A 56,764-nucleotide genomic window follows, 5' to 3' on the forward strand; every position below is an offset into this window, starting at 1 on the left:
GTTGATCTTGGCGGTGTATGTCATTTATACAGGAGGCATTGAAGGTATCGCGCGTTGCAGTGAAATTATGGGGCCTCTTATTGTACTTATGGTTGTGGGCACCTGCGTTCTTAGTTTGAATCATGCAGATTGGCATCAATTAACTCCTGTTTATGCCGATTCCGGTATAAAGTCCATTTTGAAAGGGTCGATCCCCATCACTGTTTTTTATAGCAGTATGATCTTTTTTACGATGGTGATCTGTTTTCTATCGGATTCCCGTCAAGCATTATCGCGGGCAATGTGGGGAATGGCTATCGCGTCATTTTTCATCTTGGTGGCTACAGCAATGGTCACGATGACATTTGGGCCGGAGCTCGCTTCGCGGATGTGGGTACCTTTTTTTGATATGACGCGATCTATCTCCTTGCTGGGATTCATACAAAATGTTGATATCGTCGTTGTGATCATCTGGCTGTTTTCTGTTTTCCTCAAATTTTCTTTATTGCTGTTTATCACCATTTATGGAACAGCACAATGGCTAAACATGAGAGATTGGCGAAAGTTAATGTGGATCGTTGTCCCGATCGTATACGGTATTTCATTGTTGCCCAAGAACCTCGCGGTGATCTTGTCCGATTACACGAAAGCAATTACGCCTTATACCATGTCCATCAACGTATTCGGCATTCCCCTTTTGTTATGGATCGTCGGGACGATCCGTCAAAAGAGAGCCAACAAGAAGGTGAGGCAACGATGAAACGAAAAAAAATGATCATCCCTATCGTTTTGCTCTTGATCATGATCATGTCGACAGGTTGCTGGGATCGAAGAGAGCTCAACGACCAAGCCATCAACATCGCATTGGGATTCGACCGTAACGAGGACGGAACGTACCAGGGGGCAGCACAGTTTGCGATTCCGGCGAAAATGGGCAGCGGTGATAAGGGGAGCCAAAGTGAGGCTTATTTTTCAGTATCTGGAAAAGGTAAAAATATGTACGAAACCGTCAAGGATATGCAGCTAAAGGTTTCGCGAACGTGGTTTGCCGGGCATCGCAGGGTAATCTTGATTGGGGAAAGGCTGGCGAAACACGGGCTTTCAAACATTTTGGATGAATTTAGCCGCGATCCCAATGTTCGGATGCGAACGGACATGATTGTCTTGAAAGGCGGATCGGTAAAGGAGTTTCTCGAATTGTCCTATCCGCTGGAACGTCTTTTAGGTAATGCTCTTGTCAAAATGCATGAGTCGGCCGGATTAAATCCCGATCTCACGTTACGAAACTTTTTGATGGCTGCTGCTGGCGAGGAGAGCAGCCCCTACTTGCCTGTAATCGAAAAAGCAGGCAGTTCTTCTGAAGCAGATTCGGAAGAAGCAAGTTCGGAGATGAAGCTATGGGGATTCGCTATATTTAATAAGGATTCCCGATTCGTCGAATATTTACCGATGAAAAAGAGCTTCATCCGGCAATGGATTGCAGGGCAATTGCAATCGAATACATTCACGGTAAACATTCCCGGGGAGAAGGGAAATATTGCTGTCGAGGCCTACCATTTGAAGAGCAAAATCGGGACTTCCCGGCAGGGTGATCAGGTTTATATTCTCGTTACACTTAGCGGAAAAGGTAACATTCGGGAGAATAACACGCGCTTAGATTTGACCGATACTAAAAACATCAAGCTGGTGGAGAAGGAGCTAAATAAGCAAACCGCTAAATATGTTAAAAACGTTATTCAAAAAGTACAACCCCTCGGCACAGACATTTTCGGCTTTGGGGAAGCCTTTCATCGGCAGCATCCTTATGCGTGGAAAGAACTAAAAAAAGATTGGATTCAGAAATTTGCCAGAGCGGAAGTTTCCGTTAAATCCAATTTACATATTCAGGAAGTAGGATTAACGGGCCCATCTGGAATTCTGAAGAAACATGAGATCAAAAAGTAACCCGGAGAACCCTTGAAATCCAATTCTGCCGAAGTTGGCATGCCTGCTTGCGCGCCAAGCTTTGTCACGGCTATCGCTGACACTTTGCAGGCAAAGGCGACCGCTTCCTCTAACTCGCTGCCTGCGCCAAGCGCATAAGCGAGACCGCCGTTATAAGCATCTCCGGCGCCTGTCGTATCCACGACAGGAACGCGGAAAGCCGGAACCTTCCTGAGGGTTTCGCCCTTGCGGAGATAGGCGGAACCTTCCTCGCCAAGCGTCGTGACGATACAGCGCGGTCCCATATCCAGCAGCGCTTCCATCGCTGTTTGCAGCCCGTCACCGGACGTATTAAGTCCTGTAAGCGTCGCAAGTTCCAGCCGGTTCGGCGTGATATAATCCACGCAACTCAACATCGATTGCGGCAACGGACGGGCTGGCGCAGGATTGAGAATTACGGTTTTACCTGCTTTCTTCCCGATCTCGCATGCTGCCGCAGCCGTTTCAAGCGGGATTTCCAGCTGTACCAGCACAATATCATGCTCGGCTATGACCGCTTCCAGTTCATGCAAATGTTCAGGCGAGAAGTGATCATTTGCACCAGGAATGACAACGATCTGGTTGTCCGATTCTGCAAGTATAATTGAAGCAATGCCTGTCGCCTTACCCTTAACTTTTCTTACAAAACTGGTGTGAATGGCATCCTGCTGCAGCGACTCGATGAGCGAATGCCCAAACATATCGTCTCCTACAAAGCCGATCATCGTCGTCTGTCCGCCCAGCCTTGCAGCGGCTACCGCTTGATTGGCGCCTTTGCCGCCAGGTATAAAATGGACTTGCTCGCCTGTCAGCGTCTCCCCGACGCGCGGAAAACGGGACGTTTCCACGACAATATCCATATTCAAGCTCCCGATAACCACAATCCGAGGTTTAGTCATCATGTCTGTTCCTTTCCGTCGATCCTCTTACAATGATATTGACATCAAACAAATGCGTCTGCTCTTCCTGGATTTCCCCTTCGATTTTCTTGATCAGCAATCTTGTGGACAGCATGCCCATGTCATAAATCGGCTGAGCGATCGTCGTTATTTCCGGTTCAACGATCTGCGTCAGATCGATGCCGTCAAACCCGCATAATGCCACTTGGTCAGGTACTTTTATACCCATCCGCTGCAGCTTCTTCAGCGCACCGATCGCCATCGTGTCATTGCCTGCGAAGATGCCGTCAATATCCGGGTGACGCTGCATCAAGTTTTCGACAGCGGCCATCCCGCCGTCGAGCCGAAAAAAACCTGGTTCCACAAGGCTCGGCGAATACCATGGGAAGTGCTTCACGGATTGCTCGTAACCGATAAAGCGCTCTCTTCCGGTTACGGTCTCTTGCGGACCGTAAATATGCGCGATTTTCTTACACCCCACATCCAGCAGGTGCTGCACCGCCATGTTGGCTCCCTCCAGGTGCTTGGAGCTGACCACTGTACAGGAGGCAACCCGCGGCGCTCTATCGAGCATGACCAGCGGAATGTTCTCGTCCTTCAGCGCATCCACATCATCGGTACGAAGGTTGTACGACGCGAACAAAATACCGTCTACATAGCGTTGCTTCAGAACCTTGATGTAATTTTGTTCCTTGTCCTCACGATTATCCGAATTGCACAAAATCACCATATAGCCATACATCTGGGCAACATCTTCTACAGCTCTAGCCAGCTCAGCGAAGAATGGATTCGTAACATCGGGAAAAATAAGGGCGAGTGTTCGCGTCTTCTTTCCCGCAAGCCCTCGCGCAATGGCGTTAGGTTGGTACTGAAGCGTCCTGATCGCCTGTTCCACCTTCAGCTTGGTTACCTCGTTGACATACCCGTTTTTGTTCAAGTACCGAGATACCGTCGCCACGGAAACCCCTGCCAGTTTCGAGACATCTCTAATTGTTGCCACTTGTTTCGACACTCTCCTATCGATTGGAGGCAACCGGATACCCTATCCAAAATTAGGAATTAGGGTAACGGTTACATTTCTCTAACGACTGAATATTTTCTTTATATATCCAATAAATACAAAGAGATTTGAAACCGGAACGATTTTTATAAAAACTAATGTGTTACCGGTTACATATCTATGTTTTATATTATAGATTCGGCTATAAAAAGTTGTCAAGCAAAAAAGTTGTCAGGTGATGCCGGTTCATGCACCTAGGCAAGATTCATACCTATTCAACTCCTTGAACACTCCCACCACCTGCGCTAATGGAGCTGAGGTGCGGTTTGAACACCCCGCCGGGTATCCTGGACCGCCAGGCGCTTATCTTTTGTGCCAGCAGCCTCGGACCGGAGGAGCCTGCTGTCGCCTCAGGGTAAGTGAGCCAACCCTCGCTCCAGGATTCATCAACATACATTGGCGTTGTTCATGAGCAAGGGGCATTGGATACTCATATTCGTAAAATGCGCAATGTGTATCACAAAAAAACAAACCGCGTTAATTGGAGCCATTCGGCAGTTGATGGGTGAACAAACAACAGTTATCGGGCAGGCTGCCGATATGCACATTTTATTGCGTGTACATAATGGCATGAATGAGCAGGAACTGATTCATACCGCCGCCGAGGAAGGGGTCCGCGTGTACGCCGTATCCCCTTTTTGGGCACAGCGAACCAAGGCTGAGACGTCGATGGTGCAAATTGGCTTCGGCGGGTTGACTATGGAGGAGATTGCAATGGGAGTCCAGGCTCTGCAAAATGCTTGGTTTGGTACAACGCCCCACGAGGCAAGAAGCAAATCGATCTCAAAAAACTCGTCTGATTCTCTTATACTGAAGCTCGAACAGACGATAATAGTACCCACGCTGCGCGAGAAGCTGGTAATGGTTTCCGGTCTCGCGGACCTTGCCCTTATGCATGACGATGATCTGGTCGGCATGCTGGATCGTCGACAAGCGGTGCGCCACAATCAGCGTCGTCCGGTCCTCCGAAATGTTCATCAGCGCGTCCTGCACGATAAGCTCCGTCTCCGTATCGATATTCGACGTTGCTTCGTCAAGAATGAGAATCTGCGGACGGAACGCGATAGCCCGGGCGAACGACAGCAGCTGCCGCTGGCCGAGCGACAGATTGATGCCGCGCTCGCCGAGCAGCGTCTTGTAGCCGCCGGGCAGGCTGCGGATAAACTCGTCCATATGCACCATCCGGGCCGCAGCGACGACCTGCTCGTCGGCAATCTCCGGGTGATTCAGCCGAATATTCGAGGCAATATCTCCGGTGAACAGGAACACGTCCTGCTGCACGATGCCGATGTAATGGCGCAGGTCGTCCAGCGGGATGTCGCGGATATCGACACTGTCGAGCTTGATGCTGCCTTTCTGAATGTCATAAAAGCGGTTGATCAATTGGATGATCGAGCTTTTGCCCGCCCCCGTCGCACCGACGAACGCCACCGTCTGCCCCGGCCGGATCGTGAAGCTGACATCCTTCAGCACCCAATCGTCCCCTTTATAGGCGAACCATACGTTCTCGAACGCGATTTCGCCACGGATTTCCTTCGGCAGCCGCTTCGGCTGCTCCGGGTCGACGATCGCAGGCTGCTCGCCGAGCGTCTCGAAGATGCGCTCCGCGCCGACCATCGCCGTCTGAATCTGGTTATACTTCTCCGCCAAGCTTTGCAGCGGCTGAAAAAACTGCCGCACGTAATGCGTGAAAGCATACACCACCCCGAAGGTCAGGCCACCGTCGATGACGCTGGCGCCGCCGTACCAGAGAAGCAGCGCGATAGCCAGATTGCCTAGGAAGCCGATCGCCGGCTGGAAGATCGAGTTGATGACCGTTCCCCGCATGCCTGCCCGGTAATAAGCCGTATTGTGATGATCGAACTGCTCCCGCTGCCGCTCTTCGCGGATAAACAATTGCGTAATCCGGATGCCGGACAAGTTTTCCGCCAAAAACGAATTGAGCCGCGACAGGATCACCCGCGATTTCCGCATGGCATCCCGGATGACCGACCGGTACCAGAACGTAAGCACGGCCAGAAACGGCAGCACCGCAAACGACAGCAGCGCCAGCTTGGCGCTGAGCTGCAGCATGATGACGACGATGCCGATCAGCACGATGACGTCTTTGATCAGGTTGACGACAACCTGCGAATACAGTTGGTTAAGCGACTCCGTATCCTGTGTGACGCGGACGACAATCCTTCCGACGGGATTGCGGTCGAAGTAGGACATCGACATGCGGCTTAAATGCTGAAAGAGCTGCTGCCGGATGTTGAAAATGATCGTTTGCCCCGTATACTGCAACAGATTGCTTTGCAAGTAGCTGAGCAGCGACGCGACGACGACCGCGCTGAGGAAAGCGACGCCCAGCCAGAGGAACCCGGTGTAATCCTGCTTGCGGAACGCCTCCAGCGCGGCAGCCTCCAGCGGCTCGGCAGCGAACATCTGTCCTCTGGCGCGCACTTCCGCTTTACCACCCGCTTCCGTTACGGTCGCCTGCTCGGGCTGCTTGGCGATCCAACCGGCAATGAGCCAGTCTTTGCCGTCGATCCGCACGATCTGGGCCTGCTTTGTTCCAAGCTCCGGCTGGCGGGCCGCCCGCTCGGCTGCGTCCGGTTCGAGCCGGAGGTAAGCCCTGCCGTTCCACTCCGTCACATCCCCGTAGCTCCGCAGACGCTCGGCCTGGGACGCTTCCGCCGACAGCATCGGCTTGTGCAGCCCGTTGATATGGCCGTCGATCGCCACCTTGATGAGATAAGGGCGCGCCAAATCGGCGACGACGATCAGGAAGGCCAGAATGACGCAGAGCGCGATCATTCGCCAATACGGCTTGGCGTAGGAAAGCAGCTTCGTCAGCAGCTGCGTATCTTTCATCGTCTTGGCGGTTTTCTCCGCGTGTATATTCATGCGCCCGCCCCTCCCCGCATCAGCTGCGAAGCAGCGGCATTCCGCTCCTGTCCGTCCTCTCGCTTGGCTTCCTGATCCAGCAGCTGCTTATGGTACATGTCGGCGTAAATGCCGCCCCCGGCCAGCAATTGCTCGTGATTGCCGTGCTCAACGATACGGCCTTCGTCCATGACGACGATTTGGTCGGCGCTCTGCACCGACGAGATCCGGTGCCCGATAATGATCGTCGTGCGCCGGTTCATCACGGATTCGAGCCCTTCGAGGATCAGATCCTCCGTAATCGTATCGACCGCGGACAAACTATCGTCGAAGATCAGCACCGACGGCTTCTTGATCACGGCCCGCGCGATGCTTACCCGCTGGCGTTGCCCGCCCGACAGCGAGATGCCGCGCTCGCCGAGCGCCGTATCGAACTGGTCCGGAAATTCGACGATATTTTCGTACACTTGGGCAATCTTGGCCGCTTCGACGACCTGCTCGTCGCTGTAAGGCTTCGGGTCAAACCCGATGTTGTCCCGGATTGTGGACGAGAACAGGAACTGATCCTGCGGCACGATGCCGATCTGGCCGCGCAGCGTCCGCAGCGGAATTTCGTGAATGTCGTGCCCGTCGATAAACACCGTCCCTTTCGGCGGGTTGTACAGCCGCACGAGCAGATGCGCCAGCGTGCTCTTGCCGCTGCCGACACGGCCAACGATGGCAAGGCTGGAGCCCTTCGGCACCTTGAGCGAGACGTTCCGGAGGGAGGGCCGCTTCGCTTCGGGGTAAGAAAACGTCAAGTCACGAATATCGATCTCGCCGCCAATCGTTTGAATTTCCGGCTTCGCGATGACGTCGTCCACCACGTCCGGCTGCGTATTGAAGATTTCCAGCAGCCGCAGCTCAGACGCCTTCCCGCGCTGAAGCAAATTGACGACACGGCCCAAGCTTTCGATCGGTCCCATAAGCAGCGACAAATACGTATTGAAAGCAACGAATTCGCCGAGCGTAATGATGTCTTTCAGTACCATCATGCCGCCGAGCACGACCGAGACGAGAAAGCTGAGCCCGACAATCCCGGCGCTGAGCGCTCCAAATAACGAATTCGAGCGCACATACCGCCGGTTCATTTCGACGGCCCTCCGGTTGTCCCCGGTGAACATCTCCCGCTCTGCTTTTTCCTGTACGAATGCTTTGACGACCCGGATGCCCGCGGTAAACTCCTGCACGCGGCTCGTCAAATCGGAGATCGCGGACTGCATATCCGCCGACTGCTGCATCATCCGCTTGTTGAACCGGTAGGCGAGCAGGCTGAGCAGCGGCAGCGGCAGCATCGTCAGCAGCGTGAGCCAAGGATTGACCGAGCTCGCCATGGCCGCCACGGAAACGACGATCAGAAACACCGCTTCCATCACGTTGAAGTATCCCGCCATCGTCACCTCGCGAATGACCCCGACGTCGCTGATGGCGTGCGACATCAAGTCCCCGATTCGCCGATTGTTGAAATATTGCGCCGACAGCTTCTCCCAGTGGTCGAACAGCTCGCCGCGCACCCGCATCTCCAGCTGCCGCGACAGCCGGAATAAATAAATGCGGGAGACAGACCGGAAGAAAGCGATCCCAAACCCTGCGGCAATCATCCAGACACCAAAACGAACCGCCTGATCGTAGGTAAGCCCGCCTGTTTGGATGCTGTCCGTAAACCGTCCGAGCAGCCAGGGAATGATCAGTTGCAAGATGGACGATATGGACAATAATGCAAAGCCCACTAGGTAGGGCAACCGGTTCCGCTTGATATGAGACCAGAATATATTGTTATTCTCCATCCATTTTCCTCCGTCGCAATTGAAGACTATTGTAAGGGTACCGCGATCGGGTGGAAGAAACCATGGATATGTTTACCTTATAAAATGGACTATTTGACTTTTTGGAACTGCCAAATATGAATTTTAGCACACCCGCCCGGCACCCACTGTTCGAGAGACGCCCAACGTTCGGGATCGGTCCCATCCCACGCCCCCGGCTCCGCGGCGTATTCGTCCTTCCGGGTACGGGTAGCCCGCATGAACCGGTATTGATCGTCGGTAAGCCCGCTCCACAGCTCCACGAACAGCCCCAGCTGATCCGTTCCCTCGTACATCTCCATCTGGGGAAAATCGTCGCGCAGCCGCTGAGACCATGCCAAGTATGGGAGGCGATATGACGCATCAATTCGGTATTCGACAAAAACGATACACATTTTTTTCACAGCCTTTGCTTTATTTTGGACAAGAAAATGATACACTAAGAGTAATGGGCTAGAGTAGACTATTGCAAAATTAGACATTCAGGAGGTTAGTCCATGGACACCGGAACACACCTGGTGATCGGGCTCGGCCTTGCAGGCCTGGCTTATGTCGATCCGGTTGTGGCAGCAGATCCGATGGTTTCAACAGCCGTACTGATCGGAACGGTGGCCGGCTCGCAGGCCCCCGATGCCGATACGCTGCTGCGGCTGAAAGGAAACGCCGCTTACATTAAAAATCACCGTGGCTTATCCCACTCGCTGCCTGCTTTGGTGCTTTGGACGGCGCTCATCTCCGGGATTCTCTGGCTTGTCTTTCCCGCCTTACCGATGTGGCATGTAACGATGTGGGTGTTTATCGCGGTTGCGTTTCACGTATTTACCGATTTGTTTAATACGTATGGAACCCAGGCGCTTCGCCCGATTTCGGAGCGATGGGTCTCGTGGAATATCATTCACATTTTCGACCCGGTCATTTTCTCGTCTCACGTGCTCGCCATTTTTATATGGTCGGTGCATCTGATGCGCCCGGAAATTCTGTTTCCTATATTATACGCCTTCCTCGCCCTCTATTATATATGGCGTTCATGGACCCACTACCGGCTGGAATCGGGGCTGCGCCCGCAGGATTCGACTTGCGAGCCCGGCGACCGGTACACGCTGATCCCGACAGTCCATCTGCACCAGTGGCAGATCGTGAAGCGGAAGCAGGACGGTTCGTTTCAGCTCGGGGAGCTCAAAAACCGCAAGATCCATTGGATCGACCGGGTTTCCTGCGCCGTCCACCCTGCCGTGGAGGCGTCCAAGACGCACCCGAACGTCGCCTGCTTCCTGTACTTTACTTCCTACGCCTGCGCCGAGCTGAAGGAGCACGCCTGGGGGTACGAGGTGCGCTGGGCCGACGTGCGCTACCGGCATCGCAAGCAGTATCCGTTCGTCGCGGTGCTGCTGCTGGACAAAAAGCTGAATCCGATCGATTCGTACGTAGGCTGGGTCAGCGAATCCCGGCTCGAAAAGAAGCTGCGGATGGGCGACGCTTAACAAGCGGGCTCATCCTCCTCTTTTTCTGCTGCCATAGAAAAAAGCTCAAGGATTTCTCCTTGAGCTTATATTCGTGAAGCTTTGTTTCCAAAGCTCTGCGGTTAGCGGGCTGCGCCGCCGGAGATGGCTTGCTCGGCGATTTGGACCAAGCGGCGGGTAATGTGACCACCGATTGCGCCTGTGTCGCGGGAAGCCATGTAACCGTAGTAGCCGTCTTGCGGAATTTGAATGCCCAGTTCTTGAGCAACCTCATACTTCAATTGCTCCAAAGCTTGGTTTGCTTGAGGTACAACCAATTGATTGCTGCTGCGGGATTGTCCTGCACCCATGTTCAGCACTCCTTTCAATGGGATGATGTCTTTGATGTATTTGCAAGCTTGCAAGCTTATTATGTGTCGTATGCCTGAACTTATACTCCCTTTTGAAAATCAATCGCAGTTTCAAATTTTATCGGAAAGGCAGGTACGGAGTCATTATGACGAAAGGATTAGGGTTGTTTTTTGCTTTCGGGGGCACGGCGCTCCTCGCGTGCATCAGCTTCTTTATGGCCACGGGCAAGCCTTGGCTGGCTGCGCTGTTCGGCTTGTTGTCGCTGCTGTTTATCGGCGCCGGTTTTATCGTGAAAGCCAAACTGAGAAAGCGAAACGAATAAGAGCTTGCCCGGAACGAAGAAACCGTTCGTCCGGACAAGCTCTGGGGAAGGGCTACAGTACAACGTAGCCCATTTTTTCTTTTACCCGCTTCAGCATTTGCTCCGCTCGCGCTGCCGCGCGCTCTTGGCCTTGACGCAAAATATCGTACAGCTCGCCCGAGCTGCGGATCTCCGCATACCGCTGCTGGATCGGCTCCAAGACAGCGACGACCGCTTCGGCCAAATCCTTCTTGAACGGGCCGTAGCCTTGCCCCTCGTACTGCGCTTCGATCTCCGCAATCGTCTTGTCCGCGCACTGGGCGTAGATGCTGATTAGGTTGCTGACCTCCGGCTTGTTTTGCGGGTCGAACTTCACTTCCCGCCCCGAGTCGGTTACGGCCCGGCTTATTTTTTTGCGGATCACGTCCGGGGCGTCCAGCATCGCAATGAAACTGCCGGCGTTCGGACTGCTCTTGCTCATCTTCTTTGACGCGTCGTCCAGCGACATGATCCGCGCGCCTACTTCTGGGAAGTAGCCTTTCGGAATCGCAAACGTATCGCCATAGCGCTGGTTGAAGCGGTGCGCCAGATCGCGCGTCAGCTCCAAGTGCTGCGTCTGGTCATCCCCTACCGGGACGAGAGCCGTATCGTATAGCAAAATGTCGGCGGCCATCAGCGACGGATAAGTGAACAAACCCGCTCCGACGGATTCCTTGCCGGCGGATTTGTCTTTGAACTGCGTCATGCGTTCCAGCTCGCCCATATAGGTGAGCGTCGTCAGCAACCAGCCGAGCTCGGCATGCGCAGGTACGGTCGATTGCAGGAACACGGTCGCCACGTTCGGATCGATGCCCGCCGCCAGGTACAGCGCAGCAACGGCTTCCGACTGTTCCTTCAGCTTTTCCGGCTCCTGCGGCACCGTAATGGCATGCAGGTCTACCGCCATAAAATAACAATCGTGTGTATGTTGAAGCTTCACGTAATTTTTCAATGCGCCGATATAGTTGCCAAGCGTCAGCTGACCGCTGGGCTGCATGCCGGACAATACTCTCAATTTGGACATTTTGCAGTCCGCCTCCTTTTTTTAGCCCATCTGTAAGTTTCCCGACAAAAACAAAAAGGCCTCCCGCCGCAAGGGACGAGAGACCGTGGTGCCACCCTAATTTACCCGCAATCGCCTGTTCAAGACAGATACCGCGGGCCTTCAGCCTCCTGTAACGGGGAGGAAACCGGATCGGCCTACCGGCGCGCAACGCTGAATCGAAGCTTCCCCGGGCCCGGGTGCGTCTGCGCACGTTCAACCTTCAGCTCAGGGACCCATTCGTTCAGCCGCCGCCCGCCGGTTCGCACCACCCACCGGCTCTCTGCAGAGCTTGCCTGCCGACTACTTATTCCCATCATCGCTCTTATTAGACGTCATTGTACCTAAACGCCCTCCCCCTTGTCAACCTCAGAATCAGAGCAGGAACGTCCACCGCCGCAGCCATGCGCTTTCCCGACCTTTATCAACATGCCCCTTGCAAACAATCGTCCAACGCTGGGTCCGAACATTCTCACCGTGCTGTGCGTCCTAATGCTGGTTCTCATTTATACGCAAAAAGCAGCCGCCGGACGTTTCCTTTTTAAACAGCGCCGGGGTGCAAAGTTTCAAGATGCTGTTCATTAGCATTATTCTCGAAGCGCTGCCGTTCGTCCTGCTCGGCGTGCTCGTATCCGCCCTTGAACGATGCCGACATCATGGTGCTGAAGATGGAGAAAATCGCCAAAGCCGAACCGGCCAAAGCGCCGTACGTATATCCGAACTTCGACTTCGGCGCCTGATCGAAACGATTTTCCCGGGTGACAGTCCCCGGCTCCTCTGGTACAATGGAAGCGATTTACGATCGGACTATTTTATCGGGCAAAGGAGAACTTTCGGAATGATGATTAAGCAAATCGACTGGCAGGGAACACCGGCCTATACGCTCGAAAACGACCACCTGATCGTCAGCATTTGTCCATCCGTTGGCAACAACGTCTACAGCATTTGGGACAAAACGCTGGAGCGCGAAATGCTGCGCGTCCCCGCCTCGCCGTCCGAGATGGCCGCCGAGCCGGTGCAATACGGCACGCCGATTCTGATGCCGCCGAACCGCATCCGCGATGGCCGCTTCACATTCGAGGGCCGCAGCTACCAATTCGAGATCAATAACATGCAGGGCAATCATATCCACGGCGTGATCAAGAGCCAGCCCTGGACGGTGCTAGCCACCGGTGAAAAGGATGGTGCCCTCTACATCACGTCCGTTTTTCGTCTGGCCGACGATGCACACGTGCAGCATCAATTCCCGCACGAGTTAGAGCTTGAAGTGACTTACGAGCTGCGGGGCAGCACGCTCCGTCATCTGCTGAAAGCGACCAACCGCGGCCAAACGTCCGCTCCGTTCGGCTACGGGCTGCATACGTGGTTTTTGCTCGACGGCGAGCCGGAGAACTTGACGCTGCAGCTGCCGGCGGTCGGCATCTGGGAGCTGGACGAAACGAACGTGCCTCTCGGCCATATCGCGCCGCTCAGCGACAAGTACGCGAAGCTGCCCGAAGGCGACGTGCTGAAAGGCCATGACATGGACACCGTATTCCAAATCGGGGATTACCCTTGTCTCGCCGTACTGTCCGGCCCGAAGGCCGATATCCGTTACAGTGGTTCCGATCTGTTCAAGCAGTGGGTCATTTATACGAAGGGCGAGGCTCAGGATTTTATCTGCCTGGAGCCGTACACTTGGGTCACCAACGCGCCGAATATCGATCAACCGGCCGAGGTGACGGGCTTCCGCGCCATCGAACCGGGAGGCACGCTGGAGCTAGAAGTAAAGCTTGAGGTCGCTTACAAATAACGTTTAACCATAAAAATCGGGAAGATACCAAAAGGCTGCGCCCCAGTCAGGCGTCAGCCTTTTTTTCTTGTTTCCAATCCGAAACACACACCTGCCCCGCTCTTCTTCGTACGATATACAAAACGAGTGAAGAAAGGCAGGCAGGGCAGATGAGCATCAGCAAATCCGATTGGTTCGACGGCATTACCAAATTATTGACCGAGGACAAACAAATGAAGACCATGTTTAAGGATATGGAAAAACTGGAGAAAGAAATGACAGCTTTACTGAAGCAGATGGAAGCGCTCAAGAAGCCGAAAAATAAGAACTAGCCCCGGGCAAGCTGCTGCTTCACCGTTTCGACGGTATTCTTGAAATACGGCCGGTAATCCAACTGTTCGACAAAACGCAAAAACGTCTCTCCGATCTCCCTTACCTGCTTGGCGTAAGCCGACCGATCAATATCATACGTGCCCAGTTGCCGGGGGGATCTCCCCTCCCGCTCCTCCACTTCCGTCAATTCTAACCGGCCGTCGGCCTTGTGCCGTACGATAAACGAGAACGCCCGGCATTCCGGGTCGCCGCAGCCGCAGCAGAAGAACGGCACACGCTGCCATTCGTCCGCCGGCGCCCAACGAAACGGCTCCACATCTTCATGAACGCTGAGCAGCAGCGCCGGAAGCCCTACGTCGATGCACAGCGGTTCATCGACTAGCGTTTCGCCGTCAATCTCCAGTTTAACGTCGGCATGTATGATTTGCAGGTCCGCATCGAAGGACCAGTTGCTGCACGTCAGCAAAAATCCCAAGACAATCCCTCCTCCGTTGGGTGGTCACATTTACCAATTTGCAATCCGTGTATATTCTTTCGCGTGGAACATACTACCTAGGGAACGGAGGTGATATCGATGGGCGCAGGACAATCCCGCAGCAGCAACCAATTGGTCGTACCTCAAGCTAACCAAGCTTTGGAGCAGTTGAAGTATGAAGTTGCTCAAGAATTAGGCATTCAGATTCCTCAAGACGGTTATTATGGCTTCATGGCTACCCGTGATACCGGGGCAATCGGGGGCCATATCACTCGCCGTTTGGTTCAAATCGCCGAGCAACAGCTGGCTGGCAAGTTCACAAGATAATGCACGACCTCAATACTTAACCGGGCGCTCCTTCGGGACCGCCTTTTTCCGTTGCCATTCATTATAACAAAACTATCATTTGCTTTCTATTTGCCACTTTAGCTATGACTTAAGTATAATTGAAAGCATAGTCCCTCAAAAGGAGGATTGCTTTTGGCTCTCCGGTTCGGGAGAAGCCGTTTGCCTGAATTGCTGGCTCAGACAAACAGGACACAGGCAGATCTAGCAAAGCATTTGGGAGTAACTGAATCTTACATTTCACAAGTCATCAAAGGGAAAAGTAGGCTATCCGTACTTAAAATGAAAACGGCGGCGGATTACCTCAATTGTTATATGGATGATCTTTTTGAATGGGAATGGGAGACAGGTAAACGGTAAAGAGCAACTTAAGTTTGCTCATTCTCCGGCCGCAAACTTAAGTTATAGCTTAAGTCGAGCCAAAAATGGTAGCGATGACCGAGATCAATAAGCTGCTTGCAAACATGCTAAAAGAAATAGAACAGCTTAGAATAGGGCTTAATGTCCTATCCCAAAATAAGGCATCCTTGGTAGATCCGGAAGTAATCGAGGCCAGTAAAAAATTGGACAATGCTTTGAACGAATACGCCCGCCTGTCCAGCAAATGGCAAGAACCCCCCGCCGGCCAAGATTAGTGGGGGGACAAGTTTCTTAATGTATGTTCAGTATATTTCTACATTTTGGAAAACAACTACACCCGAAGAACTCGCCTTTCGCACTTTTTCTGAGCACCATTGGACTTCCACATTTACTACACTGCTTTTCGATCTCCGGGTTAGCCTGTATAACTTTTTGGGGACCAGTCGCAGTTTCGGGATTCATTTTCAAAATCAGAGTGATTAGCTCTTCACGATTGATTAACCTAACATTATTTGATCTGGCTAATTCCTTAGCGGCATCCGTATACTCGTTATTTGAAACAACCCAAGCTGCAGAAGCATTATAATGAGCGATGGAGGCCTGCGCTTCTTGAACAGCCTTTATACCGACGGCTTTGCTATATCTTTTCGCTTGCACAACGATTTTCTTTCCCTCTTTAGAAATAATTAGATCGGCTCCAAAATCTCCAGTAGAACGTGTTACCTTTACCACATAACCATGCTTTTTAAAAAGCTCTCCAAGATAAATCTCAAATTGCCTGCCACCCATCTTATCAATATCAGCGATTCCGGATTTCCTTAGTCTTTCCATTCGCTTCATTCGTAGCGCTATCAACATGGCGATCACACAAACAAGAGCTACAATAGCTGCTCCAATTGATGTTTTTAGCGACCCAGAAAAATAATACACCCCCACAAAGGTTAACAAAGTGACCATTCCAAAGAGCGTCTTGATAAATTCTTCCTCTTGCTTTGCTTTACTTTTTCGTCTTGGCATGAATCCATTTTCCTTTCTTGGTAAGTATATCCTACCAAATTCGACAAATAGGTACAAAATCCTCCTACACAAGAACTACTTTCCTTTACTAACTCAGGATAGTTGATGGTTTCCGCAGGGTTAAACAATTTAGCTTCATGCTATGTAAAATCAAAAAAACCTCCCGATCCAGCGATCAAGGGAGGATGTGCGTTATATCGAACAATTAGAGCTTCAGAAGGATTAAATTTAGTTGAAAACACAAAAGAATGTAGAAAGGTATAATGGAATAAAAGGTAACCTTGGTATGAGTGCAGTAAGCTTGGTCAATCAATAATCGCGTTTGTTTTTATTGGACTCGCTAACCAAATTTGCCATGTTGTAATTTGACTCGAAGGTCACGCTGGTGCAAAGCAAGTCTTGGCGCATCGCGAATTCAAACTGAATCTCCCCGTGCGTCCAACGTTTCAGCTTCAACGATTCCAGAGCGGTCTGGCGGAACGAATGCTGCTGGCTTTCGGACAGGCCGCGCTCTGACATCTTGATCTCCGTACCCTTGCTCTCCAGAGGAAAATGCCGGATGCCGAATTTCCCAACCATGTTATTTCGAATCTGGACGAAAACCGTCCCCGAGGTAAGCTGAGCCAGCTCCTCTCTCAATTCGCGAAACACCAAATCCAACTGTCTGGCTAAAGGCAACTGTTCTAAAATCACAGAGTTCCTCCTTTCAAGTAGTGTAATTGGAATATTATGTATACCTGAGGCTCTAGACCCATTATAGGACAATATAACCACGTTGACAACAAATTTTTTCATAAAATAAACGATAATTCAACAAAATTTTACATCGTTAGACTCATACAGCCACTTGAGCGTTCTGGGTCTTTCGTTCAAAAGGAAGCTGCTGGTTGGATGCTACATCCTTCGTTTCCATCTATTCCGCCGCCATGTTTCTGGCTGTCACATCGCTCCGGCACCCCCCGCAAAACAAGCTTAAGCCCCGCCTACAATAGGCGGGGCCAAAAATTACTCCGTCAAGCGCAGGAACTCGTTAACGTCAGCAATCGTAACGTCCATCGCCTGCTGCCAGAAGTCCGGCTTACGCAGGTCAACGCCGAGATGCTTGCTCGCCAAGTCTTCGACCGTCATCCGTCCGGTATCGCGCAGCAGCGCGATGTACTGGTCTTCGAACGCCGCGCCCCGGCGGAGCGCTTCGGCGTACAGACCGGTGCTGAACATGTAACCGAAGGTATACGGGAAATTGTAGAACGGCACGTCCGTTAAGTAAAAATGCATTTTCGACGCCCAGAAGTGCGGATGATACTCGGCAAGCGCATTCCGGTATGCCTTCTTCTGAGCGGCTTCCATCAATTCGTTCAACCGCTCGATGCTCACGAGCCCGTGGCGGCGCGCTTCGTAAAAGTCCGTTTCGAACAAGAACCGGGCATGAATATTCATATAGAAAGCGACCGAGCGCTGAATTTTATCCTCCAGCAGCGTGATGCGTTCTTCGTCGGTGGCCGCCCCTTTCACCGCCGCGTCGGAGACGACCATTTCGGCGAACGTGGAAGCCGTCTCGGCAACGTTCATAGCGTACTCCTGAGCCAACGCCGGCAGATCGTTCATCACATGCTGATGATAGGCGTGTCCGAGCTCATGCGCAAGTGTCGATACATTCGATGCGGTGCCCGCATACGTCATAAAGATGCGCGTTTCTTCGGAGATGGGAAACGACGTGCAGAAGCCGCCGGGACGTTTGCCTGCGCGATCCTCCGCTTCGATCCAGCCATTCTCGAACGCCATTACAGCGAAATCGGCCATCTTCGGGCTGAAGCGGCGGAACTGTTCTACGATAAGCTGCGCGCCCTGATCGTAGCTGAAAGTCATATTGCCTTCTCCGACCGGCGAGTCAACATCATGCCATGTCAATTTCTCAACGCCCAGCAGCTTCGCTTTCCGCTCCAGATAACGGACGAACACGTCTTTGCTTTGCTCGATCACGCCCCACATCGCATCCAGCGTTTCCTTCGACATCCGGTTGATGGTTAGCGGCTCCCGATGAATCTCATCCCAGCCCCGGCGCTCATACAGCTTAAGCCGGAAGCCCCCCAGGTGATTGAGCGCGTCGGCGCAGTAATCGGCATGCTTTGCCCATTCCTGCTCCCACAGCTCGAATACCCGCTGCCGCACATTGCGGTCCGGGCTGTACATTTTGTTGGCGGCTTGTCCCGCCGAAAGCTCCGTAACGACCCCGTTTTCTTCGAACGGGATGCTGAATTTGCTCACGGTCGTGTTGTACAGCTCGCTCCAACCGTGATACCCGTCCACGGCAAGGTCGTGGATCAGCGCCTCCTGCTCCGGCGGCAGCTTCTCCGAAGCGAGCCGACGCCGCTCTTCAAGCGGGTAAGCGATTTCACTAAGCTCCGCGTGAGCAAGCAAGCCTTGCCAAGCCGGTTCGGGAATGCGCCGCAGGAAATCGTCGAACCGCGTCAAAGCGGAAGCGAAGGCGGCTTGAATCGACTTCACCTGCCCGGTTAGCTGGACCGCCCGCTTGTCGTTTTGATTTTCCGCCGTCAGGCAGCCGGTGAACGACTCCGCTTCGCGTATTTTCAATAAGGCCGTTTGCGCCAACACGATCACGGGGAGCAGCGTTGCCGATTGCTCTGCCGTTTCCGGTACGGCCAGCCCGTTTAACGTCTCGTCCAGCTCGGCGATGTTCGATTGCAGCTCTTTCAAAAATTGAATAAAAGCATCAGACCCGCTGCCTCCCGGAAAAAAGCGTTCCAAATTCCAAGTTTGCGGCAAAGCATTACGCATCCTAAACACCTTCCTTATTTATACATTATGTATCTCTTTTCATTAAACCACAATTTGGCGTAAAACCAAAATGCGACGGCCCCATTTTTTGGTTGTATTTCAGGTCTCGAATATGATTAAATGGAGACTATAAATCTATAGACTGGAGGGACTGCGAATGAGACCTTTGCAGATTTCACCCGAGACGGCGCAGAAACTCGCGAAGGAATTGAACGTTCCGCTCGAACACCTGATGCATATGCCTCAGCACATTCTTCTACAGAAGCTGGCCGAGCTTGCCGGAAAGGCGAAGGACAATTCCACAGCTCCGGCACCGGATCAAGATTCCGGCGGTTCCGGCCGGGAGTAGACCGATGATACCTTTTGAGAATACATGGCCCTATGAACGGATCGGACAAGACGTATACGTTCAAAGCTGCCCCTTTTGCCACGCTGCTAATGTTTTGCTGCCGCTCAAGCTGAAAGACCTCTCGGAACTTCGCGAAGGCGTCAAAAAGCTGCTCGTCTTCCCCTGCTGCCGAAATAGAGAGACGCTGGTCGATGCCGACCAAGATTATTTGCTTGCGGGCCGTCCGCTGCGCCGATACGGCAAAGAGTAAGTGTTCCCGTCTTTCCAGGGAACCATCTTCATGAATTGCTTTTGTTCTATCGCGAGAATCAAACACAGCAAAAAAACGCTTGAAGCGTTCTCGGATCGTGCCGGGAAGCTTGAAGCGTTTTTGCGTTAAGGGTATCAGGTCAATTCCTGGGCCTCGGGTTCGAGAACGACCGAATCCACAAGCATATCCTCACGGGTCACGGCCCACTGCTCGCGGCATGCCCGAATCATGCCGGCATCCATGATGCGCTTGTCGTTAATGACGCGCGAGAACCATTTGACCGCTGGATTATACTGCTTCAGCCGGCGGTTGAGCTCCCCCATCAGGTACATCAGACGGGCATTGTTCATCTCCCCCGCTTCCGTCTCGAACGCCCGCGTGTATTCGTCCAGCGCATGCTGCAAAAACCGGGCTTCCTGCGCCTTGTCGTTCCGATAGCGGTAAAGCCAGGCAATATGATGCAGCAGACCTGCGGTGATGCGCCCTTTATCGTTGACCGTCTGGGCCGTAATGAGAGCAAGCTTGTAGGCGTAGAGCGCTTCCTCCCACGTCCGTTCGCCCCCGTAGTCCTTATATGTCCAATGATCGGCGATTTTATCGCGGAACGCCGTTTTTTGCGCAGGCGTTAGCCGGTCCTTGGAATTTTCCGTCCCCGCAAACCCGCAGTGGGGGCAGATGCGTACGACATAAAAGTCGGGGTTGATATCCTTATAATGAACGCAGAAATCGGTGTCGGTGCCGGACGCCTTCTTGAAGCTCGGGCGAACGCGGGACGTTTGAAATACGACGTCGCAGTGATAACATCTGACACTGACTTGAAATAAAGGTTCGACCACGGGACACACTTCCTTCGATCAGCTTCATTTTCTAGTCTCGATAAGCTTCGTTAGCTGCTGCTCTGGCTGTTGATAAAATGATACGCCGGACCCTTCAGCCGCTCCAGTATGGCAAGCCGAAGCTCCCGGTCCATTCCCGTTTCTTCCAGCGCCTCCGCCATACAGCCGAGCCAGGCGTCCGCGCGCTCCGGCGTGATCGGGAACGGCAAATGCCGCGCACGCATCATCGGATGCCCGTACTGCCCGGAATACAGCGGCGGTCCGCCGAAAAACTGCGTCAGGAACAAATACTGCTTTTCCATGACCGGCGTAATATCTTCCGGGAACAGGGGCCCCAACAGCGGATGCGCCTGCACCTTCGGGTAAAAAGCCTCCACTATGCTGCGGATGGCCTTCTCCCCGCCGATCGCTTCGTAAAACGTCAACTCCCGTTCTCCTCGGGTCATACGGTTCATCTCCTAACGAAAAAAGATGCTAAGCTGTCTTGCACCTTAGCATCGTTATTTTGTCAAACGCTTTATACATCTTCTTCGCCCGATGTCATCAACGTCTCCCTAATGACATACACAAAAGCGCATACGAGAATTCCAGCAATGATACCCATCATCTGAAATCACTCCCATTCTCATATTGGTACTATTGTACCATACATAGCTTGAAAATCCAGCCTTTTTCTGACGGCCCGGCGATTTTTTCGTCCCCTTGTCCGCGCGTCCGCGAGGCATGTCTCCCCGTAGCGGCTCATATATCAGAATGACAGGCCTTTCTCGAAAGGAAGTGGTCCCTTTGCTTGGCAAACGAATATCCGTCCATGTCGCCGCATCGCTCGCCGTCCTGCTGGCCTGCTTGATGCTCGCTTTCCCCTCCGAGGCGTTCCAAGCCTCGCTGAAAGGATTGTCCATCTGGTGGGACGTGCTGTTTCCGGCGCTGTTCCCGTTTTTCGTCATCACCGAAATCATGCTCGGGCTGGGCATCGTGCATTTTTTCGGTATGCTGCTCGATCCGATGATGCGGCCGGTATTCCGCGTTCCCGGCATCGGGGGATTCGTCATGGCCATGGGCTTCGCCTCCGGCTATCCGATCGGCGCGCGCCTGACATCGCAGTTGTGGACGCAGCGGCTCGTCAACCGGGAAGAGGGCGAACGGCTGGTCGCTTTTACGACATCGTCCGACCCGATCTTTCTGATCGGCGCCGTAGCCGTCGGTTTTTTCCACGATGCCGCGCTTGCGGGCGTGCTCGCCGCGGCGCATTACGGCTCGGCTCTGCTCATCGGCCTCCTGATGCGGTTTCACGGCAGGCCGGGGAAGCACGCCGACGAATATCGCCAGCCGGCGTTCACGTCTCTTCCGGAAGCCTCCCCTGACCAGCCGCTGTGGCGCCGCGCTTTCGAAGCTATGCACCACGCCCGGATGAACGACGGCCGGACGCTGGGCACGATGCTGCAGCAGGCGCTCGGCTCGGGGCTGCAGATGATTTTCGTGATCGGCGGGCTCGTCGTCTTCTTCTCCGTCGTCATGGAGGTGATGGCTTCCGCGAAGGTGATGAACTTGTTCTACGCGGCCATCGAATCGGTGCTGGGCGTCTTCGGACTGCCGCTCCCGCTCGCCGAAGCGGTAGCCAGCGGCTTCTTCGAGGTAACGCTTGGGGCCAAAGCCGCAGGTGCGGCAGCCGGCGTACCGCTGGTGTATCAGGTGGCGATCGCCGCCTGGGTGCTGTCCTGGGCGGGACTTTCGGTGCATGCGCAGATCGTCAGCCTGCTGCACCATACGAACCTTCGCTATGCGCCGTTCGTCGCAGCCCGGTTCATCCACGGTCTGCTGGCGGCCGGGCTTGTCATCGTTTTGTGGCGGCCGCTCGCCCCTTATCATGCCGAGTTTGCCGCCTTTTTTCCCGAGCCGGACATGACCCGCCCGCTAAAGACGCTGGCGCAGCATACGCTTCCGGCGGCCGGGCTTACGTTTGCTGCGGTGCTGGGCGCATCGCTGCTCCTATCGTTCTGCTTTCTTATAGGCAAAAGATGTATGAAGCGGATTCGATCATAAGATACTACTAGGAGCCAACAGAAGCATATCCGGCTCCGGGCTTCTGCAGTTGAGGGATCAAATTCAGGGTCGAGGTGAAATGATGTATACGATGTTCCATCGAAGAGATTTGGCGCTTCCGCCCGCCATCGGGCGATTGAGCGAGCTTGCTTTCAACCTGTGGTTTAGCTGGAACGACGGGGCCAAGGCGCTGTTCGCGGCGATCGAGCCGAAGCTGTGGGACCAGTTCCGGCACAATCCCGTGCGCTTGTTGACGGAAACGGATGCAGCCGTGCTGAAGGAACGGTCGGAGGACGAAGCCTTCCTGCAGCGGTACCGTGACGTCATGGCCGAGTGGGATGCGTACCGCGAGGCGGAAACGTGGTTTCAGAAGGAGTACCCGCAGCACACCCGTCAGGCGATCGCTTATTTCTCGGCGGAATTCGGCTTTCATGAATCGCTCCCGATTTACTCGGGAGGGCTTGGCGTTCTGGCTGGGGACCACTGCAAATCGGCCAGCGACTTGGGCGTACCGCTGGTCGGCATCGGATTGCTTTACAAGAAAGGCTATTTCGATCAAAAGCTGGATACGGAGGGCGGGCAGCTGGCCGAAAATATCGCCTACGACTTCAACAAGCTGCCGATCGTTCCCGCCTATGTTCCGGTGCTGGAAGGCCAAGCGACGGCCACAGGTCAAGGGGATAGCGCGCCTCCGCTGCAGGAATTGACCGTTGACGTGTCGCTGGCCGACCGGACCGTCCGCTTGAAGGTATGGCAGGTGCAGGTCGGCCGCGTGCCGGTCTATTTGCTCGATGCCGACTTAGAGGAAAACAGCCCCTGGGACCGAGAGCTGACGGCTCAATTGTACGGCGGGAACCAGGATATCCGGATTGCGCAGGAGGTGCTGCTCGGCGTCGGCGGCGTCAAAGCGCTGCGGGCGCTGGGGATTCCAACCGGCACGTTCCATATCAACGAAGGGCATGCGGCGTTTCTATCGTTCGAGCGAATCCGCGAGCAGTTGGATAAAGGCCTTCCGTTTCACGTCGCGCTGGAGGTCATCCGCGCCAGCACCGTATTTACGACGCATACGCCGGTACCGGCCGGGCACGATGCGTTCCCGCTCCCGATGTTCGAATATTATTTCAGCCGCCTGTTCGCCGATTATCCGTCCGCCCGGCGGGAATGGACCCGGCTTGGACTCGACGAACCGAAGCAGTTGTTCAACATGACCCACCTGGCCTTGAACGCCTCCGCGCTGCGCAACGGAGTCAGCAAGCTGCACGGCCACGTGTCGCGCGAGATGTTCCGGGCTTTCCACGGCGGCATCGACATCCCGGAGGTGCCGATCGGGCATGTGACCAACGGCGTCCACCTGAGCACATGGCTCGCTCCCGATCTCAAGGAGCTGTTCGACCGCTTTTTGCCAGGAAAGTGGCTGAGCCATCAAGCCAATAAAGACGTATGGAAAACCGTCGATCTGGTGCCAAGCGAATCGCTCTGGTCCGTTCATATGGAGCTGAAGCAGCGGATGATCCGGCTCGCCCGCGCCAACCTGCGCGAGCAGCGGCGCCGCAACAGCCTGCCGGCGGACCGGATCGAGGAGGTCCGGGACTACTTGTCCCCCGACGCGCTGACCATCGGCTTCGCCCGGCGGTTCGCGACGTACAAGCGGGCCAATCTGATCTTCAACGATTTGGAGCGGCTGGACCGCTTGGTGAACGATCCGAACCGGCCTGTGCAGTTCGTCTTCGCGGGCAAGGCGCACCCGGCCGATCGCCCCGGACAAGAGCTGATCCGCGAGATCTACAGGGTGTCCGATATAGACCGGTTCCGCGGCAAAATCGTAATGCTTGAAAATTACGACATGAACATGGCGCGCCATCTGGTGCAGGGGGTGGACGTATGGCTCAACAACCCGAGGCGGCCGTACGAGGCGAGCGGCACCAGCGGCCAAAAAGCCGCGATGAACGGCGTCATCAACTTCAGCGTGCTGGACGGCTGGTGGGAGGAAGGCTACGACGGCGCCAACGGCTGGAGCATCGAAGCAAGCGACGGGGCGGATGCCGGTACGCAGGAGCGCGAGAACACCGAAGCGATCTACCGGCTGCTCGAAACGGAGATCGTGCCGCTCTATTACAATCAACGCCCGCTGCCGGCCCAATGGATCGCCCGGATGAAGCGCTCGATCCGCACGCTCGCGTCGGTGTACAATTCGGATCGGATGGTCATAGAGTACGTGAACGAATTTTACGTCCCGGCCTTGAAGCGAACGCAGCATTTTGTGGCCAACCGCTATGACGAAGCGACCAAGGTCGCCGATTACAAGAAATTTATCCAGAAAAACTGGCATCATGTCCGCGTCGCCGAGCTGAACGATCCTCCGGCTCATCCGAACGCAACCTCCCCTAAGGAGGTTACAGCCACGGTGAAATTCGGACCGGTTTGGTATAAAGATACGGCGGTCGAGATTGTCTATTACGAGGAAAAAGCGAGCCGTTGGGACCCGGTGATCGTGACGATGGAGCCCGTACGCGAGCTCGGAGACAATACCGTGCTGTACCGGGCGGCTCTTCCCCCCCATCTCCAGCACGGCCCCAACTACAGCGTGCGAGTGTATCCGGTGAGCGCGAACTTCGCCCGCCGCTTCGAATTGCCGCTGGTTACAACCTTTTAACGGAACGCCGGGTCGAGCCTCGATCCGGCCTTTGTTCCGGGCGAGGAGCAACGGCGCACCACGCCCGGAGATCGAGCCGATACGCCTTACATTTTTCCCACCGCTAATCACTTGCCCCCAATCATCCCGCTCCAGCGAGCGGGATTTTCTTTTGTTTCCACAGCAAAAAGCAAGCAAGGGACGGAAAACAGCATCCGGAGCAATAAACAGTCCGGGCGCCGTAGCGTCGTGAGGGAGCAGGCTCACACGCGCAAAGCCGGTAATGCGCTGGAGCAAACTTGAGCCCCGCGCTTCCGGCATTGTGTTATTTTACATTATTGATTATTATGGATGTAAACGGTAATGAAAGTTTCAGAAAATCATACCGTGTGGTGATAACTGATGAATTGGACCTTGGCCTTGGCAAACGAAACGGTTGTTTTCCCCAGAAGCTGCAGTCTCATCGTGGTAGGCGAAACCAAAGAGGGCTCGCCCTTTTGCTACGAGGACAACTTTACGCTTCTCAAGGCTTCCGCGGAGGAACTGACGGTCACGTTCGATACCGCGTCGATCCATCCGCTGGAGAAGCTGCATCATGTATGTTTTATTGAATTTTCTTTCCGCGAGCAGGGCATTCTGTATTATGCTTTGGTTGATCTGCTGCATTTGGAAACGAAACGCAGTGTATGCACGTTAACCTTAACCGCGCCGCTGGAGCTGAAGCTGTCGCAAAAAAGGCGCTATCCGCGTATTGCTCTGCCTACCCGCACGCCGGTTACCTCCCGGATCGTCGGGGTACGGGAGCAACTATCGCATCAGAACGTGGCGTTCACGGGACAAATCCTGGATTTGTCCAGCGGAGGGATGGCGTTTATGACGTCGACCCGCGTGTTTTGCCCGCTTGAATTGGAATTATCTTTTGTTCTTCCCGGCATTGCCCAGAAAATTACGGTCTATGGGGAAATCGTGCGCGTAGCCCATTTCAGCAGCGATGCTTACCGGGTAGCCGTGCAGTTCCACCGTGTTCCGGACAGCACTGCCGCGCTTATGGAGGAGTATTGCTCCGCTTCGGGAGCCGACAGCTGACGAAAGCGGATAGTTATAGGAGGAAAACCGGTTGAAATACAATGTAATACACCGCGGCGATGACATCTCCATCCAATTGATGCACAGGTTTCACGAATTGATCCGTCAGTACGGGCTCATTCACGAAGAAACGTCCCCCGATATTGTACTGTCCATTGGCGGCGACGGGACGCTGCTGCATGCGTTTCATCAATATAAGGACCAGCTCGATCACATTGCATTTACCGGGATTCACACAGGAAGACTCGGCTTTTTTGCCGATTGGAAGCCGGATGAAGTCGAGCTGCTTGCTCAATTAATGGGCGAGAGCGCCAATCAAAACGACCTGCGCGCCGTCAAATATCCTTTGGTCGAGATCCAGATCACGACTCCCCAAGGGATCGAAACGGAGCTTGCGCTGAACGAATTTACGCTGAAAGGCGTCGACGCTACGCTGGTTGCCCAGCTGCATATTAACGACGAGCTGCTCGAGACGTTCCGCGGCGACGGCATCTGCATCTCCACGCCGTCCGGAAGCACCGCCTACAACAAAAGCTTGGGCGGCGCCATCGTGCATCCGTCGCTCGACGCCATTCAGATAGCGGAGATCGCTTCGATTAACAATCGCGTATACCGTACGCTCGGTTCGCCGATCTTACTGCCGAAGCATCATCACTGCGACATTTACCCGCGTGCGAACCAAAATATTTTGCTGTCGCTCGATCACTTGTATATGCAGCGCAACGACATCATCTCGATCCGCAGCATGGTCGCCGCCGGCAAAAAGGTCAAGTTCGCCCGCTTCCGCCCGTTTCCGTTCTGGAGCCGCGTACGCGAAGCGTTCATCGGTTATGACATGGTCTGATCACACGGCCAATGGCGCAAAAAGACCCGATGCCCGTCCTTCCCGCACTTTTGCAGGGAGACGGAGCATCGGGTCTTTATTTGTCGTTACGCTTCCACGCGAGACGATTCCGGCTTGGGCTTCGGCGGATTCTGGGAGGGCTGTCCGCTTTTCGGCTTGGACGCGTGCCCCTGCTGCCTGTTCTGGCCTTGACCTTGATGTCGGCCCCCTGATCTTCCCTCGCCCTGCCGCGCAGAACCGTGCTGCGATTTGGACTGGTTTTGGCCGCCGGACTGCTGGCCCTGCCCGTGGCGGGGACCGTACGTCTTGCCGGACGGGTTGTACCGTTGATGCTGCGGCGACGGCGTGCGGGGGGCCGCAACAGCGGCCGTGTCCTCATGCCGGTGCACGGAGGCTTCGGCCGTTACAGCGGGCTGCGCGCCTTGTTCCGTCTCTGCGCCTGCCTCGGCCGCCGGTTTATCCTCGTAGAAATCCCCCGGCGCTCCGGTCGGTTCCACTCCGCTCTTGTTCGGCACCTTCTCAATGATGAAATAGGCGCAGCCAAAATTGCAGTACTCGTTCAAATAATCCTGAAGCGTGGAGATCATGCTGTCCTTCGTCGCTTTCGGATGGTTGTCCTTAAAAAATCCGCGCAGGCGGAGCTGGCTGTAGCCCCAATCGCCCACAATATAATCGTACCGCTCCAGCACCTCGCTGTACCGGTCGCGGAACGCCTCGAAACGCCAGCCGTTCTTATGATCAACAACCACTTCGTACGTTTTGCCCGAAATATGAATCACCGTATCACCTCCGAATTCTACGACTGCTTCGCCGATTGGACCTGTTCATGCGCATGATACGAGCTGCGAACGAGCGGACCGGACTCCACGTGACTGAACCCGCGTTTCAAGCCCTCCTGCTTCAGCTCTGCGAATTGCTCCGGCGTGTAGTACTTGGATACCGGCAAATGCTTGAGCGAAGGCTGCAAGTATTGACCGATCGTCATGATGGAGCAATCGACGGCGCGCAAGTCGTCCATCGTCTGTAAAATTTCGTCCCACGTCTCTCCGACACCGAGCATGATGCTCGATTTTGTCGGAATCGATGGGGCAATCCGCTTGGAGCGCGCAAGCAGCTCCAGCGAACGGCGGTATCTGGCCTTGGCCCGCACCTTGTCGGACAGCCGCTCCACCGTTTCCACGTTGTGGTTCAAAATATCCGGCTTCGCTTCCAGCACGGTATGAAGCGCCTCCTCGTCCCCTTGAAAATCGGGAATGAGCACTTCGACTCCAGCCAGCGGCAGACGCCCCCGGATCGCCCGGATCGTCGCGGCGAACACCGAAGCCCCGCCGTCCTTCAGGTCGTCCCGCGCGACGGAAGTGACGACGACATGGCGCAAGCCCATCTGCTCCGACGCCTCCGCGACGCGCTCCGGCTCCTGCAAATCCAACTCTGTCGGCATCCCGGTATTGACGGCGCAGAATCGGCACGCCCGCGTACAGATGTCGCCCAAAATCATAAAGGTGGCGGTCCGTGCCGCCCAGCACTCATGGATGTTCGGGCATTTCGCTTCCTCGCATACCGTGTGCAGCGTTTTGCCGCGCATCATGTTTTTCAGCTCTTTGTAGTTGTCTCCCGTCGTCAGCTTGATTTTCAGCCAATCGGGCTTGCGTTCTATTTGATGAGTCGCCATGAATGCACTCCTGTTCCGCAACAAGCTTTTTCTTGCGCTTGGATTTGAAGCTATTATATCACGAATAGGCGAACAATCCACTTTCGAAAATTTCACTGGGATTGGAAATATGGTACACTGAGGAAAGGGTTTGGGAGCGGGAGGTTCGAACATTTACGATGATGAACATCGACAACATACTTAAGCTGGTGCAATCCGGCGATTTGGACATCGCCGAAGCCAAACGGCTGCTGGAGGAAGGGCTGTCCGGGGCGCATACCGCCCCGGCCGGTCGGCCGGAAACGGCCGTACAAGCCGGAAGAACGCCAGAGCAGTCGGCAATCGATAAAACCGTACTTGACTCCAAAGAAGATGCCGGACAGCAATCAGCCGGGGAAAGGCCGATGCGCCGCAAGGCTGCCTTCCTATCGCTTTCGGAAGACGCAGTCGACGACAGTCTCGGCTACGCGCAGCTTGATCTGAGCCGTCCGGCACGGACGGGCTTCCCCGAGGTCATCTACGGGGAAAGCAAATCGGCGGAGCAAATCGCCGCGATCTTCGAGCGGCTGGCCGCTCATACGGACCGTGTGCTGGCGACGCGCGTCGACGCGGATAAAGCCGCCTATGTCGCAGAGCGTATCCCGGGGGTGAAGCATCACCCCGAGGCGCGGGCGCTGACTTGGCTGCGAAGCGGCGAAGCCGCGCCGGACGGCGGCAGCTACGTCGTCGTCGTCTGCGCGGGCACGTCGGACGTGCCCGTGGCGGAGGAAGCCGCCGTGACGGCCGAGTGCCTGGGCTCCCGCGTGGAGCGCGTCTACGACGTCGGCGTGGCCGGTATTCACCGGCTGTTCCGCCGGCTGCCCGTCATCCGCGGAGCGAGCGCGGTTGTGGTCGTCGCCGGGATGGAAGGAGCGCTCGCCAGCGTCTTGGGCGGCCTGGTGGCTGTGCCGGTCATTGCGGTGCCGACGAGCGTCGGCTACGGCGCCAGCTTTCAAGGCATTGCCGCGCTGTTATCCATGCTCAACGCCTGTGCGCCCGGCATTTCCGTCGTGAACATCGACAACGGCTTCGGCGCCGGATATAACGCCGCACTAATCCACCAAAACGGGACAAAGAGGGATGAAAAGTGAAAATCTTGTATTTGGACTGCTTCTCCGGAATCAGCGGCGATATGACGCTGGGCGCGCTTGTCGACGCCGGCGCGGACCGTCACTATATCGAAGAAGAGCTTCGCAAAATTCAGATCGAGCCGTTCACGCTGGAATGGAGACGCGTGAACAAGCGCGGCATATCCGCGCTGAAGCTAGACGTCATTCTTGATCCGCATACGCCTCCGGCGCACCATCGCCATTACTCGGAAATCGTGGAGATGATTCATCGTGTCGGCTTCAACGAGCGCGTCATTAAGCTGAGCCTCGCGATTTTCGAGAAAATCGGGGTAGCGGAGGCGAAAATACACAACATCCCGATCGATCGCGTTCATTTTCACGAAGTAGGCGCGATCGATTCGATCGTCGATGTGATCGGGGTAGCCTTGGCCATCGATTCGCTGGAGATCGAGAAAATCTTGTCCTCCGCCGTACCGCTCGGCTCCGGCACGGTGCATTGCGATCATGGCATTTATCCGGTGCCGGCCCCGGCTACGCTGGAAATGATGAGAGGGCTGCCCATCGCGCCGACCTCGTATTCGCTGGAGATGACGACGCCGACAGGCGCGGGCATCGTCTCCGGACTCGTCGACGAATTCGCCAAGGGCCTCCCGCCGATGATCGTGGAGTCGATCGGCTACGGGGCGGGAACACGCGATTTGCCGAACCAGCCTAACGTGCTGCGCGTCGTTGTCGGACGGGCTGACCCCTATATGAACAAGTGGCAGGTGCACCACGAGGAGTTCTCCCACGAGCACGTTCACGGACACCAGCAGCCGGAGCACCATCATCACGGACACTCGCACAAGCACCCGCACGAACACAACCATGAGCGCCATCATCAGGAGCACTCGCACGAGCACGGCCACGGGCACCATCATCAGGAGCATTCGCACGAACACAACCATGGGCAACATCATCATGAGCATTCGCACGAACACAACCATGGGCAACATCATCATGGGCATTCGCACGAGCACGGCCATGAGCGCCACCATCAGGAGCATTCGCACGAACACGAGCATGAGCACGGACGCGAAAAACATAGCCACGGCGATCATTCGCACGATGAGGAGCATCCTCACGTGCACCACAAACATGACAACGACGGTCCGCACCATACTTCCATTCGGCAATAGATATAACGAGCGGCTTTTCCTCCGGGAAAAGGCCGCTTTTTCGTTCTCTGCTTCACTACAGTAGAACAGCCAACGGACAGCTTCCCCCAGCACATGCGTAAGGTCTGCTTCGGGAGAGCCGTCCGTTGACTTGTTTAAGCGCGTCCGCGCTCCATAAACCGCCGCCGCACCTCGTCGTACACCTGCTTGAGCGGCACGCCGTGCGTTTTGGCCACCTGCTCGCATTCCTTAAACTCCGGGGCGAACTGGACAAGCTCTCCCTGATGGAACCCCGCTTTTACCTGAATGGGCCCCCAGGGCGTATCGACCCTATGAAACTCTCTTCCCAGACGGTGGCAAGAGGCCCGCAAATAACGCAAGCCAAGCGTCGTCGTTTCTCGGAAAATGACGTCCTCCATTCGTTTCGCGCCCTCATCGTCAGTCAGTACGTTCAGCATGACGCCGGGACGGCCTTTTTTCATAATAATCGGAATCCAGTATACGTCGTTGGCCCCCTGCTCCAGCAGCAGGTCGGTCACGTACGAACAATATTCCGGATTCATGTCGTCGATATTGGCCTGCAAAATAAGCATGCGGTCATCTACATGTTCTTCCCGGTGATCAAACGGCATCCGGCATCCCCCCATGCCTTCATCATATCAAACCGGACAAGGGATAAAAAGGCAGCGACCCGCACATGCTACAGCTAAATGAAACCAGCGAATCGAAACCCGAACGAAGGAGGCAGCTATCGTATGGCGGCATTCCGTGCACGAGTGTTAATCGCGGCGGCTCTGTGTACCGCGCTGCTCGTTAGTCCGGTATGGGGGAGCTTGGAAAACCGGGGGTTCGCCTATGCTCCCGCAGCCAAGATTCCTGCATTACCGAAAGCAAGCAAGGCGGCGAGTGGAATGAAAAGCTTGTTCGCCGAGCGCAAGGATCTGTTCGACAAAGTCAGTGCGGTTACCGGCATTCCTTGGTATTATTTAGCCGCGGTCGATCAATACGAACGGACGATCAACCTGGCCAAAAAGCGCCCGGCCCCTGACGGAATGATCGCCATTTATTTTACCGATCTGCAGTGGGGCGGCATTCTTAACCCCGACCACGAAGACAAAAATGTAAAGAGCATTCAGTGGTTCGGTGGAATCGGCAGGGACGGCTCCGGAGATGGCTTGGCGGACCGGATGAACGATTTTGACCGGCTGTATTCGATGGCCGCCAACCTGCTCCAAAAAGGGAGCGCCGAGGAAGACCTCCGCATCGGACTTTGGGACTATTATCAAAATACGCGGAGCGTCGAGCGGATTCAGCAATTCGCCCGGATCTACGCCCATTTCGATACGCTCGACTTGTACGAGCATTGCTTCGTAATGCCGCTTAGCGCCGATTATTCCTACCGCAGCACATGGGGGGCCAGCCGCGGCTGGGGCGGATACCGCATCCACGAAGGAACCGATATCTTCGCTGGCTACGGCGTTCCCGTGCGCAGCGCCACGTACGGCGTCATCGAAGTGATGGGCTGGAATCCGTATGGCGGCTGGCGCATCGGAATCCGCGATCTAAACAACGTGTATCATTATTACGCGCATTTGTCGGGCTTTAACAAAAAAGAAGTGCAGCAGGGCAGCATCGTAAAACCCGGCCAAGTCGTCGGTTGGGTCGGCAGCTCCGGCTATGGGAAGCCCGGCACGTCCGGGAAGTTTCCGCCCCATCTGCATTACGGATTGTACCGGGACAACGGGCTGACGGAATGGTCCTTCGATCCGTACCCCCATTTACGCAAATGGGAGCGGGAAGAGCGTATGCGGCGCAAGACGACCACCCCGTGACGGAGCTCTCCCTGCCCGAGGCGTTCATATCGCTGCGAATGATCCGGCGCGTAAACGCGGAAGCTTCCGCGTATCCCGTGCCGGATTTATTTTGCTTTCGGCTCGCCGGACGACTCCTTGCTTCGCGCCTCCGAAGCGTCGGGCTTCGCCGCCGGAACGTTTACATTCGGGAGCGAGATCCCCGGGGGCAGCGGCCCCGACTGGCCGACCGGATTGCCCCGGCCGTCGAAATAATAGGTAGGCACATCCCCGACTACCAGCGAGTAGGAAACAGGCAGCTCCGTTTCCACCACTTCGGGCGTGGAATCGAATGGAATAATGACCGTCATTTCAACCGTCACATGAACGTATACCTCCACCAAAATCATATTGATGCCGGCGCTCTGATAGCGCGTATTCAGCTCCACCTTGGCCGTGCCCGCAGGCACGAGCCGGATCGGAATATTCGGCCCGAACGAAGCGAGAATTGGCGAATGCATCGCCTGACCGAGCGGGATATGCTCGGGAACGGAGCCTACGGCTTCCAGCTGCTTGGTGACAATATTGACCGTGTCGGCGGTAATCCGGCTGTGCTCCGCATAATTCAACATGAAGCCCGTAATTTTACCGCTGTTGTCGGTACGCCAATCGATCAGCTTCTTAAAATTGGTGTTCTGCGCCATCCGGTCCGCGATCGCCGAATTGATCGCTTCCGTCGCGATTTGCTTCACGCGCACCCGTGCCAGATGCACCAACGGTTCCTTTAAATTGCGCTCGATGTACAAATAAGCCTGCATGCAGAGAAGCAGCAGAATGACCAGCACGATCAACAGCGTGCGCTTCAGCTTGCTTTTGCCCGAGGGACTGCTTCTCCATCTGCGCCTCAGCACCCCGGCTCCCCCTTCCCCGGCCTGTACGGCCCGTCTGTTACAGCCTATGCGGGTCGGCCGGGAAAAAGACGGAGCCGAATGGAAACGAGCCGCGCAGCTTCAAGCTGAAGCTGGCATAGCATAAAAAACCGCCTTTCGCAAGGAAAGACGGCCGGAAAATGAGCCTCGCGGCTTTATGGCTTGATGCGGAGCAGCCGCATGCCGTTGGCGATCACGATAAGCGAGCTGCCCGTGTCGGCGAGTACCGCCAACCAGAGCGTCGAAGCTCCGAAGAAGATGAGAGCGAGAAAGACCGCCTTTACAAGCAGGGAAAAGGCGATATTTTGCTTAATAATCCGCAGTGCGCGGCGGCTTAGCCGCACCGTGTACGCCAGTTTGGACAGATCGTCCGCCATCAGGGCGACATCGGCCGTTTCAAGCGCCGTGTCGGTGCCGGCCGCCCCCATCGCGATGCCTACGGTGGCCGTAGCCAGCGCAGGCGCATCGTTGACGCCGTCCCCCACCATCGCGACATGCCCGTGCTTGTTCATCAGCTCGCGGACGGCGGTTACTTTATCCTGGGGCAGCAGCTCGGCGCGGTAGGCGATCCCGCCCAGCTTGGAGGCAGTCGCCTCGGCCGTTCCCCGGTTGTCGCCGGTCAGCATCACCACTTGACGGATGCCTGCGGCGCGAAGCTGCTCCAATGACGTGCGGCTGTTCGGACGAAGCTCGTCGGAGGCTGCAAAGACGGCCCACGGCTCCTTCGCCGTACCCAGCACCATGACGGTGTTTCCTTGGCTTTCCAACCGCTCCAGCTCTCCTTGCAGCGATTCCAGGGAAATGCCCAGCTCTTGGACGAACCACCGGGGGCTCCCGATAAAGAATAAGCTGCCGCCGACTTGTGCTTTGGCTCCGCGTCCGGGCACGGCGGCAAAATCTGCGATGGCCGCAAGCGGCACGCCCTCCCGCTTCGCTTTCCTGACGATCGCCTCGCCGACGGGGTGCCCGGACCGCGCCTCAATCCCTCCTGCGATCGTCAGCACCTCTTCCACGGTTCTTCCTCCCAGCGGAATGCATTCCGTCACCTGGGGCACACCGGCCGTCAACGTGCCGGTTTTGTCGAAGGCGATGGCTTCTACGGCGCCGAGCCGTTCCAAATAGGCGCCGCCCTTGATCAATACGCCGTGTCTCGCCGCATTGCCGATCGCCGATACGATGCTGACGGGCGTAGAAATGACCAAGGCGCAAGGGCAAGACACAACGAGCATCATCAGCGCGCGGTAAAACCACGGCTCGAACGGCTGGCCGAACGCCAGCGTGGGAATCACCGCAATACCGAGCGCAATAAGGAGCACAGCGGGAGTATAGTACTTGGCAAACGCGTCGATGAACCGCTGCGACGGCGCTTTCTGCGCCTGGGCGTCCTCGACCATACGGATGATGCGGGACAGCGTGTTGTCTTCCACGCGCCGGGTTACCCGGATTTCCAGCGCCCCTTCCCCGTTGATCGTGCCGGCAAATGCCTCGCTGCCCGTTTCCTTGAGCACCGGAACGGATTCGCCCGTAATCGGAGCTTGATTCACGGACGAAGTCCCTTGAACGACCATCCCGTCCATGGCGATTTTTTCGCCGGGCTTCACGAGCAGAATGTCCCCGACTTCGATCTGTCCCGTCGGCAGCTTCATCTCGCTGCCTTGCCTGCGGACCAGCGCCTCCTTGGGCGACAAATCCATCAGTCCGCAGATCGACCTTCGGGTCCGGTCCATCGTGTAAGCTTCAAGCGTCTCGCCGAGCGAGAAAAGCACCACGACAGCGGCCCCTTCCTCCCACTGCCCGATGCAGCCGGCGCCGATTGCGGCTACGGTCATGAGCAGATCCATGCCGATCGTCCCCGACTTGAGCCCGTAGATGCCGGTACGCGCGATGCGGAAGCCGCCGATCACCATGGCCGCCGCGTACAGCAGCGTGATGACCGACTCCGGCGCGACTTTGGTTAAGTCAAGAAGCCAGGCAAACAAAAACACCGCTCCGGATACCGCCGTCGGCACCGCTTTTTTGTTGCGTTTCCAGAACGGCTGCTCTACGTAGGTCCCGGACAACGTGCCATTATCGGCGATGGCCGTATAGCCCGCCTGCTTAACCGTCTGCATGACGGCTTCCCCGGCGGTCCCGTCATGGATGACGGTCATTTTGGCAGCCCCGTAGTTGACCGAAGCGATCTGAACGGCCGCCAGTGCCCCTACCCGTTTCTCCAGCTTCCGCGCGCAATCCGCGCAGTCCATTCCTTCGATGCGGTACACGCTGGAGGTCGCTCCGGCCGCCGCAGCTTCCGCAGCAGCCGCCGCCAGAGTGGCGTTGGCCGCATCCTCCGCCTCGTGGCTGCTTCCGCAGCCGCAGGCGTCATGGCTGGGGCCGGGATCGTGGCTATGACTGTGGCTATGGTCATGATCGTGATGATCCCCGCAGCCGCAAGCGTCATGACTGTGGCCGGGATCGTGAGCGTGCTTATGACCATGCTCGTGATCATGACGATGTTCGTGTCCGCACCCGGCCTTATGCGTATGCTTAAGCTCTTGATCGTGCCGGGAATTGCCATTTCCATGCACGTCAGGATTGCTGCTGCGCGACGCTTCGGACCCGCAGCAAGATGGTTTGTCGGACATGTCCCCATCTCCTCTATACAATACATGATTAATTGTTCATACGTTTATTACCATCTTATGACACCCGCCGCAGTTCTGTCAACCGTCGTTCGCCCTTATTTTGTAGCAGTGGATGAAAAAGAATTAAAAAAAAGCAGGAGGATCTCCCCCTGCTTTACTATGCTCGTTTAGCGCTAGCCGTGCTTGACGTGCTGTAGCATCTGCACGAAAATTTGCTCGATGTGCTCGTCGTCAAGCGAGTAAAACACCGTCTTCCCTACTTTGCGCCGCTTCACGATACGTAAATTGCGCAAATAGCGAAGCTGATGCGAAATCGCCGACTGCCCCATTTCCAGAACCAATGTCAGGTCATGCACGCACAGCTCTTTTTGCAGCAGCGTATATATGATCTTCACCCGCGTCGGGTCGCCCAGCGCTTTGAATACGTCCGCCAGTCCGGCCGCCGTCGCTTCCGGGATCAGACTCTCCTTCAAATCTTCAATTTGAGAGGTGCCGTCACAGGTCTCATCGCATTGATCTTGCAGCACTTTTTCCAAGACACAACACCGCCTTCATCCTAATCAAGCTTATCCGTTGATCCCATTATAACAGAAAACGAAACGGGTTGCCGGATTCACCATTAAGCCACTTGAAGAACCAATACAAGAAGACCAGCGACCCGATAATCGCCAGGTAACGAAGCTTTCGAGGCATACAGATCCACAGCCTCAGCAGGCGCATGCTGTACTTCTGCTCTGTTCTTTTGTTCATCCCATCGAACATCTCCTTTAATCCAGCTTCGAACAAATCAACTCGCCCGTTCGGGCATCGATCCAACGGATTTCCCGACCCTTCTCCTTATGCACCAGACGGTACATCAAGCGGTAGCGGCGCCTTTTGCCGTTGCCCGAGTAATCGATCTCCCATCTCAGCTTCAATTCGAGAGCTTCCGCATAAATCCGGCGTGCTTCCGGCTCGTCGATGAGCGGTGTTACCTCGACGGCCTGCAAGTGCGCCGGATCGACGGATGGACCCGTCGCGTGTCCGATCTGTCCCGACGTCTTGTTGACGGATAACCGGATATGCTCCAGCTCCAGCCAGACGCCCTGCTTCCCGATCCGGAAATCGAAATGCTCCCTGTCAGAATCGGACGCTTCCTCCTGCTGCCGCAGTTGTAAAAACGGCGCCAATCCCGGCTGCATGCGGGCCAAAAATCCAAGCGCGATGTCCAAACACGCGTCCCGTGACAGCCTCAGCTCCCCTGGAATCTCCTCTTCAAAACGAATAAACGACACCAGCTTTCCGCCGACCGAATCGATCTGCGCTTTCACCGTCTCCTCCGCCCGCTCCCGGAAAAAAGCGCCCAGCGAACGATCCTCTGACGCAGCCGGCTGCCAATCGCGCCGCCGCCAGACGATGCCGGTCATACGGTCGTCCATTTTCACTTCTCTCAGCAGCACATACCGGTCCGGATCGAGTCCAAGCAGCTCCTGAACCTCCTGCGCCGTCCGGACGGCCGGGGCCTCGACCGCCGGCAGTTCGGGAACAGGCAGCCATACGGCCGACTCTTCGGATGCCGTGTCTTCGTCTGCTTCGCGGGCCTCTTCCGTCCCGTCCGCTCGGAAATGCATCCAGCGGGTTCTCGGTTCGTAAACCAGCCTCAGCTCATCCTTTTCCGTATCGTCGACGGACTTGTAAAGGAAGTCCAGCCGCAGGTCCAGCCTGGCGGTTTCCGCAATCTGGCGCAGAAGCTGCTCCTTCGGCATAAGGGACTCCGGGACTTTCGGCTTCGTTTGCGAGCCGAAATACCGGAAGTCGCTGACGATGCCGCTGCGGTGAACCTTGACCCGGAAGCCCGACAACGGCAGCGGCAGCCCCATGACCTCCTGCTCGTAGAAAAATAGGGTCTCGGAGTCTGCGGATTTGGTGCGCGTCAAGGAAAACAGCTTCAGCACGCCCGGATAATGGTCGAGCGCGAACTTCTCCGCCCGGAGCCGCAGTTCCTCCACAGGCAGCTCCGGCAAATCGCAGGCCGACTCCTCCACATCGATCGTATACTCGATCAGATCCCCTTGATCGTTAAGCTCCACGGATAAGCCGCTATCGTTCCCGGACTTGTTCCATATGGGGTCTTCGCCCGCTTTCGTCCAGACGAACATCGCCCGTCTGCCTTCGCGCTTGTCTTCGTGATAATCCGCAATCGTAAGCTCGTACGTTTGCGGGATGTCAAAGAGCTCCTCCGTTCGCAGCTTCAATTCGGCCAGCAGCTTGCGCCGCAAGACTTCCTCGGCAGATGATTCGGAAGCCCCGTCCGCTGGAGACGGCCTTGTGCCTGTCGGTTCGTCCGGGTTATCGTATCGTTTGCGCAACTCCTTCAACCTCCTGTGCAAAATGGTTTTCACCGCGCCTGTCGGCTATGCGGAGCAAGACGGCGATCTCCTCAATGGTCATATCGTGCCAATCTTTGAACGCAATCATCTGTCTCTGCTTCGGCTCCAACGGCCGGGCCGCCGAACGTAAATCGAGACGCCTCCTGTGTATACCCTTTAGACTGGCAAGAGCGCAGTTAGGTTTCAGAGGTTTCGAAAAAAACTCGTTCAGCTCGGCCGGCCGGTTTAACTTATGGTTTATTTCGTTGGCGGACTTCCCGTTATTTTCTTTTTGAAAACGAATACATTTTATTAAAATTGTATTGAAAACGCTGGTATATTGTGGTAGCTTGGTAATATATTTTTACAAAACTTAATATTACATATAATCTATTATTCTTTCATCGAACCTAGAATTTGGGACGAGCACTTACTTCCTATCGGGCCTTCCTCCATGCTCCCGCCGTCCCCGAGCCGCCAACTCTGCCGCTCAATCCCCTACTTCATTGAACCTGCATAACAACGCAGCAGCCGATGCGACTTGTGTCATTTGCAACGGAATCACAGAACGATTCATTGTCGTTCTTGATTTTATAAAATCATGAAAAAGGAGCGAGCTTATGAAGATTCGCAAATGGCTGGCTACAACGGTCATCTTGACTGTTGTCGGCGCAACGGCAGCCGGATGTGCCGGCGGCAACACCGGTACGACCCCCGGTAAGGGAATCGAAGGCGGCGAGAAGAGCGCTGCCCCCAAGCAAGAGATCACCCTTAACTTCAGGACGGAGCCGGGGGCGATGGACGTCTCCAAATCGGTGCAGGTGGCAGCGTTTACCGTCATGAACGCCGTCAGCGAAGGGCTGTACCGTCTGAATAAAGACGGCAAAGCCGAGCCGGGGCTGGCTAAAGACATGCCGAAAATTTCGGCGGACGGTAAAACGTACACGATCCAACTGAAGGACAACCTGGTCTATTCCGACGGCCAGCCGGTGAAAGCCCAGGATTTCGTCTACTCGTACCAGCGTACGCTGGACCCTTCGACCAAGGCATTGTATGCGTTTATGGTAGCTTGGGTTAAAGGCGGGGCGGACGTGCAGAAAGCCAAGACCCCCCAAGAGCTCGAAGCGGCGAAGAAGGCGCTCGGCGTCAAGGCGCCGGATGATAAAACCGTGGAAATCACCTTGGAACGCCCGATTCCATTCTTCACCGAGCAATTATCCTTCCTGCAATTTTTCCCGCAACGCAAAGACATCGTCGAGAAGTTCGGCGACAAAAACGGCGCAGACGCAGATTCCGCCATCGGCCCGGGTCCGTTCAAGCTGGCCCAATGGGACCATGAGCAGCAGATCGTCTTAGTCAAAAACGATAAATATTGGGACAAAGATAAAGTCAAGCTGGAAAAAATCACGCTGAACATCGTCAAAGACGAGAACACCGGTCTGAACCTGTTCCAAACCGGTGCTACCCAACTGCAAAATATTACACGCGAGAGCATCAATCAATGGGAAGGAAAGCAGGAATTCGTCGTGCAGCCCGAGTTGTCTTCCTGGTATGTTAAGCTGAGCCAGAAAAACGTGCCGGCCTTCAAGAACAAAAAGGTCCGTCAAGCGCTGGCGCTTGCCATCGACACCAAAGCGTTCATCGAGACAGTTACAGGCAAAGGTCCCGTACCGGCCACCGGCTTCGTACCGAAAGGAACAAGCGACGGCAACGGCACAGAGTTCCGCAAAAAAGCCGGCGAGCTGAGACCGAAATTCGATCCGGCCAAAGCGAAGCAACTGCTTCAGGAAGGCTTAAAGGAGCTGGGCTTGACAAAGCTGCCCAAGTTCAAGCTTCAGGCGGACGACAACGGCGTCGGTCCGAAATCCGTCGAGTTCGTTCTGGCCCAATGGAAGCAAAATCTTGACGTCGAGGCCATCGGCGAGCCGGTTCCTCACAAGCTGCGCGTCGATAACGAGAACAATCGCAGATTTGAAGCGTCTCTCTCCGGCTGGAGCGCCGACTATAACGATCCGATGACGTTCCTTGAAATGTACGTGACCGGCAACGAATTCAACGAAGTCGATTGGTCGAATGCCGAATACGACAAGTTCATCAATGGCGCGAAAGGCGAGATGGACAAAGCTAAGCGTTCGCAGATGATGGTCGACGGCGAAAAAATAATGATGGAGGAAATGCCGATCATCCCGAACTACTTCCGCTCCATGAGCTGGCTCAAAGACCCGAAACTGCAAGGTGTGGTCTTCCCGCCATACGCGATCGAGTATGAACTCAAGTGGGCCTATGTGAAGTAAGTTCAAGCTAAATAGGCAAAAGCCGTCCTTCCCGTTGAGCAACCAACGGAGGACGGCTTTTTCTATGACTGTCGTACTGGATCAGTACCATTGTTTGAATCAGGGCTTCGCCTTATAATCAGGATATCACTGAACAGCAGCGTTAGCTGCCCGAAAGGAGAGTCCCGCATGGTATCGGCTTCATCCCGTCCAAGAGCGCTCATTATTGGCGCCGGCATCGGCGGATTGTCCGCGGCCATTGCGCTGCAATCCGCGGGGTGGGACGTCTCGGTCTACGAGAGGACATGCACCCTGTCAGGCATCGGCGCGGGCATCGTGCTCGCCGCCAATGCTATGAAAGCACTTCGGAAGCTTGGAGCGGACGAACAGGTTAGCCGCCTCGGAGCCCCTATACGGCAAGCGGATATTTATTCATCCGACGGACGGCTGCTGGTGTCGCTTCCGACGGAAGAGCAAGCCCGGCGCTACGGGGCGCAGAGCTACCTGATCCACCGGGCCGACCTGCATTCCGTTCTGCTCGGCCGTCTGGAGCCCGAGACGGTGCGCACGGATATGAAATTGCGCCGCTGGGAGCAAAGTGAGCGGAGCGTCAAGGCCGTCTTCGAGGACGGCACGACCGCCGAAGGAGACGTGCTGATCGGCGCCGACGGCCTTCACTCTGCCGTTCGGGCGCAGCTCTTCGGCGAAAGCGCCCCGCTTCGTTATGCCGGATATACCGCGCTGCGGGGCATTGCGCATTGGCACGACGAACGGTTTCCGTTCGAGCAGGGCGGCGGCTTCGAGGCCTGGGGGCCGGGCAAGCGGTTCGGCGTGTCGGCAATCGGACAAGGGCGCATCTTCTGGTTCGCCGCCGTCAACGCGCCGCAAGGCCAAGAGCTTCCGCCCGCCGATAGGAAGGCGGCGGCGCTGCATCATTTTCGCGGCTGGATGGAGCCGATCGAGGCGCTGATCGCCGCGACCGATGAGGCCTCCATCCTTTCGCACGATATTTTCGACCGCCGGCCGCTCGCCGGCTGGAGCCGGGGGCGTGTGACCTTGCTCGGCGACGCCGCGCATCCGATGCTGCCCAACCTCGGGCAAGGCGGGGCACAGGCGATGGAAGACGCTCTTGCGCTAGCCCGCTGTCTGCGGCAGACGTGTGGCACGCCAGACACTTCCGGCACCGACGCCGCTGCCGCTCTGCAGCAATATGAGCGGGAGCGGTTCGGACGGACTGCGCTGGTCGTTCGCAGGTCGCGCGCAATGGGCCGGATGGTGCAGCTCGCGCACCCCGCCGCCATTGCCGTCCGGAACCGATTGCTTCGCCTGCTCCCCGCCCGGATGCAAATCAGCCGCCTGGACTGGCTGGTCGGGTATGAGCCCTGACCCCGATCAGCGTCCTAGTAAGGCCAGCACTTCCTCTACCGGCAAAGCGGCAATCGTTCTTCCTTCGCGCCCCATGGTCGTCTCCGCCATAAACAGAGAGTTGTAGATCGCTTCCTCGGTCGCCTCCGCGACGGCGCGGAAGCATTCGGATATCAGCCGGCCGTCTTCGCGAACGACGCGAAGCTCCAATGTACCGGAAGCCGACGTATGCGGAATGCGGTTGCCGTTGCTGAAGGCGATCACGATGTCGCCGCTTCCGTGATGAGCGATCGAGCCGGTACGCGCCAAGCCGAAGCCCGCCCGCTTGGCAATCCGCTTTAACTGGCGGGCGTCCATCGGCAAGTCGGTGCCAACCACGATGATGATCGAGCCGTCGTTGTCCCGCGCTTCCTCCGGCTTCGCCCGAAGGGATTCGCCCACAGGCTTCCCAAGTATGGTCAAATCTTCCCCATTCCCGAAATTCGTCAGCACCAAGACGCCAAAATGGTAAACAACCCCATCGACTTCCACCTGTCTGGACGATGTCCCAATTCCTCCCTTGTAGCCGAAGCAGACCATTCCCGTTCCGGCTCCGACCGCCCCTTCCGAGACGCGGCGACGCGTGCCCATGGCTTCCCTTCCCTGCCGGATCGCTTCCATCGCATGCTCCGGGCGGACGTGGAGTCCCCTCATGTCGTTGAGCAACGAGTCATTGCACTCGCCGGTAACGACGTTCAGCGAGCCGTCGCGGTCTCCGATTCCGTCATCCTGCTCCAGCATGTAACGAAGCGTCCCTTCGGTCACCGCCGGTACGCCGAACGTATTCGTCAGCATAATCGGCGATTCGATAACGCCAAGCTCGTCGACTTGAATCAGACCGGTCGTTTTGCCGAAGCCGTTGATCACATGCGCCGCGGCAACCGTTTTCTCACGAAACCAATCGCCCGGATGCGGCAAAATCGCCGTGACCCCCGTCCGCACGCAAGCGTCGGGGCGGTCCTCATGTAACGTCACCTGCCCTACGGATACTCCGGGGACATCCGTGATGCAGTTAAGCTGTCCGGTCGGAAGCTTTCCGATGGTAAAACCATAATCGCGCAATCGTTTGCTGCTCATCCAATATTCTCCCTCTATTCGTTTATACGCCTCACTTACTTCGGACGGTTGCGCAAAAAGTTCTCGGCGGCAAATCCGCGCACTTCTTCTTCCTTAAAATATTTTAGCAGCTCGTTGATCAAGTTCTGGCTTTTACCCGCGTGCTCCAAGCCTGCGACAAACTCCGAAATGCCGTCAAAATCCGAACCGAGCCCGATATGCCGCACGCCGCCGAGCGAACACAAATGATCGATATGCTTTAATACATCGACAATGGTCGCGTGGCCTCCCTGCTTCACAAAAAGAGGACAATAAACGACGTGAACCGTCCCGCCCTTGGCAAACAGCGCCTTGGCCTGTTCGTTCGTTAGATTGCGCGGGTGATCGCAAAGCGCCCGCGCGTTGGAATGGCTCGCAATCAGGTACTCCGCCAGCTCGACGACATCCCAGAACGCCCTTTCACACAGATGAGCGACATCGGTTAGCAGCCGGTGCTCGTTATTGAAGCGCACAATGTCCCGGCCGAACGAGGTAAGCCCGGCGCCGCGCGGCTCCAGCACGCCATCGGCAGCAAGGTTGGCGTAGTTCCAGGTCAGGCCGACCGACCGCACGCCGAGCTGATATAAAATGTGCAGCTGGCGCAGGTCGTTGCCGATAGGATCGACGCCTTCCAGCGTCAGCATGGCTCCGATCTGCCCCGGTTCGAGCGCGTCGAAATCGGCCCAGCTGCGAATCGGCTTCATTTCCGGATGCTTCCCGAGCACCTCATCGTAGTAATAATGAATCTGATCCAGCGCCGCTTGAAACTTCTGCTCCGCCTTGAGGTCGGGCGGAACGAAGACGGCAAAGCACTGGGCCTTCACGCCGCCTTGCTGCAGCCTTGCCTTGTTCGTCGCCAGCTCCTCCGAGCTGCCGTAGGACAGCTGTCCGCCGCTATGCCAGAGCTTATACAACGCGTCGCAATGAAAGTCGATGATTTCAATGGTTTGCCCCATTTCTTGATCCAGCCTTTCCTGGTTCTGCCCCATCATTGTCCTGTCATTGTACGGAAACGTTCGTACAGCGCCCGCGTGACCGGTCCGGGCTGGCCGTCCCGGATCTGGCTTCCGTCCTCGAAACGAACGACCGGCATCACTTCCGTCGTCGTACTGGTGATGAACGCTTCGTCCGCCTGCCGCAGCTCCTCCGGCGTAAACGATTGTTCGACGAACGGGATGCGAAGCTCGTGCGCGATCCGCTGCACCGCTATTCTCGTAATACCCGCCAAAATGTGATTGGACAGCGGCGCCGTCCGAATCGCTCCGTCCTTGACCATGTAGACGTTGGAGCTTGTTCCTTCCGTCACAACCCCGTCCCGCACGAGAACCGCTTCCAGGCACCCGCGTTCGGACGCCGCTTGCTTGGCCAAAATATTGGGCAGCAGGTTGAGCGACTTGATCCAACAGTTCAGCCAGCGCTCATCCGGATGCAGCATGACGCTAATGCCGGAAGCCCTTGCCTCGGCCGGTATTTCCCGAAACGGCTTCGCCGTCATCGATACGGACGCCGGGCATGCCGGAAACAAATGATTGCGGGGAGCGATGCCGCGGGTTGCCTGCACATAAAGATCGAGATCCGACAGCCCGCTTTTTTGCACCAACTCGCCGATGATCCGCTTCAGCGACTCGCCGTCGTGCCCGATCTCCAGACGGATCGCCGCAGCGCTTTTGAATAGACGATCCAAATGCTCGTCGAGCATAAACGGCCGCCCCTTGTAAATCCGGATCACCTCATACACGCCGTCCCCGAATTGATGTCCTCGTTCGTCGATCGGAACGGCCGGTTCGTCCGATTGGATAAAGCTTCCGTTAAAATAAGCCAAAGCCATGATGCAGCCCTCCCTGATCAAAAAATTCCCATGATATTATCAAATTAATCGATTTCCGCAGACCGGTCCAATAGGATAATGACATGATGGCTATAAAAAAATATAATACGAGGATGGGAGGCGTTTTATGAATACGGATCATGTCGAATGTTTTGTCATGGTGGCTCTGACCGGAAGCTTCAGCAAGGCGGCCAACCTGCTGTATTTGTCCCAGCCTGCGGTAAGCCAGAGGATCAAAGCGCTCGAAGCCGACCTGAACTGCAGGCTGTTTCAACGGACCGGCCGTGTCATCTCCTTGACGGAGGAAGGCGAAAGCTTCCTTCCCTATGCCAAGAGTATGCTGCAAGCGCTTCAGGACGGGCAGCAGGCGATCCAGCGGATTCATGGAAAATTGGAAGGCGAGCTGTCCGTCGCTTCCGTGTTCGGGGCGGCCTTTTACCTGCTGCCTCAGCTCGTGGAGCAATTCCAGACGCTTTACCCGAAGGTGAAGCTGACGCTTTTGACCGGACATTCGCATCAGGTGCTCGATATGGTGTTGAATCATGAAGTATCCTTCGGGATCGCCCGCGCCGTCAATCACCCGCAGATTCGGCGCATTCCGATTCTGAAGGACGATATGCTGCTGGCGGTCTATCCGGGCCATCCGTTTCACGAGCGCAAGCAGGTGACGATTGAGGATGTCGCCAAGGAACGGCTCATTTTATTCAATCGCGGCTCCCTCGACTGGACGCTGATTAACGGAGCGTTCAGCCACTATCGGCTGGACCGGCACGTGGTTATGGAGGCGGATAACTTCGAGGTGGTCAAGCGGATGGTCAAGCAAAGGCTAGGCATCGCGTTTCTGCCCCGCTTCTCGATCCTCCACGATCTGGAGAGGGATGAACTGCGCGAGGTGGAAGTCGCCGGGCTGCCGCAGCTGAACCGCAATTTCGAGCTGATTTATTTGAAGGACATGTCGCTAAACCAGATCATGGAGCATTTTATCGGCTTCTTATGCCAGCATCATGAAAAAACGGAGTAACGAAAAAAACGCCCGACTCGGCAAGTCGGGCGGTCCCTTGTTCAACTATGCAAGCCAAGGAGCGGGGATTACCCGATCGCCCAGTTGCCTTGGCAGAACAACGGCTCGCGGGTGCCGTCCGGCAGCTCGCCGTCAATATCCAGCTCCGCCGAACCGACCATAAAGTCGACGTGCGTCAAGCTGACGTTCGCGCCTTTTGCCAGCAGTTCCTGATTGGTCATCTTCGTTCCATTCTCGATCGTAAACGGATAGGCGCTGCCGACGGCGAAGTGGCAGGACGCGTTCTCGTCAATACCGGTATTGTAAAACACGCGGTTCAGGTTCGAAATTGGAGAATCGTGCGGCACGAGCGCCACTTCCCCCAAATATTTCGCCCCTTCGTCCGTCTTCAGTAGGGCATCCAAATATTCAAGCCCGACCTCGGCCGTATAGTTGATGACTTGGCCGCCTTCAAACGTGAGCGAAAACTTGTCGACCAACCGCCCGTTCAAGTTTAACGGCTTCGTGCTCGTCACCGTTCCGTTCACTCCGGTCCGCAGCGGCATCGTGTACACTTCCTCCGTCGGCATGTTGGCTACGAAGTATACGCCCAGATCGTCCGTCGTCCCACCGCCGTGCCAAATATGCCCTTCGGGCAGCTCGACCGACAAGTCGGTGCCGGGAGCCCGGTAATGCAGCTTCTTGTACTTTTTCTCGTTGAGCTTCTCCTTGACCTGCTTCAACTGGGCGATATGCTCTTTCCAAGCCGTCACGGGATCATCCGTGTCGACCCGGTTCATTTTGAAGATCGTATCCCACATCACCTGGACGCGCTCTTCCTCCGGAAGCTCAGGGAACACCTTGGCCGCCCAAGCCTGCGTCGGCGCTTTCACCAGACACCAGCTGAACTTTTTGTTGCGCACGTAGCCTTGGAATTTCTCTCTCGCTACGGCTGCCGCTTTGGTCGCCCGCGTCACTTTGTCCGAATCGATGCCCTTGTACAGTTCCGGATCGGGTACCTTGATGTTGATCAATGCCCCGCCGTTCTCTGCCAGCTGCTCCATCATCGCCGGCATCCATTGCGGGTAGTAGTCGAACGACTCGTCGGGCGCATATAAGAAGCGGTTTCTCGTCACTTCCTCGTCATCCCATTGAACCTGCACGTATTTCGCTCCCGCTTCGTAGGCCTTTTGCACAACTTTGCGGGTGAAGGGCGCAGCTTCCAACGGCGATTCGATGTGAAGCACTTGTCCGGGCTGAACGTTCGCTCCGACCCGGACAACAAGCTCCGCGTATTTTTCCAGACTTCGGTCAAAAGCTTCCATGTTCCTGTCTCCTGTCTTATCGATTGGTTACCCGTTTCATTATACTCGAAGTCAGAAGACGAACCAAGCGCACTCCCAGGCTCAAATCCGGTCAAACGAAAGGAGCCCCTGACCTGTTCCATGAACCGGCCGGGACTCCTTGCGATCGTTGTCAGCCTCCTACACCGTTATCATGCAAGAGCGTTTTTGCCGACCCGTTCGTCGGCGATTGATACGATACGGACAAGCCATTCAAGAAAATGAACCCCAAGGTCAGAAGCACCAGCATTTTTTTCATGATACGGACACTCCTTCCAAAATTTTCTCGTATTCCTTTTTTTGCTGTTCCGTCGCACGATCAACGTGCTTCCAGAACAAAGAAACGCATCTTTCGAACCCTGAATAATAACGTAATTTTTGAGCCAGACCCAAGGCATGAATTAATTCATTTAAGGCTTGGTGCTTCCCTCCTCTTTTGAAGCTGTAAATGACTTTCTCATACCAAAAGTGAAACAGCTGCGTGCCATGAATGTGATCGGTAATCGTTCCGACTGTCGGGATTCTCTGTTCGAATTTGGAAAGAATCGCATCAACTGAAAACTGGTATCGGTTTGCGGCTTTCATGACGACCGATAAACTGGGAAGAATTTGGTTGGGGAATTCCTCCAAATAGACGGATAATTCGGGCAGCACTTTGAGGTTTCCCGTATTCAATTCAAGGATGAGCCCGTTTCCTTTCCCCCATACCCGGAATTTCTCAACCTCCTTTTTACCGACCTCGTCAAGACCTTGGAACCATGAAAGATCCGAATACTCCTGCACATAGCGCTTAGCCTCTTCGTATTGTTCCAGTTTGGTTAGAACCACCCCTTTCATCAGACAGCCTTGACCATAGTACACCACTAAATGCCGTTCCGTTTGCAGCGGTTGATGCAGCTCACGATGAATCTGCTTTTCGTAGATCGCAGTTGCCAGTTCTCTGAGTTCATCGGCGTACTGTCCGACTTTGTCCCACCTTTCGAAGGTGTAATAAATGTTGGCCATCTGCAAGAGAGCGTCCAGCCGGACATCCTCCGGCAAATGTTTGTAATGGGTTTCAAAACGAAATACGGCTTCTCTGTTTTCTTCCACCCCGGTTCCGATAAGCGATTGAAACAAGCGGAACTGACTCATGACATACTGCGGGTCCTCTGCATTTCCTTTATCGACAATTTGGCGGTAAAGCGGAATAGCCTCTTTTTTCTTTCCTTGCTCAAACAGACTCTCGGCTAAGGAAAATTGCTGCGAGCAGGTTAGCTGATCGTTCAAGAAACACTGGCCCAAGTACAATTCGTAAAGCCATCCGGGGCTTTGCCCCAACACGGATGCGATCTTGTCGAGTTGCTCTATGGTGACGGATCGGGGGTAATCCAACTGCTCAATACGGATTCCTGCAAGCTTGCTGAATTGCGAAGGCGTGTACCTGTGAAGCTGCAACTCATTCTCAACTACCGTTCTCATACTTTCCATGGTCGTTACCATATAAGATTCTCCTCCCTACCTATATCCATATAGTACATCGGTCGAAGGGAAGTGTAAATAACCTACTTTATATGTATATTACTGGTTTGTAACCGCTATCACTCAAAAAAACGAAATGTTGCAAAAATTGCTCTTCGGGATAAGCACTTTTCGCATCGACATGGCATCGTCCTTGTTTTATGATGAGGAAATAGACAACGGTGAACAAAGGGAAGAGGTCAGCCTATGGAACATGTCATTGATATTCAGGATGTATCTTGGAAAAACGGTCAGAACGTTTTGCTGCACAATATCTGCTGGACCGTGCGTCCCAAAGAGCATTGGGCGCTGCTGGGCTTGAACGGATCGGGGAAAACGACGTTGCTGAACATAATCAACGGCTATCTCTGGCCGATGACAGGGTCGGTGTCTGTGCTTGGCCACCGGTTCGGGGAAGTCGATTTGCGCGAGCTGCGCCGATCCATCGGCTGGGTCAGCTCCTCGCTGCAAGAGAAGCTGTATGCCACCCACAAAACCCAGTATGTGGTCATCAGCGGCAAATACGCGACCATCGGCTTGTACGAGCGGCTGTCCGATGAAGATCTGGACCGGGCGCAAGCACTGATGCGCACGCTGGGCTGCACGCATCTGTGGGACCGGGAATTCCGGACCTGCTCGCAGGGAGAGAAGCAGAAGGTGCTGATCGCCCGGGCGCTGATGGCCGACCCGCACCTGCTGATTCTGGACGAGCCCTGCAACGGGCTGGATTTGTTTTCGCGCGAAAAGCTGCTGGATAGTATCCAGGAGCTGAGCTGCCAAGAGCAGTCGCCGACGCTGATTTACGTCACCCACCATACGGAGGAAATCGTTCCCGCCTTCAGCCATACGCTGCTGCTGCGCAGAGGCGAGGCGGTCCGCAGCGGACCTACCGAAAGCATCCTGGAGGCGGACATCTTGACCGATTTTTTCGAAGCTCCTGTCGAGGTCGAAAAGCACCGTCAGCGCGTGTACGTGCGGGCGGCCCACGGCGGGAACCCGCTTACGTAGCGGCTTAGGAAGCAAAGCCAAAAAAGCTTAGCGTTCTTCTTCGTCCGAAACATGACAATGCCCGTGCAGTCAAAGTAAAGTGGAAAAACCGACGGCAGCCTTGGACAAGCAAAAAAGTCCCGGGCTGCCGCTGTATGGAATCGTCAGGGCTTTTCTGGCTTGTATCAAGCAAATGATTGTTTTTTAATCCGGATTGCTTGAATTCTTCCATTTATACCGGCTCCAATAATCCCTTTTCCAAACAAGTTGTAATCCATAAAATTTTTACGCTTGATCCAAATTGGATGTGAATGTAGTCTTTGTCTATTCGTCTTATGGTTCCGGAGCCGAAAACGCTATGTCTTATGGTCTTCCCTACAATCAGCCCGGCTTGATCCCGTATAGCATCTTTTTCTGCTGCCCCGCTGTTTTTGGGCACATCCTTTTTCGGAGGATTCACGATGCTCCTGATCGCCGTAACAAACTGCGATTCTTTAACCTCCTCACCGTCTCTTTTCCGATACGTTATAAGCTCCAGATGTTTCTTCGCCCGTGTCATACCAACATAAAAAAGCCGAACTGCTTCTTCCATCATTGCTGCCGAGCTTGCTTTGAGATCGTCAGATGACGGAATAATGCCATCCACGAGATCCATCATATAGACCCGCTCAAACTCAAGACCCTTAGCGCTATGAAACGTTGAGAAAGTCACGACATTCTGATCTTTCCTGAACTTCGCATTCTTTAGAACCAATTCCAGATGTTTTAACCTGCTCGCAAACTCCTCCATCGTCTCCAGCCCCACTGCAATCTCTTCCAATGTGTTAAGGATGCCGATTAAGTATTCCTTACGGAATCCAAGCCGCTCGCAGATCTTTTCAAGCGCCTTTTCATATCCCAATCGATCACGAATGACACGTATAGCATGTAGCGGCGGCATCCCACGCATTTGCAGAAATGTTTCTTTGCTTGCAACCAACGGCTTCACTTGATAATCCTGCAATTGCACATGATTCAGCAAATTATCAAATACCGATTCGTTATTGTCAATCTCCTTCAATGCCGCCATCTGCTGTTTACTGATATATGCATTAAATTTCAGGTGGATCTTTTCCAAAATGTCCGGACGCTTGTCAGTAAAGCTCATTCGCATGAAATTTTTAATGTCTTCGACTACCCAATGCGAAAAGAATCGATTGTCTGCATCTTTCATGAAAAAGGGAATCCCTGCCCGATCAAATTCATTGATCAAGGCAATGGATGAGGAATTGTTACGATACAATACGGCCACTTCAGAAAGCTGCTCCACCTTCTGAATCTGTTGAACCAGATACTTCGTTTGATAGATGTAATCCGATAAGCTTCTGATCTTCATCGGCTTACTTGATGGATTCTTCGTGAACATATTTTTGTCGTAACGGTTCTTATTTCGCTTGATGAACTGATTCGTTACGGTCACGATATCTTTAGAGGAGCGGTAATTTTGCTCCATAAACAAGGTAATGGCATGGGGATACACTTGCTTGAAGTTCAAAAGGTAGGAAGGCTCCGCGCCACGCCAACTATAAATCGATTGATCGTCATCTGCAACCACGCAAAGATTCCCGTGCTTCCGAACCAGCTTTTCGATAATGGCATGTTGCACTGCGGAGGTATCCTGACTCTCGTCCGAAAGGATATAATCATACCGCTCCTGAACCCTCCGAAGAAGTTCTCTATCTCTCTCTAAAACCTGCTCTCCTATCGTCAGCATATCGTCGTAATCGACAAGCAACTTGCTGTGACCTGATCTCTTAAATGCCTCATATTCATGCAGAATCCGTTCCGCTTCCGGTACAGTTGTTCGAACCAACGACCATTTCTCCGGAGGAATCATTTTATTTTTGATGAAACTAATATAGGTCGTTAAATCATCCATCTGATCATCGGTAATATTATCGCCAACCATGGACTTGAACAAATTACGCAAAATCATTTTCTTGTGCAGCGGCAGATGTTTCGCATCCATCGTTTTTTGCTCTTCCAAATCCAGATCCCCTTCGATGATTTGGAAAGCCGTTCTTGTTTTCCGAAAATGTTCTCCCATTACCTCATAAGCAACGCTGTGTATCGTCGAAAAATGGACCGGTTGAAGGTGCGGAAAAAATCGCTTAAATCGCTTCTTCATATCATGAGCCGACGCACGGCTAAATGTAACCGCCTTTATTCGCGATGGATCAATTTTTTTCTCCTCAATCAAATAACCTATCCTCATGATGATGGTAGTCGTCTTCCCGGACCCTGGCGATGCCAGTAAGAGCAGCGCTCCGTTCGTCTGAAGAACAGCTTTCTTCTGAACTTCGTTTAAGGCAACGCCTATTTCACGTCTCTTGCGTGTAAAGAAATCTTCTTTTCCCTTCATTTCGAATTTTCCTTTCACCGTTCCATTCCCTATATTCCCATTATATTCAGAATCTTATCTGAAGCTATCATCCAAACAGAAGGCCAATTCTTGGACCATCTTACACCTCGGCTTTGAAGTTTATATGAATGTATCCTATAATCCTATAATCCTATAATATCAGTATATATTAACAGGAGATGCTTGCGGGGATGAAAAAGAAAACCATCTTGGAACGATGGCATTGTGAAGAATTTGTGGAAAGTGTCCGCCCTTTTATCGAGGCCATTTCTGCTGGACATGCAGTTATTCGGGATGCTGACTTTGCGGGACTGGAAGTGGGCCCTTTTGCCGTCATAAAAGAATTGGAAAGGTCCAGTTTATATGGATCTCACCTTGAAAATGTAAACCTTTCCTATGCAAATATACATAATTTGTCGAATAGTATTTTGTCTCGTGTCAACTTTTCCAAAGCTACCTTGGAGCGGTGTTCGATGTTTTCATGACAAATTACGGACTCTGATTTTTCATCGGCTAAAATGAGGGTCAAGATGGACGATACCCGTTATCATCATTGTCGCTTTACAGGCACTCAATTTATCGGCCATGGCTGGTTAGAGTTCGGGGGGAGACGAGTGAAGTTTTACAATTGCAACTTTACGAATGCAACGTTTCGCAGGGTGGAGCTTAGAGCTGCCAGATTTTACGACTGTATTTTTGACAATACGACATTTATCAAATGTGAGCTAAGCGGGACAAAAGCGGAAGGCGGGCGGCTTGCCATCTGCAGCCCAGTTTACCGACATGGATATTCCCGTGTGGGCACAGTAAAAAATATCCCGATAAATCAAGGTTTTGACTCATCGGGAAAAATTCTTCGGCGACAAAATAAATTACAACCCCCCCCGCTGCCTCATCGCCTCGAACAGGACAACAGTAGCAGCCATCGCCGCATTCAGCGATTCGGCACGCCCCTTCATCGGGATTAGCACCTGATGCCGGGCAAGCTGCCGAACTTCCTCGGAGACGCCTTGCCCTTCGTTGCCGATCACAAACCACGTGGCTTTGCGAAAATCGTGCTCGTAACAACTAACCGCTCCCTGCAGGCTTGTAGCGACAACCTGCACGCCGGACTCGGTCGCCCGCGGCAGCCATTCGGTCAAATCGCCTTGGACAATCGGCAGATGGAAAAGCGACCCCATCGTCGAACGCACCGTTTTCGGATTATACAGGTCGACGGTTCCTTTCCCAAGCAGCACGCCGGAAGCCCCGACCGCATCCGCGCTGCGGATGATCGTGCCGAGATTGCCGGGGTCCTGGATGCCGTCGATGACGACGACCAGCCCGTTCGGCTCACTTGCTGCGAGAAGATCGCTTCCGCGCCACGGCAGCTTCGGCACGACTGCGAACACAGGCTGCGGCGTCTCGGTGTCCGTGCATTTGGCCAGCACGGCTTCCGTTACCGCGACGCATTCCGTTCCTTTAGCCGCCGCATCCTCCAGCAGCCCGGCAATCGCCTGCTTCTTATCGGCCGCGTACACCAATACCTCCGGTACCAGGTCACCGGAACGGAGCGCCTCCTGCACAAGGTGGACGCCTTCGATCAGGAAGCGTCCCTGCTTGTCCCTCCCTTTGCGGCTGAGCAACTCGGTCCACTGCTTTACCCGCGGATTTTGAGCCGAGCTTAGGATAGCCGATTCATTGGAAACTACCTTTTTTTTATCGTTCATACGATTTTCTTCGACCCTCTATTCCGCGAATGTCTTTTCGAAATTTTTCAAATCCGTGTTCGTCCCTACAACGACAAGAATGTCGTGATGTCTAATGATATCCTCGGCGTGCGGGGCGATGTTCATCTTGTCCCCGGTTCGGATCGCCATCACGTTACAGCCATATTTGGCGCGAATATCGAGCTCTCTCAGATTGCGGCCAACCATTTGCCCGGACGCTTGAACCTCGACGATGCTGTAATCTTCCGAAAGCTCGATGTAATCGATAATGTTGGATGAAATCAAATGATGGGCCACCCGGACACCCATATCGCGCTCCGGATAAATCACCTTGTCCGCCCCGACTTTTACGAGCACCTTGCCGTGCAGTTCGTTCTGAGCCTTGACGACGACCTTCGGCACGCCGATTTCTTTAACGATGATTGTCGTAAGAATACTGGCCTGAATATCTTGTCCGATTGAGACGATGACGACGTCGAAATTGCGCAATCCGAGCGCGCGCAGCGCTTCTTCATCGGTGGAATCGGCTTGAACGACGTGGGTCACAATATTCGACACTTCCTGTGTCCGCTGCTCGCTGCTGTCGATCGCCAGCACTTCAAAGCCGAGATTCGATAACGTCTTGGCTACGCTGAAGCCGAAACGCCCCATTCCAATGACAGCGAATTGTTTGCTCATCCGTGTTCATCCCCCTTCTCATGTTCTTTATTATATCAAGAAGCGCAGCAGTTCACCAAAGTTCGTGACGAAGCATGAAACTTATTCAAGCGGAGCATATTAATGAAAGCGAAATTGCATCATCCAAGTGGAAAAGACCATAAAGCGAGGAACTGCCATGAACCTGAATTTGCGGCAAGCGATCATTCAGCGCATGCATGACAAAAGCAACGAAGAGCTGTTCGACGTTATTGCGGATTCGATGGATGCGGAAGAACGTGTGCTGCCGGGCCTTGGAGTATTGTTCGAAATTATTTGGAAGCACAGCGAAGCGGATACGCAGAACCAGATGATCACAACGCTCAAAGAACATTTGGCTTAAAGCAACGGCAAAAAAGCGTGCGGGGAACGATCCCTGCGCGCTTTTCCGTCATGCGGCTTCCCCTCACCGTCCCTTATCGAATCGGGCGCAACGCAACGACGGTGTTACCGCAGGATGCGGCACGATTGCCGCACGACAAGCTTCGTATCCAGCCTAAGTCTGAAGCTCTCCGATGCGCCATCCGTCTCATTCCCTCCGCCGACGCGTCTCAGCACCCGCTCCGCCGCCAGCCGACCCATCTCGTAAAACGGCACAGCAACGCTCGTTAGCGGAGGGTCGGTTACGCGGGCGGCCTCCGAGTCGTCATAGCCGACAATGGCGTAATCCCGTCCGGGAACGTGCCCGTACTCACGCAGCCCCTGCATCAAACCGATCGCCATCCGATCGTTGGAGGCGAACACCGCCTCGATCCGGTTCAGGTGCGGATGCATGGCCGCCGCCGCTTTCATTCCGCTTGTTCGGCTGTAGTTGCCTTCGTAATACAGATGCGCAGGCAGGTCGCCCGCAGCCTTGGCATCCGCCGGCAGCAGTCCCGCTTCGCGCATGGCCTGCATATACCCCCGCAGCCGGTCGCCGCTGTTGGAAAATTCGGGCGAGCCGCTCAAAAATGCTATGTTCCGGTATCCCAGATCAAGCAAATACCGTACCGCGCGGTAGCTGCCTCCCTCATGATCCGCATCCACTTCATGAAACCGCTCTCCACTCATATGCTGGTTAATCAGGCAAAAGGGGAACCCGCCATCTTCCAATTTTTCCAGCTCCGCCCGCTCCGAGGGCGTATCCGTCGCTCCGAGGATCACGCAGGCATCCACCTTCTGCGAACGAAAAATACTACTGTAATCGCTTTCTTCTCCGGGAACGCGGAATTTCAGCAGCATATCGTAGCCTGAAGCCTTCACCTGCTCCCCGATGCCGCTAAGCACCTCGGAGAAATAATAAGTTGAAAAAATGTGCACTTTCGGCACGTAAGGCAACACGACGCCCAAGTTGCCGCTTCTGCGGCGGGCGAAGCTTTGAGCAATCGCGTTCGGATGATAATTTAAAGTTTTGGCGGCCTGCAGCACCCGCAGCCGAGTCTGCTCCTTCATCGGACCGACGTCGTTGAATACGCGGGAAACCGTCGCTTCGGATACTCCCGCCAGCTCTGCAACTTCCTTTCGGGTTACGATTTCAGCCGCCTCCTTAAAAACAATGTACGACCTCTCATTATCTCACGCTCTTTCTAGGTATGTCTACCCTGAATTTCACCTATTGACAACTGGCGAATAATGGGAAACGATAACTACATAACGACGTTCAACAACGAACGAAAACGAGGGGAGAGGTAGTGTTGGACACCTTATTATATTTGGAGGAACTGGCATTCATCAGACCTGACAATCGCTTTAAGGCGCAGTTGTGTCTTAGCAGCCGTACAACCCCATATGAAGATGCGGATGCATTAAGCGTCCTCCATGAGCAGGAGCTTGCTTATTACCGGAAGCTGCAATATATAAGGAAGCATAGCTTTATGCTTGGCCGCTACTGCGCGAAGCAGGCGATCTCCGCGTACACTCGTATGGCGGAACCCCAGCTTGGGCAACTATGGGTGCAGCAGGGAGTATTCCAGCAGCCGGTTATCATGCTTCCGCGCAC

At 54.7% G+C, this 56,764-nt stretch carries 57 protein-coding genes and 1 other annotated feature (2 of these 58 only partly in view); of the genes, 26 read left to right on the forward strand and 31 right to left on the reverse strand.

The annotated features are described in order from the left end of the window. Positions 1-739 carry the 3' portion of a GerAB/ArcD/ProY family transporter gene (locus tag NLX71_RS10800; protein ID WP_254363624.1) on the forward strand. 365 nt of this gene lie to the left of the window's left edge, so only the last 739 of its 1,104 coding nucleotides appear in the window; the start codon falls outside the window, past its left edge; its stop codon occupies positions 737-739. Beyond that, complete coding sequence (locus NLX71_RS10805; protein WP_254363625.1) at positions 736-1,923, forward strand: Ger(x)C family spore germination protein; 1,188 nt, start codon at positions 736-738, stop codon at positions 1,921-1,923. Before NLX71_RS10800 ends, NLX71_RS10805 begins: the two co-directional genes overlap by 4 nt. Here the strand turns inward: NLX71_RS10805 and rbsK are convergent. The 5 genes from rbsK to NLX71_RS10830 all read right to left on the reverse strand — a co-directional run bounded on the left by rbsK (position 1,863) and on the right by NLX71_RS10830 (position 9,007). Then, positions 1,863-2,843, reverse strand: a complete 981-nt coding sequence (gene rbsK / locus NLX71_RS10810; RefSeq protein WP_309248936.1) for a ribokinase — start codon at positions 2,841-2,843, stop codon at positions 1,863-1,865. The genes NLX71_RS10805 and rbsK overlap by 61 nt on opposite strands. After that, entirely contained in the window at positions 2,833-3,840 is a 1,008-nt protein-coding gene (locus tag NLX71_RS10815; protein WP_254363626.1) for a LacI family DNA-binding transcriptional regulator, read from the reverse strand. The genes rbsK and NLX71_RS10815 overlap by 11 nt, the downstream gene beginning before the upstream one ends. 843 nt (positions 3,841-4,683) lie before the next feature. After that, positions 4,684-6,789, reverse strand: coding sequence for an ABC transporter ATP-binding protein (locus tag NLX71_RS10820; RefSeq protein ID WP_254363627.1), 2,106 nt, complete (start codon positions 6,787-6,789; stop codon positions 4,684-4,686). Beyond that, the gene (locus NLX71_RS10825; RefSeq protein WP_254363628.1) at positions 6,786-8,594 is read right to left on the reverse strand and encodes an ABC transporter ATP-binding protein; all 1,809 of its coding nucleotides are present in this window, start codon (positions 8,592-8,594) and stop codon (positions 6,786-6,788) included. Before NLX71_RS10825 ends, NLX71_RS10820 begins: the two co-directional genes overlap by 4 nt. Before the next feature lie 89 nt (positions 8,595-8,683). Further along, positions 8,684-9,007: a hypothetical protein gene (locus NLX71_RS10830; RefSeq protein ID WP_254363629.1), complete on the reverse strand. Its 324-nt coding sequence runs from the start codon at positions 9,005-9,007 to the stop codon at positions 8,684-8,686. Positions 9,008-9,109: 102 nt separating this feature from the next. Between NLX71_RS10830 and NLX71_RS10835 the strand changes: the two genes are divergently transcribed. Beyond that, the gene (locus NLX71_RS10835; protein WP_254363630.1) at positions 9,110-10,093 is read left to right on the forward strand and encodes a metal-dependent hydrolase; all 984 of its coding nucleotides are present in this window, start codon (positions 9,110-9,112) and stop codon (positions 10,091-10,093) included. 101 nt (positions 10,094-10,194) lie between these two features. Here the strand turns inward: NLX71_RS10835 and NLX71_RS10840 are convergent, their stop codons facing one another. Continuing rightward, the gene (locus NLX71_RS10840) at positions 10,195-10,422 is read right to left on the reverse strand and encodes an alpha/beta-type small acid-soluble spore protein (protein ID WP_036693330.1); all 228 of its coding nucleotides are present in this window, start codon (positions 10,420-10,422) and stop codon (positions 10,195-10,197) included. Positions 10,423-10,568: 146 nt separating this feature from the next. Here NLX71_RS10840 and NLX71_RS10845 point away from each other — a divergent pair, with 146 nt between their 5' ends. Next, positions 10,569-10,745 carry a hypothetical protein gene (locus tag NLX71_RS10845; RefSeq protein WP_254363631.1) on the forward strand — a complete coding sequence of 59 codons (177 nt, stop codon included), beginning with the start codon at positions 10,569-10,571 and terminating at the stop codon, positions 10,743-10,745. A 52-nt stretch (positions 10,746-10,797) separates the two neighbouring features. Here the strand turns inward: NLX71_RS10845 and trpS are convergent, their stop codons facing one another. After that, on the reverse strand, positions 10,798-11,787 hold the full coding sequence (gene trpS, locus NLX71_RS10850; protein ID WP_254363632.1) for a tryptophan--tRNA ligase: 990 nt from the start codon (positions 11,785-11,787) through the stop codon (positions 10,798-10,800). A 68-nt stretch (positions 11,788-11,855) separates the two neighbouring features. Beyond that, positions 11,856-12,134: a binding site (T-box leader), on the reverse strand. 509 nt (positions 12,135-12,643) lie between these two features. Here trpS and NLX71_RS10855 point away from each other — a divergent pair. Both NLX71_RS10855 and NLX71_RS10860 read left to right on the forward strand, forming a co-directional pair. After that, the gene (locus NLX71_RS10855) at positions 12,644-13,597 is read left to right on the forward strand and encodes an aldose 1-epimerase (RefSeq protein WP_254363633.1); all 954 of its coding nucleotides are present in this window, start codon (positions 12,644-12,646) and stop codon (positions 13,595-13,597) included. Positions 13,598-13,746: 149 nt separating this feature from the next. Next, complete coding sequence (locus tag NLX71_RS10860) at positions 13,747-13,908, forward strand: hypothetical protein (RefSeq protein ID WP_254363634.1); 162 nt, start codon at positions 13,747-13,749, stop codon at positions 13,906-13,908. Here the strand turns inward: NLX71_RS10860 and NLX71_RS10865 are convergent. Beyond that, positions 13,905-14,384 carry a hypothetical protein gene (locus tag NLX71_RS10865; protein WP_254363635.1) on the reverse strand — a complete coding sequence of 160 codons (480 nt, stop codon included), beginning with the start codon at positions 14,382-14,384 and terminating at the stop codon, positions 13,905-13,907. The two genes, NLX71_RS10860 and NLX71_RS10865, sit on opposite strands and share 4 nt — an antisense overlap. A 99-nt stretch (positions 14,385-14,483) precedes the next feature. Here NLX71_RS10865 and NLX71_RS10870 point away from each other — a divergent pair, with 99 nt between their 5' ends. The 3 genes from NLX71_RS10870 (at position 14,484) to NLX71_RS10880 (ending at position 15,364) form a co-directional block, all read left to right on the forward strand. Continuing rightward, entirely contained in the window at positions 14,484-14,711 is a 228-nt protein-coding gene (locus tag NLX71_RS10870) for an alpha/beta-type small acid-soluble spore protein (protein WP_090673771.1), read from the forward strand. 180 nt (positions 14,712-14,891) lie between these two features. Next, entirely contained in the window at positions 14,892-15,089 is a 198-nt protein-coding gene (locus NLX71_RS10875; protein WP_254363636.1) for a helix-turn-helix transcriptional regulator, read from the forward strand. 74 nt (positions 15,090-15,163) lie between these two features. Further along, the gene (locus NLX71_RS10880; RefSeq protein ID WP_254363637.1) at positions 15,164-15,364 is read left to right on the forward strand and encodes an aspartyl-phosphate phosphatase Spo0E family protein; all 201 of its coding nucleotides are present in this window, start codon (positions 15,164-15,166) and stop codon (positions 15,362-15,364) included. Between the two features lie 16 nt (positions 15,365-15,380). Here the strand turns inward: NLX71_RS10880 and NLX71_RS10885 are convergent, their stop codons facing one another. The 3 genes from NLX71_RS10885 to NLX71_RS10895 form a co-directional block, all read right to left on the reverse strand. Further along, complete coding sequence (locus tag NLX71_RS10885; RefSeq protein ID WP_254363638.1) at positions 15,381-16,106, reverse strand: restriction endonuclease; 726 nt, start codon at positions 16,104-16,106, stop codon at positions 15,381-15,383. 309 nt (positions 16,107-16,415) lie between these two features. Continuing rightward, positions 16,416-16,799: an O-methyltransferase gene (locus NLX71_RS10890; RefSeq protein WP_254363639.1), complete on the reverse strand. Its 384-nt coding sequence runs from the start codon at positions 16,797-16,799 to the stop codon at positions 16,416-16,418. Positions 16,800-17,111: 312 nt separating this feature from the next. Next, complete coding sequence (locus NLX71_RS10895; protein ID WP_254363640.1) at positions 17,112-18,902, reverse strand: M3 family oligoendopeptidase; 1,791 nt, start codon at positions 18,900-18,902, stop codon at positions 17,112-17,114. 157 nt (positions 18,903-19,059) lie between these two features. Here NLX71_RS10895 and NLX71_RS10900 point away from each other — a divergent pair, with 157 nt between their 5' ends. Both NLX71_RS10900 and NLX71_RS10905 read left to right on the forward strand, forming a co-directional pair. After that, on the forward strand, positions 19,060-19,251 hold the full coding sequence (locus NLX71_RS10900) for a YycC family protein (RefSeq protein ID WP_254363642.1): 192 nt from the start codon (positions 19,060-19,062) through the stop codon (positions 19,249-19,251). A gap of 4 nt (positions 19,252-19,255) precedes the next feature. Further along, positions 19,256-19,501, forward strand: coding sequence for a hypothetical protein (locus NLX71_RS10905; RefSeq protein WP_254363644.1), 246 nt, complete (start codon positions 19,256-19,258; stop codon positions 19,499-19,501). Between the two features lie 134 nt (positions 19,502-19,635). Here NLX71_RS10905 and NLX71_RS10910 read toward each other — a convergent pair whose 3' ends face one another. Both NLX71_RS10910 and NLX71_RS10915 read right to left on the reverse strand, forming a co-directional pair. Then, the gene (locus NLX71_RS10910) at positions 19,636-20,337 is read right to left on the reverse strand and encodes a DUF2225 domain-containing protein (RefSeq protein WP_254363645.1); all 702 of its coding nucleotides are present in this window, start codon (positions 20,335-20,337) and stop codon (positions 19,636-19,638) included. A 50-nt stretch (positions 20,338-20,387) separates the two neighbouring features. Continuing rightward, complete coding sequence (locus tag NLX71_RS10915; protein ID WP_254363647.1) at positions 20,388-20,783, reverse strand: globin domain-containing protein; 396 nt, start codon at positions 20,781-20,783, stop codon at positions 20,388-20,390. A 340-nt stretch (positions 20,784-21,123) separates the two neighbouring features. Here NLX71_RS10915 and ylbJ point away from each other — a divergent pair, with 340 nt between their 5' ends. The 4 genes from ylbJ to NLX71_RS10935 all read left to right on the forward strand — a co-directional run bounded on the left by ylbJ (position 21,124) and on the right by NLX71_RS10935 (position 26,942). Continuing rightward, positions 21,124-22,380, forward strand: coding sequence for a sporulation integral membrane protein YlbJ (ylbJ, locus tag NLX71_RS10920; RefSeq protein ID WP_254363649.1), 1,257 nt, complete (start codon positions 21,124-21,126; stop codon positions 22,378-22,380). A 91-nt stretch (positions 22,381-22,471) separates the two neighbouring features. Further along, positions 22,472-25,033: an alpha-glucan family phosphorylase gene (glgP, locus tag NLX71_RS10925; protein WP_254363650.1), complete on the forward strand. Its 2,562-nt coding sequence runs from the start codon at positions 22,472-22,474 to the stop codon at positions 25,031-25,033. A 381-nt stretch (positions 25,034-25,414) separates the two neighbouring features. Further along, the gene (locus NLX71_RS10930) at positions 25,415-26,098 is read left to right on the forward strand and encodes a PilZ domain-containing protein (protein ID WP_254363651.1); all 684 of its coding nucleotides are present in this window, start codon (positions 25,415-25,417) and stop codon (positions 26,096-26,098) included. Positions 26,099-26,129: 31 nt separating this feature from the next. Beyond that, positions 26,130-26,942 carry an NAD kinase gene (locus NLX71_RS10935; protein ID WP_254363653.1) on the forward strand — a complete coding sequence of 271 codons (813 nt, stop codon included), beginning with the start codon at positions 26,130-26,132 and terminating at the stop codon, positions 26,940-26,942. A gap of 86 nt (positions 26,943-27,028) precedes the next feature. On the opposite strand, the gene NLX71_RS10940 is transcribed toward NLX71_RS10935, so the two are convergent. Next, positions 27,029-27,721, reverse strand: coding sequence for a YutD family protein (locus NLX71_RS10940; protein WP_254363654.1), 693 nt, complete (start codon positions 27,719-27,721; stop codon positions 27,029-27,031). 17 nt (positions 27,722-27,738) lie between these two features. Beyond that, entirely contained in the window at positions 27,739-28,614 is an 876-nt protein-coding gene (lipA, locus tag NLX71_RS10945; RefSeq protein WP_254363656.1) for a lipoyl synthase, read from the reverse strand. A 158-nt stretch (positions 28,615-28,772) separates the two neighbouring features. Between lipA and larB the strand changes: the two genes are divergently transcribed. After that, on the forward strand, positions 28,773-29,723 hold the full coding sequence (gene larB / locus NLX71_RS10950; protein ID WP_254363657.1) for a nickel pincer cofactor biosynthesis protein LarB: 951 nt from the start codon (positions 28,773-28,775) through the stop codon (positions 29,721-29,723). Next, the gene (larC, locus tag NLX71_RS10955) at positions 29,720-30,880 is read left to right on the forward strand and encodes a nickel pincer cofactor biosynthesis protein LarC (protein ID WP_254363662.1); all 1,161 of its coding nucleotides are present in this window, start codon (positions 29,720-29,722) and stop codon (positions 30,878-30,880) included. The genes larB and larC overlap by 4 nt, the downstream gene beginning before the upstream one ends. A 134-nt stretch (positions 30,881-31,014) precedes the next feature. On the opposite strand, the gene larC2 is transcribed toward larC, so the two are convergent. Further along, complete coding sequence (gene larC2 / locus NLX71_RS10960; RefSeq protein WP_254363663.1) at positions 31,015-31,491, reverse strand: nickel pincer cofactor biosynthesis protein LarC2; 477 nt, start codon at positions 31,489-31,491, stop codon at positions 31,015-31,017. Between the two features lie 123 nt (positions 31,492-31,614). Here larC2 and NLX71_RS10965 point away from each other — a divergent pair, with 123 nt between their 5' ends. Then, entirely contained in the window at positions 31,615-32,691 is a 1,077-nt protein-coding gene (locus NLX71_RS10965; RefSeq protein ID WP_254363664.1) for a M23 family metallopeptidase, read from the forward strand. A gap of 86 nt (positions 32,692-32,777) precedes the next feature. Here the strand turns inward: NLX71_RS10965 and yunB are convergent, their stop codons facing one another. The 5 genes from yunB to NLX71_RS10990 form a co-directional block, all read right to left on the reverse strand. After that, on the reverse strand, positions 32,778-33,560 hold the full coding sequence (gene yunB / locus NLX71_RS10970; RefSeq protein WP_254363665.1) for a sporulation protein YunB: 783 nt from the start codon (positions 33,558-33,560) through the stop codon (positions 32,778-32,780). Positions 33,561-33,733: 173 nt separating this feature from the next. Further along, on the reverse strand, positions 33,734-36,202 hold the full coding sequence (locus NLX71_RS10975; protein WP_302058177.1) for a heavy metal translocating P-type ATPase: 2,469 nt from the start codon (positions 36,200-36,202) through the stop codon (positions 33,734-33,736). Positions 36,203-36,375: 173 nt separating this feature from the next. Further along, complete coding sequence (locus tag NLX71_RS10980; RefSeq protein ID WP_254363666.1) at positions 36,376-36,738, reverse strand: ArsR/SmtB family transcription factor; 363 nt, start codon at positions 36,736-36,738, stop codon at positions 36,376-36,378. Positions 36,739-36,784: 46 nt separating this feature from the next. Beyond that, positions 36,785-36,952, reverse strand: coding sequence for a hypothetical protein (locus NLX71_RS10985; protein WP_254363667.1), 168 nt, complete (start codon positions 36,950-36,952; stop codon positions 36,785-36,787). Between the two features lie 17 nt (positions 36,953-36,969). Next, positions 36,970-38,550 (reverse strand): YcdB/YcdC domain-containing protein, encoded by a 1,581-nt coding sequence (locus tag NLX71_RS10990; RefSeq protein WP_254363668.1) that lies wholly within the window; start codon positions 38,548-38,550, stop codon positions 36,970-36,972. 620 nt (positions 38,551-39,170) lie between these two features. Here NLX71_RS10990 and NLX71_RS10995 point away from each other — a divergent pair. Continuing rightward, positions 39,171-40,844: a peptide ABC transporter substrate-binding protein gene (locus NLX71_RS10995; RefSeq protein WP_254363669.1), complete on the forward strand. Its 1,674-nt coding sequence runs from the start codon at positions 39,171-39,173 to the stop codon at positions 40,842-40,844. Between the two features lie 168 nt (positions 40,845-41,012). Further along, entirely contained in the window at positions 41,013-42,209 is a 1,197-nt protein-coding gene (locus tag NLX71_RS11000) for an FAD-dependent monooxygenase (RefSeq protein WP_254363670.1), read from the forward strand. Between the two features lie 6 nt (positions 42,210-42,215). Here NLX71_RS11000 and NLX71_RS11005 read toward each other — a convergent pair whose 3' ends face one another. Genes NLX71_RS11005 through dat form a run of 3 tightly spaced genes read right to left on the reverse strand, consistent with a single transcriptional unit; the run spans position 42,216 to position 45,150 of the window. Further along, on the reverse strand, positions 42,216-43,304 hold the full coding sequence (locus NLX71_RS11005) for a DmpA family aminopeptidase (RefSeq protein WP_254363671.1): 1,089 nt from the start codon (positions 43,302-43,304) through the stop codon (positions 42,216-42,218). Positions 43,305-43,339: 35 nt separating this feature from the next. After that, positions 43,340-44,278, reverse strand: a complete 939-nt coding sequence (locus NLX71_RS11010; RefSeq protein ID WP_254363672.1) for a dipeptidase — start codon at positions 44,276-44,278, stop codon at positions 43,340-43,342. A 32-nt stretch (positions 44,279-44,310) separates the two neighbouring features. Beyond that, the gene (dat, locus tag NLX71_RS11015; protein WP_254363674.1) at positions 44,311-45,150 is read right to left on the reverse strand and encodes a D-amino-acid transaminase; all 840 of its coding nucleotides are present in this window, start codon (positions 45,148-45,150) and stop codon (positions 44,311-44,313) included. Between the two features lie 127 nt (positions 45,151-45,277). On the opposite strand from dat, the gene NLX71_RS11020 reads away from it, so the two are divergent. Then, entirely contained in the window at positions 45,278-46,171 is an 894-nt protein-coding gene (locus NLX71_RS11020; RefSeq protein WP_254363675.1) for a LysR family transcriptional regulator, read from the forward strand. A gap of 68 nt (positions 46,172-46,239) precedes the next feature. On the opposite strand, the gene NLX71_RS11025 is transcribed toward NLX71_RS11020, so the two are convergent. The 3 genes from NLX71_RS11025 to NLX71_RS11030 all read right to left on the reverse strand — a co-directional run bounded on the left by NLX71_RS11025 (position 46,240) and on the right by NLX71_RS11030 (position 48,975). Further along, positions 46,240-47,475 (reverse strand): aminopeptidase, encoded by a 1,236-nt coding sequence (locus NLX71_RS11025; RefSeq protein WP_254363676.1) that lies wholly within the window; start codon positions 47,473-47,475, stop codon positions 46,240-46,242. A 151-nt stretch (positions 47,476-47,626) separates the two neighbouring features. Then, a complete protein-coding gene (locus NLX71_RS26565) occupies positions 47,627-47,752 on the reverse strand; it encodes a hypothetical protein (RefSeq protein ID WP_302058178.1) in 126 nt (41 codons plus the stop codon). Continuing rightward, positions 47,749-48,975 carry a helix-turn-helix domain-containing protein gene (locus NLX71_RS11030; RefSeq protein ID WP_254363677.1) on the reverse strand — a complete coding sequence of 409 codons (1,227 nt, stop codon included), beginning with the start codon at positions 48,973-48,975 and terminating at the stop codon, positions 47,749-47,751. The genes NLX71_RS26565 and NLX71_RS11030 overlap by 4 nt, the downstream gene beginning before the upstream one ends. 225 nt (positions 48,976-49,200) lie before the next feature. On the opposite strand from NLX71_RS11030, the gene NLX71_RS11035 reads away from it, so the two are divergent. Continuing rightward, on the forward strand, positions 49,201-50,001 hold the full coding sequence (locus tag NLX71_RS11035) for an ABC transporter ATP-binding protein (RefSeq protein ID WP_254363678.1): 801 nt from the start codon (positions 49,201-49,203) through the stop codon (positions 49,999-50,001). A gap of 211 nt (positions 50,002-50,212) precedes the next feature. Here NLX71_RS11035 and NLX71_RS11040 read toward each other — a convergent pair whose 3' ends face one another. Then, on the reverse strand, positions 50,213-52,381 hold the full coding sequence (locus NLX71_RS11040; protein WP_254363679.1) for an ATP-dependent helicase: 2,169 nt from the start codon (positions 52,379-52,381) through the stop codon (positions 50,213-50,215). Between the two features lie 191 nt (positions 52,382-52,572). On the opposite strand from NLX71_RS11040, the gene NLX71_RS11045 reads away from it, so the two are divergent. Together NLX71_RS11045 and NLX71_RS27045 are read left to right on the forward strand one after the other, a co-directional pair. Next, complete coding sequence (locus NLX71_RS11045) at positions 52,573-52,866, forward strand: pentapeptide repeat-containing protein (protein ID WP_254363680.1); 294 nt, start codon at positions 52,573-52,575, stop codon at positions 52,864-52,866. A gap of 45 nt (positions 52,867-52,911) precedes the next feature. Next, positions 52,912-53,349, forward strand: a complete 438-nt coding sequence (locus NLX71_RS27045; RefSeq protein WP_375377911.1) for a pentapeptide repeat-containing protein — start codon at positions 52,912-52,914, stop codon at positions 53,347-53,349. Here the strand turns inward: NLX71_RS27045 and NLX71_RS11050 are convergent. Together NLX71_RS11050 and NLX71_RS11055 are read right to left on the reverse strand one after the other, a co-directional pair. Beyond that, positions 53,254-54,090 carry a TrmH family RNA methyltransferase gene (locus tag NLX71_RS11050; RefSeq protein WP_254363681.1) on the reverse strand — a complete coding sequence of 279 codons (837 nt, stop codon included), beginning with the start codon at positions 54,088-54,090 and terminating at the stop codon, positions 53,254-53,256. The genes NLX71_RS27045 and NLX71_RS11050 overlap by 96 nt on opposite strands. Before the next feature lie 18 nt (positions 54,091-54,108). Next, on the reverse strand, positions 54,109-54,768 hold the full coding sequence (locus NLX71_RS11055) for a potassium channel family protein (protein ID WP_254363682.1): 660 nt from the start codon (positions 54,766-54,768) through the stop codon (positions 54,109-54,111). Between the two features lie 157 nt (positions 54,769-54,925). On the opposite strand from NLX71_RS11055, the gene sspI reads away from it, so the two are divergent. Then, the gene (gene sspI, locus NLX71_RS11060) at positions 54,926-55,129 is read left to right on the forward strand and encodes a small acid-soluble spore protein SspI (protein ID WP_254363684.1); all 204 of its coding nucleotides are present in this window, start codon (positions 54,926-54,928) and stop codon (positions 55,127-55,129) included. Positions 55,130-55,233: 104 nt separating this feature from the next. On the opposite strand, the gene NLX71_RS11065 is transcribed toward sspI, so the two are convergent. Further along, the gene (locus tag NLX71_RS11065) at positions 55,234-56,298 is read right to left on the reverse strand and encodes a LacI family DNA-binding transcriptional regulator (protein WP_254363740.1); all 1,065 of its coding nucleotides are present in this window, start codon (positions 56,296-56,298) and stop codon (positions 55,234-55,236) included. A 161-nt stretch (positions 56,299-56,459) separates the two neighbouring features. Here NLX71_RS11065 and NLX71_RS11070 point away from each other — a divergent pair, with 161 nt between their 5' ends. Continuing rightward, positions 56,460-56,764, forward strand: partial view of a 4'-phosphopantetheinyl transferase family protein gene (locus NLX71_RS11070; RefSeq protein WP_254363686.1) — the beginning only. 460 nt of this gene lie beyond the right edge of the window; the window shows 305 of its 765 coding nt (coding positions 1-305); the start codon lies at positions 56,460-56,462; its stop codon lies off the right edge, out of view.

This window comes from Paenibacillus sp. MZ04-78.2, assembly GCF_024213375.1.
In the GTDB taxonomy this organism is placed as follows: Bacteria; Bacillota; Bacilli; order Paenibacillales; family NBRC-103111; genus Paenibacillus_G.

Coding starts and splice junctions, on each gene's coding strand:
- NLX71_RS11035 (WP_254363678.1), top strand. CDS start 49,201: ATGGAACATGTCATTGATATTCAGGATGTATCTTGGAAAAACGGTCAG.
- NLX71_RS10830 (WP_254363629.1), bottom strand. CDS start 9,007: ATGTGTATCGTTTTTGTCGAATACCGAATTGATGCGTCATATCGCCTC.
- sspI (WP_254363684.1), top strand. CDS start 54,926: ATGAACCTGAATTTGCGGCAAGCGATCATTCAGCGCATGCATGACAAA.
- larB (WP_254363657.1), top strand. CDS start 28,773: ATGATGAACATCGACAACATACTTAAGCTGGTGCAATCCGGCGATTTG.
- NLX71_RS10855 (WP_254363633.1), top strand. CDS start 12,644: ATGATGATTAAGCAAATCGACTGGCAGGGAACACCGGCCTATACGCTC.
- NLX71_RS10835 (WP_254363630.1), top strand. CDS start 9,110: ATGGACACCGGAACACACCTGGTGATCGGGCTCGGCCTTGCAGGCCTG.
- NLX71_RS10870 (WP_090673771.1), top strand. CDS start 14,484: ATGGGCGCAGGACAATCCCGCAGCAGCAACCAATTGGTCGTACCTCAA.
- glgP (WP_254363650.1), top strand. CDS start 22,472: ATGTTCCATCGAAGAGATTTGGCGCTTCCGCCCGCCATCGGGCGATTG.
- NLX71_RS11050 (WP_254363681.1), bottom strand. CDS start 54,090: ATGAACGATAAAAAAAAGGTAGTTTCCAATGAATCGGCTATCCTAAGC.
- dat (WP_254363674.1), bottom strand. CDS start 45,150: ATGGCTTTGGCTTATTTTAACGGAAGCTTTATCCAATCGGACGAACCG.
- NLX71_RS10900 (WP_254363642.1), top strand. CDS start 19,060: ATGAGACCTTTGCAGATTTCACCCGAGACGGCGCAGAAACTCGCGAAG.
- NLX71_RS11045 (WP_254363680.1), top strand. CDS start 52,573: ATGAAAAAGAAAACCATCTTGGAACGATGGCATTGTGAAGAATTTGTG.
- NLX71_RS10930 (WP_254363651.1), top strand. CDS start 25,415: ATGAATTGGACCTTGGCCTTGGCAAACGAAACGGTTGTTTTCCCCAGA.
- NLX71_RS10845 (WP_254363631.1), top strand. CDS start 10,569: ATGACGAAAGGATTAGGGTTGTTTTTTGCTTTCGGGGGCACGGCGCTC.
- NLX71_RS10825 (WP_254363628.1), bottom strand. CDS start 8,594: ATGGAGAATAACAATATATTCTGGTCTCATATCAAGCGGAACCGGTTG.
- NLX71_RS26565 (WP_302058178.1), bottom strand. CDS start 47,752: ATGAAAAAAATGCTGGTGCTTCTGACCTTGGGGTTCATTTTCTTGAAT.
- NLX71_RS10840 (WP_036693330.1), bottom strand. CDS start 10,422: ATGGGTGCAGGACAATCCCGCAGCAGCAATCAATTGGTTGTACCTCAA.
- NLX71_RS11025 (WP_254363676.1), bottom strand. CDS start 47,475: ATGGAAGCTTTTGACCGAAGTCTGGAAAAATACGCGGAGCTTGTTGTC.
- NLX71_RS10965 (WP_254363664.1), top strand. CDS start 31,615: ATGGCGGCATTCCGTGCACGAGTGTTAATCGCGGCGGCTCTGTGTACC.
- NLX71_RS11010 (WP_254363672.1), bottom strand. CDS start 44,278: ATGGGGCAAACCATTGAAATCATCGACTTTCATTGCGACGCGTTGTAT.
- NLX71_RS10995 (WP_254363669.1), top strand. CDS start 39,171: ATGAAGATTCGCAAATGGCTGGCTACAACGGTCATCTTGACTGTTGTC.
- NLX71_RS11030 (WP_254363677.1), bottom strand. CDS start 48,975: ATGGTAACGACCATGGAAAGTATGAGAACGGTAGTTGAGAATGAGTTG.
- NLX71_RS10805 (WP_254363625.1), top strand. CDS start 736: ATGAAACGAAAAAAAATGATCATCCCTATCGTTTTGCTCTTGATCATG.
- lipA (WP_254363656.1), bottom strand. CDS start 28,614: ATGGCGACTCATCAAATAGAACGCAAGCCCGATTGGCTGAAAATCAAG.
- trpS (WP_254363632.1), bottom strand. CDS start 11,787: ATGTCCAAATTGAGAGTATTGTCCGGCATGCAGCCCAGCGGTCAGCTG.
- NLX71_RS10860 (WP_254363634.1), top strand. CDS start 13,747: ATGAGCATCAGCAAATCCGATTGGTTCGACGGCATTACCAAATTATTG.
- NLX71_RS10820 (WP_254363627.1), bottom strand. CDS start 6,789: ATGAATATACACGCGGAGAAAACCGCCAAGACGATGAAAGATACGCAG.
- NLX71_RS11040 (WP_254363679.1), bottom strand. CDS start 52,381: ATGAAGGGAAAAGAAGATTTCTTTACACGCAAGAGACGTGAAATAGGC.
- NLX71_RS10975 (WP_302058177.1), bottom strand. CDS start 36,202: ATGTCCGACAAACCATCTTGCTGCGGGTCCGAAGCGTCGCGCAGCAGC.
- NLX71_RS10885 (WP_254363638.1), bottom strand. CDS start 16,106: ATGCCAAGACGAAAAAGTAAAGCAAAGCAAGAGGAAGAATTTATCAAG.
- NLX71_RS10880 (WP_254363637.1), top strand. CDS start 15,164: ATGACCGAGATCAATAAGCTGCTTGCAAACATGCTAAAAGAAATAGAA.
- NLX71_RS11055 (WP_254363682.1), bottom strand. CDS start 54,768: ATGAGCAAACAATTCGCTGTCATTGGAATGGGGCGTTTCGGCTTCAGC.
- NLX71_RS11020 (WP_254363675.1), top strand. CDS start 45,278: ATGAATACGGATCATGTCGAATGTTTTGTCATGGTGGCTCTGACCGGA.
- NLX71_RS10915 (WP_254363647.1), bottom strand. CDS start 20,783: ATGACCCGAGGAGAACGGGAGTTGACGTTTTACGAAGCGATCGGCGGG.
- larC2 (WP_254363663.1), bottom strand. CDS start 31,491: ATGCCGTTTGATCACCGGGAAGAACATGTAGATGACCGCATGCTTATT.
- NLX71_RS11000 (WP_254363670.1), top strand. CDS start 41,013: ATGGTATCGGCTTCATCCCGTCCAAGAGCGCTCATTATTGGCGCCGGC.
- NLX71_RS10895 (WP_254363640.1), bottom strand. CDS start 18,902: ATGCGTAATGCTTTGCCGCAAACTTGGAATTTGGAACGCTTTTTTCCG.
- NLX71_RS10905 (WP_254363644.1), top strand. CDS start 19,256: ATGATACCTTTTGAGAATACATGGCCCTATGAACGGATCGGACAAGAC.
- rbsK (WP_309248936.1), bottom strand. CDS start 2,843: ATGATGACTAAACCTCGGATTGTGGTTATCGGGAGCTTGAATATGGAT.
- NLX71_RS11005 (WP_254363671.1), bottom strand. CDS start 43,304: ATGAGCAGCAAACGATTGCGCGATTATGGTTTTACCATCGGAAAGCTT.
- NLX71_RS10985 (WP_254363667.1), bottom strand. CDS start 36,952: ATGAACAAAAGAACAGAGCAGAAGTACAGCATGCGCCTGCTGAGGCTG.
- NLX71_RS27045 (WP_375377911.1), top strand. CDS start 52,912: ATGGACGATACCCGTTATCATCATTGTCGCTTTACAGGCACTCAATTT.